Source organism: Amycolatopsis sp. NPDC048633, from assembly GCF_040650695.1.
In the GTDB taxonomy this organism is placed as follows: Bacteria; Actinomycetota; Actinomycetes; order Mycobacteriales; family Pseudonocardiaceae; genus Amycolatopsis.
In genome coordinates, this window is sequence record NZ_JBEZHS010000017.1 from 1 (window position 1) to 55,654 (window position 55,654).

At 71.9% G+C, this 55,654-nt stretch carries 55 protein-coding genes (1 of these 55 cut by a window edge); 17 read left to right on the plus strand and 38 right to left on the minus strand.

All coding sequences use genetic code 11. The features are described 5' to 3' along the window. Positions 1–144 precede the first annotated feature (144 nt). Positions 145–501, plus strand: coding sequence for a GNAT family N-acetyltransferase (locus AB0C38_RS27315; RefSeq protein WP_360678346.1), 357 nt, complete (start codon positions 145–147; stop codon positions 499–501). On the opposite strand, the gene AB0C38_RS27320 is transcribed toward AB0C38_RS27315, so the two are convergent. From AB0C38_RS27320 to cbiE, 6 genes are read right to left on the minus strand one after another with little or no spacing between them, the layout of a single operon-like run. After that, positions 498–3,590 (minus strand): arabinosyltransferase domain-containing protein, encoded by a 3,093-nt coding sequence (locus AB0C38_RS27320; RefSeq protein WP_360678348.1) that lies wholly within the window; start codon positions 3,588–3,590, stop codon positions 498–500. The two genes, AB0C38_RS27315 and AB0C38_RS27320, sit on opposite strands and share 4 nt — an antisense overlap. An 18-nt stretch (positions 3,591–3,608) precedes the next feature. Further along, complete coding sequence (gene bluB, locus AB0C38_RS27325; RefSeq protein WP_360678350.1) at positions 3,609–4,268, minus strand: 5,6-dimethylbenzimidazole synthase; 660 nt, start codon at positions 4,266–4,268, stop codon at positions 3,609–3,611. Then, the gene (locus tag AB0C38_RS27330; protein WP_360678352.1) at positions 4,265–4,993 is read right to left on the minus strand and encodes a cobalt-precorrin-6A reductase; all 729 of its coding nucleotides are present in this window, start codon (positions 4,991–4,993) and stop codon (positions 4,265–4,267) included. Before AB0C38_RS27330 ends, bluB begins: the two co-directional genes overlap by 4 nt. Further along, positions 4,990–6,006 carry a Gfo/Idh/MocA family oxidoreductase gene (locus AB0C38_RS27335; protein ID WP_360678354.1) on the minus strand — a complete coding sequence of 339 codons (1,017 nt, stop codon included), beginning with the start codon at positions 6,004–6,006 and terminating at the stop codon, positions 4,990–4,992. The genes AB0C38_RS27330 and AB0C38_RS27335 overlap by 4 nt, the downstream gene beginning before the upstream one ends. Further along, complete coding sequence (cobM, locus tag AB0C38_RS27340) at positions 6,003–6,764, minus strand: precorrin-4 C(11)-methyltransferase (RefSeq protein ID WP_360678356.1); 762 nt, start codon at positions 6,762–6,764, stop codon at positions 6,003–6,005. Before cobM ends, AB0C38_RS27335 begins: the two co-directional genes overlap by 4 nt. Beyond that, the gene (cbiE, locus tag AB0C38_RS27345) at positions 6,761–7,912 is read right to left on the minus strand and encodes a precorrin-6y C5,15-methyltransferase (decarboxylating) subunit CbiE (RefSeq protein ID WP_360678358.1); all 1,152 of its coding nucleotides are present in this window, start codon (positions 7,910–7,912) and stop codon (positions 6,761–6,763) included. The genes cobM and cbiE overlap by 4 nt, the downstream gene beginning before the upstream one ends. 69 nt (positions 7,913–7,981) lie before the next feature. Here cbiE and AB0C38_RS27350 point away from each other — a divergent pair, with 69 nt between their 5' ends. Genes AB0C38_RS27350 through cobC form a run of 4 tightly spaced genes read left to right on the plus strand, consistent with a single transcriptional unit; the run spans position 7,982 to position 12,882 of the window. Beyond that, positions 7,982–9,934, plus strand: coding sequence for a putative cobaltochelatase (locus tag AB0C38_RS27350; RefSeq protein WP_360678360.1), 1,953 nt, complete (start codon positions 7,982–7,984; stop codon positions 9,932–9,934). Then, on the plus strand, positions 9,934–10,548 hold the full coding sequence (gene cobO, locus AB0C38_RS27355; RefSeq protein WP_360678362.1) for a cob(I)yrinic acid a,c-diamide adenosyltransferase: 615 nt from the start codon (positions 9,934–9,936) through the stop codon (positions 10,546–10,548). The genes AB0C38_RS27350 and cobO overlap by 1 nt, the downstream gene beginning before the upstream one ends. After that, positions 10,542–11,873 (plus strand): cobyrinate a,c-diamide synthase, encoded by a 1,332-nt coding sequence (locus AB0C38_RS27360; RefSeq protein WP_360678364.1) that lies wholly within the window; start codon positions 10,542–10,544, stop codon positions 11,871–11,873. Before cobO ends, AB0C38_RS27360 begins: the two co-directional genes overlap by 7 nt. Next, positions 11,866–12,882 carry an Rv2231c family pyridoxal phosphate-dependent protein CobC gene (gene cobC, locus AB0C38_RS27365; RefSeq protein WP_360678366.1) on the plus strand — a complete coding sequence of 339 codons (1,017 nt, stop codon included), beginning with the start codon at positions 11,866–11,868 and terminating at the stop codon, positions 12,880–12,882. Before AB0C38_RS27360 ends, cobC begins: the two co-directional genes overlap by 8 nt. Here the strand turns inward: cobC and AB0C38_RS27370 are convergent. Together AB0C38_RS27370 and AB0C38_RS27375 are read right to left on the minus strand one after the other, a co-directional pair. Further along, positions 12,863–13,339 (minus strand): hypothetical protein, encoded by a 477-nt coding sequence (locus tag AB0C38_RS27370; RefSeq protein ID WP_360678368.1) that lies wholly within the window; start codon positions 13,337–13,339, stop codon positions 12,863–12,865. The genes cobC and AB0C38_RS27370 overlap by 20 nt on opposite strands. Beyond that, positions 13,336–13,821 carry a SigE family RNA polymerase sigma factor gene (locus AB0C38_RS27375; RefSeq protein ID WP_360678691.1) on the minus strand — a complete coding sequence of 162 codons (486 nt, stop codon included), beginning with the start codon at positions 13,819–13,821 and terminating at the stop codon, positions 13,336–13,338. Before AB0C38_RS27375 ends, AB0C38_RS27370 begins: the two co-directional genes overlap by 4 nt. Positions 13,822–13,974: 153 nt before the next feature. Between AB0C38_RS27375 and AB0C38_RS27380 the strand changes: the two genes are divergently transcribed. Beyond that, positions 13,975–14,340 carry a VOC family protein gene (locus tag AB0C38_RS27380; RefSeq protein ID WP_360678370.1) on the plus strand — a complete coding sequence of 122 codons (366 nt, stop codon included), beginning with the start codon at positions 13,975–13,977 and terminating at the stop codon, positions 14,338–14,340. Here the strand turns inward: AB0C38_RS27380 and AB0C38_RS27385 are convergent. The 4 genes from AB0C38_RS27385 to AB0C38_RS27400 all read right to left on the minus strand — a co-directional run bounded on the left by AB0C38_RS27385 (position 14,324) and on the right by AB0C38_RS27400 (position 17,692). Beyond that, positions 14,324–15,025 (minus strand): WYL domain-containing protein, encoded by a 702-nt coding sequence (locus tag AB0C38_RS27385; RefSeq protein WP_360678372.1) that lies wholly within the window; start codon positions 15,023–15,025, stop codon positions 14,324–14,326. The two genes, AB0C38_RS27380 and AB0C38_RS27385, sit on opposite strands and share 17 nt — an antisense overlap. A 31-nt stretch (positions 15,026–15,056) precedes the next feature. Next, complete coding sequence (locus AB0C38_RS27390) at positions 15,057–15,776, minus strand: adenosylcobinamide-GDP ribazoletransferase (RefSeq protein WP_360678693.1); 720 nt, start codon at positions 15,774–15,776, stop codon at positions 15,057–15,059. Positions 15,777–16,023: 247 nt separating this feature from the next. Beyond that, on the minus strand, positions 16,024–17,037 hold the full coding sequence (cobT, locus tag AB0C38_RS27395) for a nicotinate-nucleotide--dimethylbenzimidazole phosphoribosyltransferase (RefSeq protein WP_360678374.1): 1,014 nt from the start codon (positions 17,035–17,037) through the stop codon (positions 16,024–16,026). Positions 17,038–17,050: 13 nt separating this feature from the next. Further along, the gene (locus tag AB0C38_RS27400; protein ID WP_360678376.1) at positions 17,051–17,692 is read right to left on the minus strand and encodes a bifunctional adenosylcobinamide kinase/adenosylcobinamide-phosphate guanylyltransferase; all 642 of its coding nucleotides are present in this window, start codon (positions 17,690–17,692) and stop codon (positions 17,051–17,053) included. Between the two features lie 36 nt (positions 17,693–17,728). On the opposite strand from AB0C38_RS27400, the gene AB0C38_RS27405 reads away from it, so the two are divergent. Beyond that, positions 17,729–18,661 (plus strand): cobalamin biosynthesis protein, encoded by a 933-nt coding sequence (locus tag AB0C38_RS27405; RefSeq protein ID WP_360678378.1) that lies wholly within the window; start codon positions 17,729–17,731, stop codon positions 18,659–18,661. After that, positions 18,658–20,139 (plus strand): cobyric acid synthase, encoded by a 1,482-nt coding sequence (locus AB0C38_RS27410; RefSeq protein ID WP_360678380.1) that lies wholly within the window; start codon positions 18,658–18,660, stop codon positions 20,137–20,139. The genes AB0C38_RS27405 and AB0C38_RS27410 overlap by 4 nt, the downstream gene beginning before the upstream one ends. On the opposite strand, the gene AB0C38_RS27415 is transcribed toward AB0C38_RS27410, so the two are convergent. The 4 genes from AB0C38_RS27415 to AB0C38_RS27430 form a co-directional block, all read right to left on the minus strand. Beyond that, positions 20,136–20,363: a hypothetical protein gene (locus AB0C38_RS27415; protein WP_360678382.1), complete on the minus strand. Its 228-nt coding sequence runs from the start codon at positions 20,361–20,363 to the stop codon at positions 20,136–20,138. The genes AB0C38_RS27410 and AB0C38_RS27415 overlap by 4 nt on opposite strands. 8 nt (positions 20,364–20,371) lie before the next feature. Then, entirely contained in the window at positions 20,372–21,031 is a 660-nt protein-coding gene (locus AB0C38_RS27420) for a septum formation family protein (protein ID WP_360678384.1), read from the minus strand. Positions 21,032–21,095: 64 nt separating this feature from the next. Further along, positions 21,096–21,851, minus strand: a complete 756-nt coding sequence (locus AB0C38_RS27425) for a CbtA family protein (RefSeq protein WP_360678386.1) — start codon at positions 21,849–21,851, stop codon at positions 21,096–21,098. Between the two features lie 18 nt (positions 21,852–21,869). After that, positions 21,870–22,079 (minus strand): CbtB-domain containing protein, encoded by a 210-nt coding sequence (locus tag AB0C38_RS27430; RefSeq protein ID WP_360678388.1) that lies wholly within the window; start codon positions 22,077–22,079, stop codon positions 21,870–21,872. 193 nt (positions 22,080–22,272) lie between these two features. On the opposite strand from AB0C38_RS27430, the gene AB0C38_RS27435 reads away from it, so the two are divergent. Beyond that, complete coding sequence (locus AB0C38_RS27435) at positions 22,273–23,172, plus strand: ROK family protein (RefSeq protein ID WP_360678695.1); 900 nt, start codon at positions 22,273–22,275, stop codon at positions 23,170–23,172. 197 nt (positions 23,173–23,369) lie between these two features. On the opposite strand, the gene AB0C38_RS27440 is transcribed toward AB0C38_RS27435, so the two are convergent. Then, positions 23,370–24,767, minus strand: a complete 1,398-nt coding sequence (locus tag AB0C38_RS27440; RefSeq protein ID WP_360678390.1) for a Dyp-type peroxidase — start codon at positions 24,765–24,767, stop codon at positions 23,370–23,372. Between the two features lie 169 nt (positions 24,768–24,936). Continuing rightward, complete coding sequence (locus tag AB0C38_RS27445; RefSeq protein ID WP_360678392.1) at positions 24,937–25,509, minus strand: helix-turn-helix domain-containing protein; 573 nt, start codon at positions 25,507–25,509, stop codon at positions 24,937–24,939. 81 nt (positions 25,510–25,590) lie between these two features. On the opposite strand from AB0C38_RS27445, the gene AB0C38_RS27450 reads away from it, so the two are divergent. Then, complete coding sequence (locus AB0C38_RS27450) at positions 25,591–26,463, plus strand: SDR family oxidoreductase (protein ID WP_360678394.1); 873 nt, start codon at positions 25,591–25,593, stop codon at positions 26,461–26,463. Between the two features lie 57 nt (positions 26,464–26,520). Here AB0C38_RS27450 and AB0C38_RS27455 read toward each other — a convergent pair whose 3' ends face one another. The 3 genes from AB0C38_RS27455 to AB0C38_RS27465 are packed head-to-tail and all read right to left on the minus strand — an operon-like array spanning position 26,521 to position 32,741. Then, a complete protein-coding gene (locus AB0C38_RS27455; protein WP_360678396.1) occupies positions 26,521–27,972 on the minus strand; it encodes a glutamate synthase subunit beta in 1,452 nt (483 codons plus the stop codon). Then, positions 27,965–32,536, minus strand: a complete 4,572-nt coding sequence (gltB, locus tag AB0C38_RS27460) for a glutamate synthase large subunit (protein WP_360678398.1) — start codon at positions 32,534–32,536, stop codon at positions 27,965–27,967. Before gltB ends, AB0C38_RS27455 begins: the two co-directional genes overlap by 8 nt. Positions 32,537–32,573: 37 nt before the next feature. Then, positions 32,574–32,741: a hypothetical protein gene (locus tag AB0C38_RS27465; protein ID WP_360678400.1), complete on the minus strand. Its 168-nt coding sequence runs from the start codon at positions 32,739–32,741 to the stop codon at positions 32,574–32,576. A gap of 348 nt (positions 32,742–33,089) precedes the next feature. On the opposite strand from AB0C38_RS27465, the gene AB0C38_RS27470 reads away from it, so the two are divergent. Together AB0C38_RS27470 and AB0C38_RS27475 are read left to right on the plus strand one after the other, a co-directional pair. Then, positions 33,090–33,719: a YigZ family protein gene (locus AB0C38_RS27470; RefSeq protein ID WP_360678402.1), complete on the plus strand. Its 630-nt coding sequence runs from the start codon at positions 33,090–33,092 to the stop codon at positions 33,717–33,719. A gap of 385 nt (positions 33,720–34,104) precedes the next feature. Continuing rightward, positions 34,105–36,816 (plus strand): GH92 family glycosyl hydrolase, encoded by a 2,712-nt coding sequence (locus AB0C38_RS27475; protein WP_360678404.1) that lies wholly within the window; start codon positions 34,105–34,107, stop codon positions 36,814–36,816. Between the two features lie 28 nt (positions 36,817–36,844). On the opposite strand, the gene AB0C38_RS27480 is transcribed toward AB0C38_RS27475, so the two are convergent. From AB0C38_RS27480 to AB0C38_RS27490, 3 genes are all read right to left on the minus strand, one after another. Then, entirely contained in the window at positions 36,845–37,411 is a 567-nt protein-coding gene (locus tag AB0C38_RS27480) for a GNAT family N-acetyltransferase (RefSeq protein WP_360678406.1), read from the minus strand. 40 nt (positions 37,412–37,451) lie between these two features. Further along, entirely contained in the window at positions 37,452–37,709 is a 258-nt protein-coding gene (locus AB0C38_RS27485) for a hypothetical protein (RefSeq protein WP_360678408.1), read from the minus strand. Positions 37,710–37,803: 94 nt separating this feature from the next. After that, a complete protein-coding gene (locus tag AB0C38_RS27490; protein ID WP_360678410.1) occupies positions 37,804–38,307 on the minus strand; it encodes an Lrp/AsnC family transcriptional regulator in 504 nt (167 codons plus the stop codon). 77 nt (positions 38,308–38,384) lie between these two features. On the opposite strand from AB0C38_RS27490, the gene AB0C38_RS27495 reads away from it, so the two are divergent. After that, positions 38,385–39,452 (plus strand): Glu/Leu/Phe/Val dehydrogenase dimerization domain-containing protein, encoded by a 1,068-nt coding sequence (locus AB0C38_RS27495; RefSeq protein WP_360678413.1) that lies wholly within the window; start codon positions 38,385–38,387, stop codon positions 39,450–39,452. Here AB0C38_RS27495 and AB0C38_RS27500 read toward each other — a convergent pair. The 8 genes from AB0C38_RS27500 to AB0C38_RS27535 all read right to left on the minus strand — a co-directional run bounded on the left by AB0C38_RS27500 (position 39,394) and on the right by AB0C38_RS27535 (position 47,012). Beyond that, a complete protein-coding gene (locus tag AB0C38_RS27500; protein ID WP_360678415.1) occupies positions 39,394–40,644 on the minus strand; it encodes an ABC transporter substrate-binding protein in 1,251 nt (416 codons plus the stop codon). The genes AB0C38_RS27495 and AB0C38_RS27500 overlap by 59 nt on opposite strands. Further along, positions 40,641–41,807, minus strand: a complete 1,167-nt coding sequence (locus AB0C38_RS27505; protein ID WP_360678417.1) for a branched-chain amino acid ABC transporter permease — start codon at positions 41,805–41,807, stop codon at positions 40,641–40,643. Before AB0C38_RS27505 ends, AB0C38_RS27500 begins: the two co-directional genes overlap by 4 nt. Next, positions 41,800–42,678: a branched-chain amino acid ABC transporter permease gene (locus tag AB0C38_RS27510; protein WP_360678419.1), complete on the minus strand. Its 879-nt coding sequence runs from the start codon at positions 42,676–42,678 to the stop codon at positions 41,800–41,802. Before AB0C38_RS27510 ends, AB0C38_RS27505 begins: the two co-directional genes overlap by 8 nt. Further along, positions 42,675–43,490, minus strand: coding sequence for an ABC transporter ATP-binding protein (locus AB0C38_RS27515; protein ID WP_360678421.1), 816 nt, complete (start codon positions 43,488–43,490; stop codon positions 42,675–42,677). The genes AB0C38_RS27510 and AB0C38_RS27515 overlap by 4 nt, the downstream gene beginning before the upstream one ends. Next, positions 43,487–44,296 carry an ABC transporter ATP-binding protein gene (locus AB0C38_RS27520; RefSeq protein ID WP_360678423.1) on the minus strand — a complete coding sequence of 270 codons (810 nt, stop codon included), beginning with the start codon at positions 44,294–44,296 and terminating at the stop codon, positions 43,487–43,489. Before AB0C38_RS27520 ends, AB0C38_RS27515 begins: the two co-directional genes overlap by 4 nt. 118 nt (positions 44,297–44,414) lie before the next feature. Then, complete coding sequence (locus AB0C38_RS27525) at positions 44,415–45,230, minus strand: PHP domain-containing protein (protein ID WP_360678425.1); 816 nt, start codon at positions 45,228–45,230, stop codon at positions 44,415–44,417. A 13-nt stretch (positions 45,231–45,243) separates the two neighbouring features. Then, positions 45,244–45,876: a response regulator transcription factor gene (locus AB0C38_RS27530; RefSeq protein ID WP_360678427.1), complete on the minus strand. Its 633-nt coding sequence runs from the start codon at positions 45,874–45,876 to the stop codon at positions 45,244–45,246. Beyond that, positions 45,873–47,012, minus strand: a complete 1,140-nt coding sequence (locus AB0C38_RS27535) for a GAF domain-containing protein (RefSeq protein WP_360678429.1) — start codon at positions 47,010–47,012, stop codon at positions 45,873–45,875. Before AB0C38_RS27535 ends, AB0C38_RS27530 begins: the two co-directional genes overlap by 4 nt. Before the next feature lie 84 nt (positions 47,013–47,096). Between AB0C38_RS27535 and AB0C38_RS27540 the strand changes: the two genes are divergently transcribed. Beyond that, positions 47,097–49,832, plus strand: a complete 2,736-nt coding sequence (locus AB0C38_RS27540; protein ID WP_360678431.1) for an FAD-binding and (Fe-S)-binding domain-containing protein — start codon at positions 47,097–47,099, stop codon at positions 49,830–49,832. Here the strand turns inward: AB0C38_RS27540 and AB0C38_RS27545 are convergent, their stop codons facing one another. The 4 genes from AB0C38_RS27545 to AB0C38_RS27560 are packed head-to-tail and all read right to left on the minus strand — an operon-like array spanning position 49,833 to position 52,372. Further along, entirely contained in the window at positions 49,833–50,405 is a 573-nt protein-coding gene (locus AB0C38_RS27545; RefSeq protein WP_360678433.1) for a TetR family transcriptional regulator, read from the minus strand. Positions 50,406–50,443: 38 nt separating this feature from the next. Continuing rightward, positions 50,444–50,641, minus strand: coding sequence for a ferredoxin (locus tag AB0C38_RS27550; RefSeq protein WP_360678435.1), 198 nt, complete (start codon positions 50,639–50,641; stop codon positions 50,444–50,446). A gap of 10 nt (positions 50,642–50,651) precedes the next feature. Then, on the minus strand, positions 50,652–51,866 hold the full coding sequence (locus AB0C38_RS27555) for a cytochrome P450 (RefSeq protein WP_360678437.1): 1,215 nt from the start codon (positions 51,864–51,866) through the stop codon (positions 50,652–50,654). Continuing rightward, the gene (locus AB0C38_RS27560) at positions 51,863–52,372 is read right to left on the minus strand and encodes a PadR family transcriptional regulator (RefSeq protein ID WP_360678440.1); all 510 of its coding nucleotides are present in this window, start codon (positions 52,370–52,372) and stop codon (positions 51,863–51,865) included. The genes AB0C38_RS27555 and AB0C38_RS27560 overlap by 4 nt, the downstream gene beginning before the upstream one ends. 115 nt (positions 52,373–52,487) lie before the next feature. On the opposite strand from AB0C38_RS27560, the gene AB0C38_RS27565 reads away from it, so the two are divergent. Then, on the plus strand, positions 52,488–53,678 hold the full coding sequence (locus tag AB0C38_RS27565; protein WP_360678441.1) for a cytochrome P450: 1,191 nt from the start codon (positions 52,488–52,490) through the stop codon (positions 53,676–53,678). 14 nt (positions 53,679–53,692) lie between these two features. Further along, entirely contained in the window at positions 53,693–53,908 is a 216-nt protein-coding gene (locus tag AB0C38_RS27570) for a ferredoxin (RefSeq protein WP_360678443.1), read from the plus strand. On the opposite strand, the gene mtnA is transcribed toward AB0C38_RS27570, so the two are convergent. Continuing rightward, positions 53,905–54,870 carry an S-methyl-5-thioribose-1-phosphate isomerase gene (gene mtnA, locus AB0C38_RS27575; protein ID WP_360678445.1) on the minus strand — a complete coding sequence of 322 codons (966 nt, stop codon included), beginning with the start codon at positions 54,868–54,870 and terminating at the stop codon, positions 53,905–53,907. The two genes, AB0C38_RS27570 and mtnA, sit on opposite strands and share 4 nt — an antisense overlap. Before the next feature lie 47 nt (positions 54,871–54,917). On the opposite strand from mtnA, the gene AB0C38_RS27580 reads away from it, so the two are divergent. Then, positions 54,918–55,313 (plus strand): Rid family hydrolase, encoded by a 396-nt coding sequence (locus AB0C38_RS27580; protein ID WP_360678447.1) that lies wholly within the window; start codon positions 54,918–54,920, stop codon positions 55,311–55,313. Positions 55,314–55,380: 67 nt separating this feature from the next. Here the strand turns inward: AB0C38_RS27580 and AB0C38_RS27585 are convergent, their stop codons facing one another. Beyond that, on the minus strand, positions 55,381–55,654 hold the final stretch of the coding sequence (locus tag AB0C38_RS27585; protein ID WP_360678449.1) for a PIG-L family deacetylase. Its footprint extends 521 nt past the window's final position; the window shows 274 of its 795 coding nt (coding positions 522–795); its start codon lies off the right edge, out of view; the stop codon is at positions 55,381–55,383.

The following is a 55,654-nucleotide window of genomic DNA, read 5'->3' on the forward strand; positions in this document are numbered from 1 at the left end:
GGGCCCGCGCCCCCCGGGGGGGCGGCCGCCGGGGGGGGGGGGGCGGGGGGGGGGGTGGCCGGGGGGGCGGGGGGTTCCCGGGCGGCCCGGGGGCCCGCCCCCGCGCCCGCGCCGCCTCCGGAGTCGGCCGACGCGGAGGTTTTCGTGCGCGTCCTGCTGGCCGGCTTCGAGGCGAGCGGGCCGGTGGCGGCGTACATGGCCGCGGAACACCGGCTCTCGATCATGCGGCGGTTCCTGGTGTGGGAAGGGGAGACGCCGATCGCGGCCGCGGGCATGACGATCGACGCGGGGGTCGCGATCCTCGGCGCGGCATCGACGCTGCCCGAGTACCGCGGCAGGGGCGCGCAGCCGACGCTGTTGCGACGCAGGCTGGAAGCGGCGGCGGCGGAGGGCTGCACCCTCGCGGTGGCGACGGCCCGCCCCGGCTCACCGAGTGTGGCGAACCTGGAGCGGGCCGGGTTTCAGCTGCACCGCCGTGCGGCGTGGACCTTGAGCGGTTAGCGCGTCGGGTCCTTGCCGTTGGGCTGGCTCGGCCCCGGTCCCGGGGACCACCACCCCGGCACGGTCTTCTCCCCGTGCACCACCGTCGGCGCGATGCCTTCGGTGAACGGCTCGATCTGCAGCAGCTGTCCCCACGACTGGCTCGGCTGCCCGATCAAGTAGCTCGGCACCTCGGGCTCCTCGGCCAGCTCCTCCAGCCACCCGATCGGCCCGCCGTTGGTCGACGACGCCCACTCCGCCTCGTCCGCCAGGCCGCCCGCCGTGATGCGGTACTCCGGGACCTGGGAAATCCCGTCGTGGGACGTCACCGGCTGGACGCACGGGTACACGAACGACGCCGGCCAGTCGACGTACACCGGCTTCGAGCCGATCTTGTCCGTCAGCGTCGTGAACGTCGGGACGCGCGGGGCCGACGCCGCGATCCAGCCGTCCTCCGTCAGGTCGTTGTCGACGATGTTGATGCGGACCGCGTTCGTCTCCGGGGGCAGGTCGCGCAGGTTGATGCGCGTGTCGTTCCAGCCGCCGGTGCCCGATCCCGGCGGGAGCATGAACTGGCTGCGCACCACCTTCACGCCCTCCGGGGTGTTGACGCCGTAGTCGAGGCTGACCGACGTCGGGCGGCGGGCCTCGCCGGCCGTCGCCACCACGATCTGGCCGTCCGCCGGCTTCTCCGTCAGCGCGTACCAGTCGCTGCGCAGGCGGCCCGCGCGCGTCTCCTGGTCGAGGTAGCTCGACCACATCGGCACGGTCTCCGGGGTGAACCCGTGCGGCGGCTCGGCCAGCGGATCCTTGTCGTCGACCGAGCGGGTGTGGAAGCCGGTCTGGACGCGGCCGTTGTCCTGGTCGGGGTTCGGCAGCGGGGAGTCCGGCTCCTTGGGCTTCTCCGCGACCGTCCGCTGCTCGGTCTGCGGGTGCAGGATGCTCGTCGCTGCGTCGCGCTCCACCATCACGTGGTCGGAGAGGTTGCAGCTCTTGCCGAACAGGTGCCCGACGTTCGCCGCACCGAGGCTGTAGCTGCCGGCCTGGTTGTGGATCGCCCACGCCATCGTGACGAACTCGCCGCCCGCCACCAGGCCGCAGACCACCACCAGCGACAGCGACCCGAGCCGCAGCGCGCGCAGCCGGCCTTCCTGCGGCTGGGCCGGCAGGCCTGGCCGGTGCGCGCGGACGTTCTCGACGAACGCGTAGATCCCGGCGACGGCCGCGGCCACCAGCAGGATCGTGGACAGGCCGATGCCGCCGATCGACGGCGCCACGTTCGTCCACTGGACGCCGAGGCGCGAGACGAACCAGTACGTGTTCGGCCCGGTCGCGGCCAGCGCGCCGACGACCAGCAGCCCGGCCAGGAACGCGGCGCGGTTGCGTTTGGACCGCAGCACGGTCGAACTCGTCGCGAGCGCTGTCAACGCCGCCATCGACGCCCCGACCGCCGCGAACGCGCCGAAGTGGTGTGTCCACTTCGTCGGCGTCAGGGCCAGGAGCAGGAAGAACAGCGCCGTCGTGCCGATCAGGCGGCGCGCGGGGCCGAGCGACGCGCCCTGGATGCGGCCGCGGCGCAGCAGCATCACCAGGCAGGTGGCCGTGCACAGCACGATCAGCAGCACCGGGAACCGGCGCGGCGCCGAGCCGTCCGGCAGGTCGGCGAACAACAGCTGGTAGCGCGCGAGCTCTTGGAACCACGACAGGTTCGGGCCGACCTGGGTGCGGATCCGGGTCGCCTCCTGGACCGTCGCGAACGTCTGGTCGGCGAACACCACGACGAGCACCAGCAGCCCCGCCGCCGCGACCGGCGCGAGCACCGGCAGCCAGCCGTTCTCGTTGGCGCGCTGGCGGATCAGCTTGAACAGCGGGCGCGCGGCGACCAGGTACGGCGCCACCGCGATCAGCCCGGTCGGCGTCGCGGCCAGGGTGAACCCGGCCGCGGTCAGGCCGAGGCAGAGCGGCAGCAGCCGCCGCGTCACCAGGGTGCGTTCGACGGCGCAGATCGCCAGCAGCGACCCGAGCGCGGCGACCGGTTCGGGCCGGACACCGTTGTTGTAGGGCATCCACCAGACCAGGAACACCGTCGCCGCGGCCCAGCTGGCCGGGCGGCTGGTGCGGACCTGGGCGCCGAGGCGCGGCATGACCTCGCGGCTGATCAGCAGCCAGCAGAGCACGCCGAGCAGGAACGACGGCAGCCGGATCCACGGCGGCACCACGCTGACGTGCGCCATCAGCTCGAACACATGGTAGAACCAGCCGAACGGCGCCTCGGCGACCCCGAACCAGCGGTGGTAGTTCGTGAGGAACCCGGTCTGCTCGGTGACCCGGGCCATCGTCAGGATGTAGCCGTCGTCCGAGGTCACCGGCCCGATGAAGACCCACGCGCCGAGCGCGGCGATCACCGTGGCGTCCCGCAGCGTCAGCCGCCACCAGCCGACCGGCGCCCAGCGCGGCGCGCGTCTCGCGGAGCCGGAGTCCCGGCGCCAGACCGCGATCATGCAGCCGATCAGCGACAGCACGGCGAGCACGCCGACGCCGATCTTCAGCGCGGTCGGCGACGTCTGGTAGCGCGTGTCCGGCACGACCGAGACGTGCAGGCCGGCGATCGGGTCCTTGCTCGAGTTGATCGAGGAGTAGATGCCGACCACGCGGGGCCGGACGTCGCCGCCGGCGTGGAAGATCGGCGTCCCGGCCACGGCGAGGGTCATCTGCGTCGCGTCGACGTCCAGCTCGACGTCGCACTTCTCGGCGGGCAGCGGCTGCTGCGCGATCTGCTGACCCTGGCTGGAGGCGAGCAGCACGCCGTTGTCGACGCGCAGCTGCAGGCCGACGCCCTTGCCGGACTTCGGGTCGGTGCGGCCGTCCGGCACGGTGGCGAAGAGCAGGCCCGGGCCGCCGGTGCGGGCGTCGACCGAGCGGATGGCCGCGCACGGCAGCTCGGCGCGCAGGTCCTGGGCCCAGTACCCGGTCAAGGGCGCGTTGACGGAGCGGGTGTCGCTGCCGGTCGGCCAGACGACCTCCGCCGTGTCCTGCACCACCGGCAGGAAGGGGAAAGCCAGCGCGCACAAGGCCGAGAGCAGCCCCAGCGCTACGGCAATCAGACGCATCGGCGCAACGCTAACGGGTCAGACGCCGGCGGCTGACGCAACCCCCGGATCACGTGGCGTGTAGCGCCCGTGGTGTAAAGCGGCGGTCAGAGGACGGCGGCTGCGCCACCCGTGGCGCTCCAGGTCGGGCACGGTTTCCAGCTTGCTCACCGGCCCGGCGCAGAGCCACGCGACCGGCCGGATGCCGTCCGGGATGCCGAGCAGCTCGCTCAGGAACGGCTCGCGGTAGAAGCTGACCCAGCCGACGCCGAGGCCTTCGGCGGTCGCGGCGAGCCAGAGGTTCTGGATCGCCAGGCACACCGAATAGAGGCCGGCGTCGGCGATGGCGTGCCGGCCGAGGACGCCGGGCGCGCCGCGGGCCGGGTCGTAGGTGACGACGATGCCGAGGCTCGCTTCGAGGATGCCCTCGATCTTGATGTTCGCGAAGGTGCTCGCCCGGTCTTCGGCGAGCTGTTCCGCGAAGACGTCTCGCTCCTCGCGGACGTGCTTCGCGAATGTCTCGCGCGTCGCGTGGTCGTCGACCAGCACGAAGTCCCAGGGCTGGGTGAGCCCGACGCTGGGGGCGGAGTGCGCGGCCTCGAGGATCCTCAGCAGGGTCGCTTCGGGGATCGGCTCGCCGGTGAACTCGCCGCGGACGTCCCGGCGTTTGCGCAGGACCTCGTAGAACTCTTCGATCATCGGTTCAGGACCCATTCGACGGCTTCGGTGACGGTTCCGGCGGTCTCCGTCTCCGGTCTCGGCGGCCGCCGGACCACGACGACGGGTTTGCCGAGTTCGCGCGCCGCGGTCAGCTTCGCGCCGGTCTGGGCGCCGCCGGAGTCCTTGGTGACCAGGACGTCGACCCGGGCGAGCAGCTCGCGCTCGGCGGCCACCTCGTACGGCCCGCGCGCGAGGATCAGCTCGTGGTGGCGGGGCAGCGGCGGTTCGGGCGGGTCGACGCAGCGGACCAGGAACCACAGGTCGTCGAGGTGCGCGAAGGCCGGCAGGCCCTGGCGGCCGCTGGTGAGGAAGACGCGCTTGCCCAGGTCCGGCAGCTGCCGGGCGGCGTCGGCGAGGTCTTCCGCCCAGTGCCAGACGTCTCCTGGGCTCGGTTGCCAGCCCGGTCTCGCGAGGCGGAGGAGAGGGATTCCGGTGAGTTCGGACGCTTTCGCCGCGTTCGCGCCGATGCGCTCGGCGAAGGGATGCGTCGCGTCCACGACGGCCTTCACGTCGTTCTCGCGCAGCCAGCCTGCGAGACCTTCCGGGCCGCCGAAGCCGCCTACGCGCACTTCGCCGACTGGAAGGCGTGGCCGCGCGACGCGTCCCGCCAGCGAAGAGACGACGCGGACTTCGCGCGCTACGAGGTCTTCGGCGAGTTTCCGTGCTTCGCCGGTCCCGCCGAGGATGAGGATCGGCGGAGTCACGAAGGACGTCCGTAGCCGACGGCCTCGCGCCACCGGTCCAGGGTGCGCAGGTTGGCGAGCGTCTCGGCCCAGGTCAGTTCGGGTGCCTGCCGGTCGCCGACGTGCGTGGCGACGTGGTCCGCTTCGCGCGCGAAGACGCCCTGCGTCGCTTCGACCTCGATGACCTCGGGTTCGCCGTCGGCCGGCGTCAGGATGATCTGGGAGGTGCCGGGCTTCCGCAGCGGGTGGATCCACGCGGGACGCGGGATGTGGAGCTGCCCGCTCGTGCCGAACACGCGGATGCCGTCCTCGCGGGTCAGCCGGATGCCGCAGGAGATCGTCGCGAGGATGTCGCCGGGCAGGCGCAGCAGGCCGGTCGCGTACTCGTCGACGCCTTGCGCGGAGAGGTGGGCCATCCCGCTGACCTCGGTCGGCTCCACGACGTCCTGTCCGGTCGCGGCCTGGGCGACCAGCCGGGCCAGCGAGGTGCAGTAGCAGCCGACGTCGAGGATCCCGCCGCCGCCGAGCGCCGGGTCACCGAGGCGGGCGGTCTCCTCCGGGTTGCTGTCGAAGGAGAACGTCGTGTCGACCGCGCGGACTTCGCCGATCGCGCCGCTCGCGATCAGCTCGACGAGCCGCCGCGTCTGCGGGTGCAGGCGGTACATGAATGCCTCCATGAGGAAGACGTCGTTCCGGCGAGCCGCCGCGATCACCTCTTCGGCGTCGGCGGCGGTGAGCGTCAGCGGCTTCTCGCAGAGGACGTGCTTGCCCGCTTCGGCCGCGGCGATGGCCCATTCCTTGTGCAGCGCGTGCGGCGTCGAGACGTACACGGCGTCGACGTCCGGGTCGGCGAGAAGGTCTTCGTAGCTGCCATAGGCCTTGGGGATCTCGAAGCGGGCGGCGAACTGCCGCGCCCGGTCGGCGTCCCGGGCCGCGACCGCGGTGAGTGTGCCGTGTTTGCTCTCGTCGACGCCCGCGGCGAAGTGGGCGGCGATGGTCCCGGCGGCCAGCAGGCCCCAGTTCAGGTGCGTCACAACGACTCCGGTTGGTTCGCCCGGTCGCGGGCACGGGAATAGAGGAAGCTGTCCGGGAAGCCCGCGGCGGCGAGCACCCGGCCGACGAAGATGGTGGCGGCCCGCGTCATCCCGGCGTCGCGGACGAGTTCCGGCAGCTCACCGAGCACGCCCCGCACGACGGTCTCGCCGGGCTGGGACGCGAGCGCGACGACGGCGACCGGGCAGTCGGCGCCGTAGTGCGGGGTCAGGTCCGCGGTCACGCGCTCGACGTGGTTGATCGCGAGGTGCACCGCGAGCGTCGCCTGGGTGGCGGCGAAGGCGGCGAGGGTTTCGGCGGGCGGCATCTTGGTGGATCGCGCCTGCACGCGCGTGATCACCAGGCTCTGGCCGACTTCGGGCACGGTGAGTTCGCGTTTCAGCACGGCGGCCGAAGCGGCGAAGGCGGGTACGCCGGGTACGACCTCGTACGGCACTTCGGCCGCGTCGAGACGTCGCATCTGTTCGGCGACGGCGCTGTAGAGCGACGGATCGCCGGAGCAGAGCCGGACGACATCGTGCCCGTTCTCGTGCGCCTCGACGAGCTTTCCGACGATCTCTTCGAGGCTGAGGTTCGCGGTGTCGACTAGCGTGGCTTCGGGCGGGCAGTACGCGAGGAGGTCGGACGGGGTCATGCTGCCGGGGTAGAGGCAGACGGCGCAGCGGGCGAGCAAGTCCCGGCCGCGCACGGTGATGAGGTCCGCGGCGCCAGGCCCGGCGCCGACGAAGTGCACGGTCATCGGCTGCTCCACTGCGTCACGGTCCGGGCGGGGGTCCACCCGGTGAACCCCCCGAGCGGCGCGGCGCGTTCGACCGCGATCCGCAGCAGCTCGCCACCCCGCTCGGCGTACAGGTCACCGAGGATCCGCTCGGCCTCCAGCGTGACGCCGTGCGCCACCAGCCGCGCGCCGGTGGCCAGGCACGCGTCCAGCAGGCCCGGTGCGGTCAGGCCGCCGCCGAGGAAGATCGCGTCCGGTGCCGGGAGCGCGCTCAACGACTCCGGGGCCGGGCCGGTCACCACCTGCAGCTCCGGAACGCCCAGGTCGAGCGCGTTCCGGCCGATCCGCTCGGCGCGGTCCGCGTCCCGCTCGATCGCGATGGCGCGGTTCAGCTCGTGCAGCCGCGACCACTCGATCCCGACGCTGCCGGCCCCCGCGCCGATGTCCCACAGCAGCTCACCGGGACTCGGCGCGAGCCGGGCCAGCGCCGAGACGCGCAGGTCGCGCTTGGTGAGCTGGCCGTCGTGGGAGTACACGTCGTCCGGGATGCCGATCAGGGGGAGTGCCGGGCCCTCGCACGTCAGCGCGAACACCGTCAGCGGACCGGGGTCGCCGGCCCAGCCGTCGGAGATGCGCTCGTCCGGCCCGCCCAGGTTCTCCAGCGCGAACAGCTCGGTCTCGCCATACCCGCGCACGGTCAGCAAGGAGCGCAACCCCGCGGCGTCGGCACCCAGGACGAGCACCCGCCGCCCCGGCGCCAGCACCCGGGCGACGCGGGCCGGCGACCGGCCGACGAGGGTCACCACCTCGGTCTCCTCGGCGGACCAGCCCAGCCGCGCCCGGGCGAGCGTCACCGACGAGACCGCGGGCAGCGCGTCGACCTCGTACCCGTGCGCCACCAGCGTGGTGCCGACCCCCGACAGGAACGGGTCTCCGCTGGCCAGGACGCAGATGCGCTGTCCTTCGTGCTCGGCGATGACCGCGTCGAGCCCCGGCAGCAACGGCGACGGCCACGGCTCGCTCGTGACCTCCGACGGCAGGTAGGCCAGCTGCCGCGGCGCGCCCAGCACGATGTCGGCGCCGAGCACCAGAGCTTGAGCCTGCTCCGACAAGCCGGACCAGCCGTCAGCCCCGATTCCCACCACCGTCAACCGTGATTTTTCGCGCACGATTTCCCACCCTAAGCGAGCCGGGCGCTGTGCGATGATCGGCCGGTCGCCGAGGCTGGAGGAGTGCTGTTGAAGCCCTACCCGTTCACCGCCGTAGTCGGGCTGCCGGACCTGCGCCTGGCGCTGGTCCTCTCCTCGATCTCCCCCGCGGTCGGCGGGGTGCTGGTGCGCGGTGAGAAGGGCACGGCGAAGTCGACCATGGTCCGCGCGCTCGCGGGCCTGCTGCCGGGCGTCGACGTCGTGGACGGCTGCCGGTTCTCCTGCGATCCCGCGGCTCCCGACCCGGTCTGCCCGGACGGACCGCACGCCGGGACGAAAAGCCACCGGCGCCCGGCGAAACTGGTCGAGCTGCCGGTCGGCGCAGCGGAGGACCGCGTCGTCGGCTCGCTGAACCTGGAACGCGCGCTGAGCGAAGGCGTCACGGACTACCAGCCGGGCCTCCTGGCCGCCGCGCACCGCGGGCTGCTCTACGTCGACGAGGTCAACCTGCTCCACGACCACCTCGTCGACACGCTGCTCGACGCCGCCGCGATGGGCCGCGCGACCGTGGAGCGCGAGGGCGTCTCGGTGTCGCACGCGGCCCGGTTCGTCCTGATCGGCACCATGAACCCCGAGGAAGGCGAGCTGCGGCCGCAGCTGCTCGACCGGTTCGGCCTGACCGTCGAAGTCGCTTCCAGCCGCGATCCCGAGCAGCGCGTCGAGGTCGTCCGGCGCCGCCTCGCCTACGAAGCGGACCCGGACAGCTTCGCGGCGTCGTACGCGGCCGAGGACGCCCAGCTGGCCACGGACATCGAAGCGGCGCAACAGCTTCTGCCCGCCGTCAAGCTGCCTGACGACGCGCTGCGCCAGATCGCCGAGATCTGCGCGTCCTTCGAGGTCGACGGCATGCGCGCGGACATCGTCACCGCGCGCACCGCCGTCGCGCACGCCGCCTGGGCCGGTCGCGACGAGGTGACCACCGACGACGTCCGCGTCGCTGCGCGGCTCGCGCTGCCGCACCGGCGCCGCCGGAACCCGTTCGACGCCCCGGGTATCTCGGAAGAGCAGTTGGAGCAGGCCCTTCAGGACGCCCAGCCCCCGGAGCCGGGCCCCGAAGACGACGGTCCCGGCTCGGGTTCGACGCCCGACGATGCGCCGCAAGAAGTCCCGCAGGGAGACGCGCCGCAGGGTCAGCCGCAGCAGAGCCAGAGCGGCGGGCATCAGAAGACCGTCGGCGCCGGCGAGACGTTCAAGGCACGCGTGTTCCGCGTCAAGGGCACGGGCGAAGGCGAGCGAGGACGCCGGTCCCGCGCGATCACCGACAGCGGCCGCACCATCGGCGTCCAGCCCCCGAGCGTCCGGGACGGCCGGGCGCACCTGGTCGCGACCGTGAAAGCCGCGGCACCGCACCAGAAGGCCCGCGGCCGCGACGGCGCCGGGCTGAAGCTGCGCCGGCAGGATCTTCGCTTCGCACTGCGCGAAGGCCGCGAAGGCAACCTAGTGCTGTTCTGCGTCGACGCGTCCGGCTCGATGGGCGCGAAGGCGCGGATGCGCGAGGTCAAGTCCGCGGTGCTTTCGCTGCTGCTCGACGCCTACCAGCGGCGCGACAAGGTCGGGCTCGTCACCTTCCGCGGCAACGCCGCCGAGCTGGCGCTGCCGCCGACGATCAGCGTCGACGCGGCCGCGTCCCGTCTCGAAGGCCTGCCGACCGGCGGCCGGACGCCCCTCGCGGAAGGCCTCCTGGAGGCCGCGCGGGTGCTGCGCGTCGAGGAGATCCGCGACCCGCGGCGCCGTCCGCTGCTGGTCGTCGTCACCGACGGCCGTGCCACCAGCGGCCCCGACGCCGTCGCGCGCGCCCAGGCCGCGGCGGGGCTGCTCTCCGGGGTCACCGCCATCGTCATGGACTGCGAAAGCGGCAAGATGCGCCTCGGCCTGGCCGCCGACCTCGCCGCCCACCTCGGCGCGGAGCACGTGCCCCTGGGCGAGGTCGCCGCCGAGTCCCTCACGAGCGCCGTCCGCGCCCGGACCGGGAAGGCCGCCTGATGCCGCAGGGGAAACCGGAAGTCGTCCCGAAGGACGGCCTGACCACACGCCAGCGCCGCAACCGGCCGCTGCTCGCCGTGCACACCGGCGAGATGAAGGGCAAGTCGACGGCCGCGTTCGGGATGGCGCTGCGTGCCTGGAACCAGGGCTGGTCGATCGGCGTGTTCCAGTTCGTCAAGTCGGCGAAGTGGCGCGTCGGCGAGGAAGCCGCGTTCCGCGCGCTGGGCAAGCTGCACGACGACACCGGCGAGGGCGGGCCGGTCGAGTGGCACAAGATGGGCGAGGGCTGGAGCTGGGCGCGCAAGTCCGGCACCGACGAGGACCACGCTGTCAACGCGCGTGAGGGCTGGGCGGAGATCAAGCGCCGGCTCGCCGCCGAGACGCACGACTTCTACGTCCTCGACGAGTTCTCCTACCTGCTCAAGTGGGGCTGGCTCGAGGTGGACGACGTGGTGTCCACTTTGGTCTCGCGACCCGGGCATCAGCACGTCGTCATCACCGGCCGGTACGCGCCGCCGGAGCTGGTCGACGCCGCCGATCTCGTCGCCGAGATGACCAAGGTCAAGCACCCGATGGACGCCGGCCAGAAGGGCCAGCGGGGGATCGAGTGGTAGCGCGCGTGGTCGTCGCCGCGCCCGGTTCCGGGCACGGCAAGACCACGATCGCCGCCGGGCTGATGGCGGCGCTGCGCGAGGCCGGGCACCGCGTCTCCGGGCACAAGGTCGGGCCCGACTTCATCGACCCGGGCTACCACGCCCTCGCGACCGGGCGCCCCGCGCGCAACCTGGACCCGTTCCTGCAGGGCGAGGACCAGCTGATTCCCTTGCTGCGACACGGTTCCGCCGGGGCCGACATCGCCGTCATCGAAGGCGTGATGGGCTTGTTCGACGGCGCGCTCGGCACCGAGGGCTACGCCTCGACCGCGCACGTGGCCCGGCTCCTGGACGCGCCGGTGGTGCTGGTGGTCGACGCGTCGGCGGCGTCGCGCAGTGTCGCGGCGACGGTGCTCGGGTTCGCTTCCTACGACACACGGGTGCGGCTGGCCGGGGTCATCCTCAACAAGCTGGGCTCGCAGCGGCACCTCGACGAGATCGCGTCCGCGCTGGAGGCCACCGGCGTCCCGCTGCTGGGAGCGTTGTACCGCAACGAAGAGATCCACGCGCCGAGCCGGCACCTCGGGCTGGTGCCGGCGGCGGAACGTTCCGCGGAAGCCGAGCGCGTACTGCCTTCGCTCGCGGCGTGGGTGCGCGACGGGGTCGACCTCGAAGCGATCGTCCGGATCGCTTCCGCCGCGCCTTCGCTTTCCGCGCCGCCGTGGGAACCGTCCGGTGTGGACGGTCCGCGCGTGACGGTCGCGGCCGCCGGCGGTCCCGCGTTCACCTTCCGCTACACCGAGAACATCGAGCTGCTCGCCGCCTGCGGAGTCGACGTGGTCGACATCGATCCGTTGCGGGACCAGGCCTTGCCCGACGGGTGCGCCGGGCTGTACTTCGGTGGCGGCTTCCCCGAGGTCCACGCGGCGGAGCTGTCGGCGAACACTCCGTTGCGTCGCGAAGTGGCCGCGGCCGTCCAGGACGGGATGCCGGTGAGCGCGGAATGTGCGGGCCTGCTGTACCTGTGCCAGTCGCTGGACGGCGTGCCGATGGTCGGCGCGCTGCCCGCGGACGCGAAGATGACGGCCCGCGGCAAGCTCGGCTACCGGCGCGCGGTCGCCGTCGAGGACAACGTGCTGGCCACGGCCGGACAGCGCGTCACCGGGCACGAGTTCCACCGGACCGAGGTCACGCCGCCGCACGGCGCTTCGGCGGCGTGGGGCTGGGACCGGCAGCTGGACGGCTTCGCGTCGCCGACGCTGCACGCGTCCTACCTGCACGTCCACTGGGCCGGGTATCCCGAGCTGGCCCAGCGGTTCGCGGCCCGGGTCCGGGCTTATGCGTGACTACGACCTGCACCACCACGGTGACCGCGAGGTCGGGCCGGGGCTGGTCGACCTCGCCGTGAACGTCCGGCTGCCGCGGCCGCCCGCGTGGCTTCGGCAGGAGCTGGCGTCCGCTTTGGACACTCTCGCCGCGTATCCGTCGCCGGTCGAGGCGACTTCCGCGGTGGCGGCGCGTCATGGCCGTCTTCCGGGAGAAGTCCTGGTCACCGCGGGTGCGGCGGAAGCGTTCACGCTGCTGGCTTCGGCGTTGCGGCCCCGGCACGCGGTGGTCGTGCACCCGCAGTTCACCGAGCCGGAGGCGGCACTCCGGGCGGCCGGCCACGTCGTCTCACGGGTGATCCTGTCCGAAGAGGACGGTTTCGTGCTGGACCCGGCGCTGGTCCCGGACGACGCCGACCTGGTGTTCGTCGGCAACCCGACGAACCCGACGTCGGTGCTGCACCCGGCGGCTTCGCTGCGTGCGCTGGCGCGGCCCGGACGATTGCTGGTCGTCGACGAAGCGTTCCTGGACGCTGTTCCCGGCGAGGCCGAGAGCCTGGCCCACGGCGTTCCCGGCGTCGTCGTGCTGCGCAGCCTGACGAAGACGTGGGGCCTGGCCGGGCTGCGGGCGGGGTACGTCCTCGCTGAGCCGGACGTCGTCGAGCGGCTGCGGGCGGTGCAGGTGCCGTGGTCGGTGTCCACTTTGGCCGGAGTGGCGACGGTGGCGTGCTGCCGTCCCGCGGCGGTGGAGGAGGCCGAAAAGCTTGCGGTGGCGGCGGAAGCGGACCGCGAGTACCTGGTGTCGGGCTTGGCCGCGGCGGGGGTTCGCGTCCTCGGCGAGCCGCGTGGCCCGTTCGTGCTGATCCGGGTTCCGCACGGCGCCGACGTCCGCCTGCGGCTGCGTGAAGCGGGTTACGCGGTTCGCCGCGGCGACACGTTCCCCGGGCTGGGGCCGGACCACCTGCGCCTGGCGGTGCGGGATCATGGCACGACGGACGCGTTCCTGGCCGCTATTTGCAGATGTGCTTGAACGCCGTCGCGCCGCGCCGGACCAGGAACCGCACCTCGTGGCCCTGGTCGTCGCGGAAGATCATGTCCCCGGAGTCGGTGAAGTACATCGTGCCTTCCTGGTAGGGGTTGTCCCAGCCCGCCGGCGCTCCGCCGTTGGGGCCGTACAGCGGCGTCTCCGCCTCGAAGTAGTTCAGGCCGCTTCGCGTCTCGGCGACGCCGCAGTGGGTGTACAGCGCGAAGTTCGGCAGGAAGCCGTGAGTCTGGCGTGGCAGCGGCACGGCAGGCACGAGCGTCGCGGTCCGCGGCTCGTCCCGGCTCGCGACGAAGATCGCGCCGGCCATGAGCACGACGGCGGCCGCCACCAGGGCCGGGACGAGCACCCGCCGCCGCGGCGTCGGGACGTCCGCGGGCTCGACGTCGACGGTGTCGGCGAGGGCTTCGAAGGCGTTGCGCAGCCGGGTTTCGACGTCGGTCATCGGAGCTGTCCTTCCAGTTTCGCGAGCGCGCGGGACGCGCAGGTCTTGACCGTGCCGCGGGAGACGCCGAGCGTGCCGGCGATTTCGGCTTCGGAGAGGCCGGACCAGTACCGCAGCACGAGCACCTCCCGTTGCCGCCGCGGCAGCCGCCGCACGGCCGCGAGCACTTCGCGGTGTTCCTCGCCGAGCAGGGCTTCGACATCGGCGGGCGGCCCGTCGTCCCGCTCGGCCTTGCGGTGCCGCAGCCGCACGGCCGCGCGGCGCTGGGCGGAGCGGGCGCCGTTGACGACGGAGACGCGCAGGTAGCCGCCCGCCGCGGCGGGGTCGTCGAGCGGCCGGCGCCGGACGAGCGCGACGAAGGCGTCCTGCACGACGTCCTCGGCGAGCGCGCGGTCGCCGAGCAGCAGCACGGCGAGCCGGACCAGGCCGGGGCGGTGGGCGCGGAAGAGTTCCGCCAGGTCGAAGGCGGTGTCAGCGCTCAGGGCGTCCTCCTCGGGGCTTTACCTCCTACACGCCGGGCCGATGGCCGAGGTTGACAAAGCCGCCGGGAAACACCGACAGGGGGCTGTCGCCGGCACCGCCGAAAGTGGGTGTCGCCGCCGGGAAACGCCCGGCGTGGCAGCGGAAGGAACGACATGCCCCGATTCAACGACGTCGCCTGGTTCGAGATCGGTGCCGCCGACCCGGCGGCCGCGGAACGGTTCTACGGCGACGTCTTCGGCTGGACCGTCGCGCAGGACGAGTCGGCCAGCACCGACACGGCCTACCGGGTCATCGAGACCGGCGGTTCGCGCGGCGGCCTCTTCTCGACCAAGGGCGAAATGCCCGATTACGCGGTGTTCACCGTACTCGTCGAGGACGTCGAAGCCGCGTGCCGCCGGGTCGAAGAGGCCGGGGGGAAGGTGCAGCGGCCGCCGGCCGTCAACCCGGTCGGCGTGACGTTCGCGCACGTGCTGGACCCGGCGGGCAACCACTTCTCGGTGTTCACTCCGCCAAAGTGAGCTGTTCGACGACGCCGTACGGGATGTCGAGGTCCTCGCGCCGCAGCGGGCGGGGCGGGGGCACCTCGGCGGTGACCGAGACCGAGGTGATCCGGTCGGTGCGGAAGGCGCGGATCTCTTCGCGCAGCCGGCACCAGGCGACGAGGTACCAGTGGTCGGGCTTGCCGACGTAGCCCAGCGGCTCGATCTCTCGCCGCGTCACGGCGCCTCCGCGGTCGCCGTAGCCGATGCGCAGGACGCGGCGGGTGACGAGCGCGTCGGCCAGCACGCGGGGGATCGTCGGGAGCTCGCCCGCGTCGTCGAGGAAGTGGACGCGGGTGGCCAGGTCTTCGGCCGCGGCGGCGTCGTCCCGCTGCATCGCGGCGACGAGCTTGCGCAGGGCCGAGCCCGCTTCGGTGCGGAACGGCGTGCCCTCCAGCCGGTTGAGCGCCAAGGCCATCGCGACGGCCTCGCCCGGGGTCAGGTTCACCGGTGGCAGGGTGCGCGCCTTGTCGAGGCAGTACCCGCCGGTGCGGCCGGGTTCGGCGTAGATCGGCGTGCCCGACTGCTGCAGCGCGCTGATGTCCCGTTCGACGGTGCGGGTGCTGACTTCGAACCGGTTCGCGAGCCAGCGCGCGCTGCGGGGCCGCGGCGCGACGGCGCGGAGTTCTTCGACGAGGGCGTAGAGACGGTCGGTCCGGTTCACGGCGTCGACCCTAGGCGGGGGGTACGACGTTTTACGCGAGTGCGAGCAGGGCGGCGGCGACGGCGACTTCGACACCGGCGCCGAGGACGTCGCCGGTGACGCCTCCGAGGCGTTGGGTGCACCTGAGGAGGAGGACCGCGGTCACGGCGTAGGCGACGGCCACGGCTAGCGGGCCCCGCCACCAGTCCATCCCGGGGATCAGGGTGCTCGCTAGGGCGGCGACCACGGCGATCGCGATCGCGACGGTTCTCGGGACCGAGCCGGCGACGGTGGCTCCCAGTCCCTCGGGTCGCGCGGACGGCACCCCGCGCGCGCAGGACATCGAGAGGGTGCACCGTCCGATGACCACGGCCGCGACGACGGTGGCGATCGGGAGCTCGGCTTGGCTGAGCGCGCCGACCTGGACGAGCAGGACGAAGACGAGCGTCGCGACCCCGGTGGGCCCGGAGTCCCCGCGGCGCATGACGTCGAGGGCCTTGGCGCGGTCGTAGGAGGCACCGAGGCCGTCGGCGGTGTCGGCGAGCCCGTCGAGGTGCAGTCCCCGGCTCCCGAGCGCGACGGCTCCCAGCGCGAGGGCCGCGGTGGCCAGTCTCGGCAGGCTGAGCGCTTCCCCGGCGGCGGCGATGAGCCCGGCTGCTGCGGCGAGCGGAAGGGCGGCGAGGGGCGCGAGCATCATGGCGCCCCCGGCGACACGACGGTCGATGACTCGGGGCGCCGGGACCGGGACGGTGGTGAGGGTCCCGACGGCCATCCGCACGGAGTCGGCCCAGCGGCTCACGAGCGCCCCAAGGCCACATTGGGTGCGTTGGACGCACCGAAGGCCACATTGGGTGCGCCCAACGCACCGAAGGCCACATTGGGTGCGTTGAGCGCAACGAAGGCCACATTGGGTGCGTTGGACGCACCGAAGGCCACTTTGGGTGCGCCCAACGCACCGAAGGCCACTTTGGGTGCGTTGGGCGCACCCAAGGCCACATTGGGGCGCTCGGGCCCAGCGCTCACGCGAGGTCCGCCAGCAGGCCCATCTCCGCGATGATCGCCCGCGCCGCCCGCACGGTCGGGACCGCCTGCACAGCCCCGCTTCCCTCACCCAGCCGCAGCCCGAAGTCCAAGATCGGCTCCAACCCCAGCGCCTTCAACGCGAACGCCTGCGAAGGCTCCGTGGACCGGTGCCCGGCCAGCCACCACTGCTCCGCCCCCGGCGCGATGTCCCGCGCGACCAGGGCCGCCGCGCCCGAGAACACCCCGTCCAGCAGCACCGGGATCCGCCGCAATGCCGCCTCGACCAAGAACCCCGCCGTCGCCGCCACGCACGCGCTGCCCAACGCCGTCAAGCGCGAGAACGGGTCCTCCACCCGCCCCGACGTCCGAGCCAAAGCCGCCGCGACCGCCGCTGTCTTGCGCTCCAGCCCGGAAGCGTCGACGCCCGTTCCCGTGCCGACCACCTCGGCCGCCGGCAGGCCCAGGGAGGCCGCCACCAGCGCCGCGCACATCGCCGTGTTGCCGATCCCCATGTCGCCCGGGATCAGCAGGTCAGCGTCGCCTTCCTCGCGGGCGATCGCCCGGCCCGCTTCGAACGCCGCCTCCGCCTCGCCCGGGGAAAGCGCGTCCTCGACGTCGATCGAGCCCGATCCGCGGCGGATCTTGTGCGCCGTCACCGATGCCGGCACGTCCGCGCCGTCCCAGTCCACGCCCAGGTCGGCCACCCGGACCCGCGCGCCGACCTGCGCCGCCAGGACGTTCACGCCGCTCTTGCCGGCCAGGAACACCCGCACCATCGCCGCGGTCACCTCGCGCGGGTACGCCGAAAGCGCCGACACGCCGTGGTCGCCCGCGAAGACGACCACCCGGACGTCGTCCAGCGGGCGCGGCGGCACGCTCCCGTGCGCCGCGGCCAGCCAGGCGGCGAGCTCCTCCAGCCTGCCGAGCGCGCCGAGCGGCTTGACCAGGCCGTCGAGCCGCTCGAGCGCGGCGGCGCGGGCGGCGGGGTCGGGCACGGGTACGTCGAACACGGGCGCCTCCTGGTTACAGGTCGAGCGCCCGGCCCGCGACGACCAGCACGACCCGGTCGGCGTCGGCGGACACCCGGTTGTTGAGTGCGCCCAGCACATCACGGAACAGCCGTCCGGACGACGTCGCGGGCACCACACCGCTGCCGACCTCGTTGCTGACCGCGACGACCGGCACGCGCGCCGCGGCCCACGCGGCCAGGAAGTCTTCGAGCCGGTCGTCCAGCCGGTGCTCCCAGCCGGGCTTCTCGCGCCACGCGCCGACGTCGTCCAGCACGCGGGACAGCCAGGTTCCGAGACAGTCGATCAGCAGCGGCTCGGTCGCCTTCCGGAGGGTGCCCGCCAGGTCCGTGGTCTCGACGGTCTTCCAGTGCGACGGCCGCCGCGCCTGGTGCGCGGCCACCCGCGCGGCCCATTCGGGGTCGTCGTCGCTCGCCGGGAGGCCGGGCGCGACGTAGACGAGGTGCGGGTGGCGGGCGGCGAGCCGCTCGGCGTGCCGCGACTTCCCCGAGCGGACACCACCGAGGACCAGCACCTTGCCTTCGTCGCGGCCGTACCGGCGAAGGGCGCGGGCCAGGCTCTCGAGATACCCGGCGAGCCGGCACGTCAGCCCCGCCGACGTCTTCTTCCCCGCGGAGGCGGCGTTGGGCACAGTCATACCCGGCATTGTGGTGCACGCGCTACCGTGCGCCACGTGCCACTCCGTCTAGGGACAACCGCTGCCGGACTCGTTACCGGATATGCCGCCGACACCCTGTTCGGCGACCCTCGACGGGGGCACCCGGTCGCGATCTTCGGTTCGGCGGCCGCACGCCTCGAACGCGCCCTGTGGGCGGACTCGAAGCCGCGCGGAGCCGCGTACGCGGGGTTGTGCGCCTTCAGTGCTGTCGGCCTCGGCGCTGCGCTTCAGACGGCGACGCGGCGACGTCCCTTCGCACGCTTCGCGGCGACGGCCGCCTGTACGTGGGTAGTGCTCGGCGGACGCGGCCTCGCGACCGAAGGCGCCGAAATGGCCCGCCTGCTCGAAGCGGGTGAAGTGCCTTCGGCGCGTCAGCGGCTGTCGCATCTCTGCGCGCGCGACGCGACAACGCTCGACTCCGCCGAGCTGACCCGCGCGGCGACCGAGTCGATCGCCGAGAACACCTCGGACGCCGTGGTCGCGCCGTTGTTCTGGGGCGCGGTCGCCGGGATGCCTGGCTTGCTCGGTTACCGGGCGCTCAACACGCTCGACGCGATGGTCGGATACCGGTCGCCGCGCTACCGCCGCTTCGGGTGGGCCGCCGCGCGGGCCGATGACGGGGCCAACCTGGTGCCGTCGCGGGTCGGCGCGGCCCTCACAGCAGTGTGCGCACCGCTGGCGGGAGGCCGCGCGCGGGATGCGTGGCGGGTCTGGCGCCGCGACGGCGGGCGGCACCCGAGCCCGAACGCGGGACAGGTCGAGGCGGCGTTCGCGGGGGCGCTGGACATCCGGCTCGGCGGGACGAACAGCTACGGCGGGGAAGTGGAGAGCCGGGCCAGGCTCGGTGAGGGCCGTGACCCGGAGCCGGTCGACCTGCGGCGAGCGGTGCGGCTGTCGCGCCTGGTCGGGCTCGCCGCGGTGGTGGTGGCGGCGGGAGCTGCCCGATGAGCGGCGTCCTGATCGCCGGCACGACCTCCGATGCTGGCAAGAGCCTCGTCACCGCCGGGATCTGCCGGTGGCTCGCGCGCAGCGGCGTCCGCGTCGCGCCGTTCAAAGCGCAGAACATGTCCAACAACTCCATGGTCTGCGCCGACGGGGCCGAGATCGGGCGCGCGCAGTGGCTGCAGGCGCGCGCGGCCCGGGTCGAGCCCGAGGCCGCCATGAACCCCGTCCTGCTCAAGCCCGGCAGTGACCGGCGCAGCCACGTCGTCGCGCTGGGGAAGCCGTTCGGCACCCTCGAAGCCGGGGAGTACGCCACCGGCCGCGCCGGGCTCGCCGAGATCGCCTTCGCGGCCTACGAAGACCTCAGCGCCCGCTACGACGTCGTCGTCTGCGAAGGCGCCGGCAGTCCCGCCGAGATCAACCTGCGTGGCGGCGACTACGTCAACATGGGCCTCGCGCGGCGGTTCGGGCTGCCCGTGCTCGTCGTCGGCGACATCGACCGCGGGGGCGTCCTGGCCGCCATGTTCGGCACCCTCGCCCTGCTCTCGGCCGAGGACCAGGCACTCGTCGCGGGCTGGGTGGTCAACAAGTTCCGCGGCGACGTCGGCCTGCTGAAGCCCGGCCTGGACAGCCTCGGGAAGGTGACCGGCCGGCCGGTGCTGGGCGTGCTCCCGTGGCTCGACCGCGTCTGGATCGACTCCGAGGACGCCCTCGCCGCCGCGGGCTGGCGCCGGGAGGCCCACGGCCGCGGGCTGCGGGTGGCCGTCGTGCGGTTCCCGCGCGCGTCCAACGCCACCGACGTCGACGCCCTCGCGGCCGAACCCGGCGTCACGGTGACGCTCACGGCCGACCCCGACACCGTCGCGGCGGCGGACGTGGTGGTGCTGCCCGGGTCGCGCGCCACCGTGGCCGACCTGGCCTGGCTGCGTGACCGCGGCCTCGACACGGCGGTGGCGGCCCGCGTCGCGGCCGGGCGGCCGGTGCTCGGCATCTGCGGCGGCTACCAGATGCTCGCCGAGTCCATTGTGGACGACGTCGAGTCCGGGGCCGGTGAGGTGCCGGGCCTCGGCCTGCTGCCGGCGCGGGTGACGTTCGCCGCGGAGAAGGTGCTGGCCCGGCCGTTCGGCGAATGGCGGGGAAACCCGGTGGCGGCCTACGAGATCCACCACGGTTCGGTGACGGCGGACACGCCGTTGGAGTCCTTTTTGGACGGTGTACGCCTGGGCGCGGTCTGGGGCACGATGTGGCACGGCGCGTTCGAGAACGACGCCTTCCGCCGCACGTGGCTCACCGAAGCGGCGGCCCAGGCCGGGGTCGCGTGGACCCCGGCCGCGGACGCTCCCGGCTTCGCGGACCTGCGCGAAGAGATGCTGGAGAAGCTGGCCGACGCGATCGGCGAGCACCTGGACACGGCGGTGCTGCGGACCCTGCTCGACTCGGGCGCGCCGAAAGACCTGCCGTTCGTCCCGCCCGGTGCGCCCTAGCGGAACAGGGGATCCGTGAGCTTGACGACGCGCGACTGGAGCCCGCACACGCCGATCCGGCTCCCGGCCGCCCAGGCCCCTTCGTCGGGGGCGTAGCCGACGACCACCAGGCTCGGCGGGACCTCGACGCCGAGCCCGCCGAACATGCCCGCCATCCGTTCCGCACAGCTTTGCTGTACCTCGGCCTGGGCTCCCGGGTCACCGGGATACACCGGCTCGGTCATGGTTCCCCTCAAGGTCGGATGAAGGCCGTGAGCTTCCCGCCCGGCCGCCCGAAGGTGCAGGCCGCCGTGCGGACCCCGCCGATCCACGATCCTTCGGTCGGGAGGTGCGCGAAGAACTCGAGCGCGGGGGGCGGGGTGCCCTCGGTGAAGTACGCCGCCGCCGCGATCCGGCACGTGACCAGCGCCGGCTCGCGAATCGCCGGGAGGCCCGGGTAGGTCTCGGAACCCGTGCCCACGTCGATGCGGGCGAAGATCTGCTCGTCGTGCGGCCGGTCGCACGGGGTCCGGGTGACGTGTTCGCCGTCGCCGCCCGAGTCGAAGCAGTCGCCGGCCGCCATCACGTGGATGTAGTCAGGGCCGCCGGAAGCGAGGACGTGAGCCGGGTGCGCGAGGACCTTCGGCCCGACCGTGGCCAGGCCGACGCCCAGCCAGAGCACGCTGAGGACCAGGCCCGTGATGGCCAGGCCGCGCCCGGACCGGCCACTGCCGCCGATCCGGGCGAGCGCGCGGATGCCGAACACCGCGCTGAACGGGACCAGTCCGAGCAGCCCGCAGAGCAGGGACGCGACCGCGAACCCGTCGGTCCCGTCAGTCCCGGCGGACTCGACGGGTCCGTGGACCGTCGTCTGGGCATGGCTGGACAGCGTCGAGCGCGTCTCGTCGAACACGGGTCCCCTCCGGAATCCCCCGACCCGGCGGGGAAATTCTAGGGGGACCGGTGCCGTCACGAAGTCACGATGCGGCGACGGCGGCCTTCTTGGTCAGCGTCTTCTCCGCGAAAGCGCCGAATGCCAGGCCCAGTGCCAGCCACAGCGTCACCTGGGTGCCGATCGACGCCGTCCGGAACTGCCAGAGCGTCGACGCCGGGAACGCCGCCGGGACCTCGTCGACCACCGGCATCAGCCAGGCCACCACGCCGACCACGACGAGGTAGCCCGCCGCGGCCAGGAGGAAGCCGTTCCACGCGCCGAGGCGGTCCGCGAGCTTGCGGCCGAACACCGTCGCCAGGATGCCCGCGAGCAACGACACCGCGACGAACCCGAAGTACAGCTCGGTACGCGAGCCGATCGTGCCCGGCTGGCCCACCGCGGGCGGGTTGGCCGGGTACTTCAGGAACGGGATCAGGAACACGACGGTGAACGCGCCGCCGGTGAGCAGCAACGCCGTCACCCGTGGCCGCAGGCTGCCGAGGCGGCCCTGGGCGAACGCGAAGGCGAGCGAGAGCAGGCCACCGATCGCGACGGCGTAGACCAGCACGCCGGCCAGCAGCCCGACGGTGCTCTGGATGTCCCGCGGGACGAGCTCCTCTTCGGGCTCTTCGGCGGCTTGCCCGGAGTCGGCCGCGTGGGAATGGTCGTGCGAGAGGGTCTCTTCGAGACCGATGGAGGTGTCGACCGGCGGCTCACCGAAGGCGTAGGCGAACCCGAACGCGAGCACACCGGCGATCAGGCCCGCGAGCATGCCGCGGACCAGCAGGGTCTTCATCATGGGAGTACGTGCCGCCGATCAGTGGCAGGGGAAGGCCAGCAGGTGCCGGCCGTCGTGCACGAACTCGTGGACGTACATGTTCGCGAAGATCGAGGTGGCGCCCTGTTCGGCGCTGACGAAGTACACCGCGATCAAGGCGAGGAGCACCACGAACACCGCCCACGGCACGATCTCACGGATCGGGATGCGGATCGGGAGCGGAACGGCGGGGGCTGCCGCTTGCGACATGGTGGGGGCCTCCTCGGGCTTTCGCGGCCTCATCGGGGTTCATACGACGGTCCGGGTCTGGCTTCCCCCTGGTGGGGGTCACAGTGGCGCGACCGCGCGGACTTGCACCGCGTTCCGGAATTCGTCGTCTTGCCGGTTGAGCGTAGGTCCGCCGTTCCGCGCGCGTCAATGTGACAATGCCGCGGTGACTCGAATGGTGGCGGCCCTCGATGTGGGCGGGACGACGATCAAGGCGGCACTGCTGGACGAGCAGCTCCGGCCCCAGGCGACGCTGCGCGCGGAGACGGCGCGCAGCGCGGACGGCACGGCGCTGGCCGCGCAGGTCGCGGACATCGTGGCCGCGTTGTCTTCGCAGGCCGGCACGGACCTGCCGGCCGCGGTCGGCGTGGTCGTGCCCGGGATCGTGGACGAGGAGACCCGCGTCTGCCACTTCTCGGCGAACCTCGACTGGCGCGAGGTCCCCTTCGGCGAGCTGCTGGAGGGACGGCTCGGGCTGCCGGTGGCGTTCGGGCACGACGTCACCGCGGGCGGCATCGCCGAGTTCCGGGTGGGCGCGGGGCAGGGCGCGACGAACGCGGCGTTCATCCCGGTCGGCACCGGGATCGCGGCCGCGCTCCTGCTCGACGGCCGGATCCACCGCGCGCACGGGCAGGCGGGCGAGGTCGGGCACATCGACGTCGGCCACCCGGGCAAGTGCGGCTGCGGCGCGATCGGCTGCCTGGAGGCGATCTCCTCGGCGGCGGCGATCGCCCGCCGCTACACCGAGCGCACGGGCCGCGCGGCCGACGGCGCGCGTGAGGTGGTCGAGTTGGCCCGCCACGGAGACGAGGTGGCGGTGGCGGTGGTCCAGGACGCGCTCGACGGCCTGGGGCACGGGATCCGGACGTTGCTGACCCTGCTGGGCCCGGAGGTGATCATCCTGGGCGGCGGCCTGTTCACGGCGGCGGACTACGTGCTGGAGCCGGTCCGGGAGTGGCTGGCTTCGCACCTGACGTTCCAGCGGATGCCGGAGCTGCGGATCGCGAAGCTCGGCGACGAAGCCGGACGGCTGGGGGCGGGGTTGCTGGCCTTGGACCGGCTGGCGGAGCTTTGAGCCACGGGCGGGTGGCGCCGGTAGTCCGGACGTCATGAAAGACCCTTTCACCGCGTCGGACGAGGTGAAAGGGTCTTTCATGACGTCTCAGCCGCGCATCCACGCCCCTTGAACCGAACCCCCGAGCACCGCCAGACCTCGAGGCCGCCCCGACTCTGTCAAGCCCCCTTCGCCGCCTTCCCGGCCGTCAACGGCAGTCAGAGCGTCCGCAGGAAAGCCAGTGACGGCATGAAGAAGTACTCACCGCCCCGCAAGGTCACCGACTGCGGCACCGGGTCGGCCGTGCGCTGCGCCGACCCGCCCCACTCGACGGTGTAGTCCGACGTCCCGCGGTCGCCCTGTCCGATCACCGGGTCCAGGCCCGGCGTGACGCCGTCCACGATCGGGAAGCCCGGGTTGTCCGCCCAGATCGCCTGCGTGAACTCGAACTGGTTGCCCAGCACCGAGTTGAACGCCATGAACAGCAGCCCGACCCCGCCGCTCGGCCGCGCCGCGGGCGGTACGTCGGCGTTCGGCTCGTCCGGCCGTTCGCCGTAGGTGACACCGCGGCGCGCCATCAGGTGCAGGCGCTCGCCGGGCGGCTCCTCGGCGCCGCCGGACCCGCGCGGGTTCGTCTTGCGGATGTGCGCCTGGAACGGGCACTTCAGCGCCGCGCGGTCGCTGTCGTAGGTGAAGTTGTTCGAGACCGGGCTTTCCGCGCCGTCTTCGCGCTGGGTGGTCAGCGGCGTGCCGTCCTCGAACCGGCCGATGATCATCGCGCCCGCGCGCTCCCGGTCGTCGCCGGTCAGGCCGAGCGTATCGGCCAGGTCGGCTTCGGCCTGCTTGAACCGCCGCACGTTCTGTTCCAGCTTGCGGAAGACGAAGTAACTGCCGAAGTGCACGGCCGGATCCGGAGCCGCGGTGTCCGGCACCAGCACCTGGGACAGCGGCGCCGCCGGGTTCCACACGTTGATGCCGTCGGTGTTGTTCTTCTCCGCGTCGACGTCCTCGGTGAGGAACAGCGGCTGGCTCCGGCCGTCGACGTACCCGAAGTGCTCGATGCCCTCGCCGCGCGCGTTTACGCGGCCGAGGCCGGTCTCCTCCGCGAGAACGGTGACGGAGTCCGGCAGCAGGTCGAGGATTTCGTTGCGCCGCGCGGTCATCGCCTTGTCCGTGGCATCGCCGACGAGCACGACGGCGTGGATTTCCCCGTGGTAGCCCGGATCGAACGTCGAGCGCGGCGGGTCGTTCAGTTTCCGCCGCGTCGCCGGCGTCGCCATCCCGCGCAGGAATGCTTCGTCCTGCGGGAAGTTCTCGACCCCGAGGGCGCGGTAGCCGGCGGCGGTGAGCCCGGCGCCGACGTACGGGGTGCCCGCGCCGCCGCCGTCCTTGAACGCGCCGACCTCGTCGAGGTGGGCCTTGGCGGACTTCATCTTCCCGGTGAGCGAGACCAGGAACGTCCGCGCCTCCGCGGCGTCGCCGAACCCCAGGAACAGTGCGGAAAGATGGTCGCGGACGTGGGCCTTGAGGATGTTCGGCTGCAGTTCGCCGAGCATCGCCGCGGCGTCCCCGCTCGCCGTGGTCCAGGACAATGTGGTGGACAGATCGACACTCATTTTCGGGCTCCCCTCCCGTAAGGGGACAACCGCCGGACGGCGGTGCACGGCCGGCCGAAGTTCCCCCCTCGCCGGCCGTGCCCCCTGAACCCAGATTGCCGGGAGCGGGCCGCGCGTGCCATCGATTCTTGCGATTCACACGAAAGATTAAGTTGAGCGCCGAATTTCCTCAGCCGAGCTTGGCCGTCGCTTCGACGAGTTCGGACAGGGCTTCGCGGGCCACTTCGCCGAAGCTTCGTTCGTTCGCCGGATCCACCCAGCGCGCGAAGCCCGTCGTGAACGCCAGGCCGCCGATCTCGGCGGCCAGGCTCGCCGCCGGGTCCGGGATTCCGCGTTCGCGCAACGTTTCGGCCATCGCGGCCGTGAGCTTCGCGTGCTTGAGCAGCGACCGCTCTCGCAGGTCGCTGTGGTCCGCGACCACCTGCCGGATCGTCCGCGCCTGCTCACGGCGGTCCGGGCCGAAGGCCGGTTCGGTGGCCGTCAGCGCGGCCGCGACCGCTTCGATCGGCGTCGCCCCGGCGGGGGCGGCCGCGATCCCTTCGGCGAACAGGCGGCTCAGGATGTCCTGGCCCGCGAAGAGCACTTCGCGCTTGTCGGCGAAGTGCCGGAAGAACGTCCGCTTCGTCAGCCCGGCCCGTTCGGTGATCTCCGCGACCGTGACGTCGTCGTACCCCCGCTCGGCGAACGACTCCACCGCGGCGCGCACCAGCCGCTCGCGTGCGTTCGGTTCCCAACGGCTCATGGGCCCAGCTTAAGCGATGACACCCGGTGCCGTCACACGTGCTACAGTGATGGCACCAGGTGTCATCACAGGGAGGTTCTCATGCGTGTCTTCGTCACCGGGGCGAACGGCTGGATCGGCTCGGCCCTCGTGCCCGAGCTGCTCGAGGCCGGCCACCAGGTCATCGGGCTCGCCCGGTCGGACGCCTCCGCGGCGACCGTCGAAAAGCTGGGCGCGGAGGTGCTCCGCGGCGACCTGGACGACCTCGAAACGCTCGCGAAAGGCGCCACGAACGCCGACGGCGTCGTCCACCTCGCCTTCGGGCACGACTTCGACCGGATGGACGCCGCGATCCGGACCGACGCGGCCGCCGTCGACGCCATGACGGCCGTGCTCGAGGGCAAGCCGTTCATCGCCGCTTCGGGGACGCCGTTCATAGCCGGGCGGGCGGCGACGGAGCAGGACGAAGCCGTCTTCGGGGGCCCGGTGGCCGGCCGGGCGGACATCGCCCGCGCCGTCCTGAAGAGCACGGAACGCGGCGTTCACGCGTCCCTCGTGCGGCTACCGCGGTCGGTGCACGGCGAAGGCGACGCCCACGGGCTCATCACGCGCCTCATAGACGCGGGACGGCAGAAGGGCATCGCGGCCTACGTCGGCGACGGAACAGCGCGCTGGCCGGCGGTGCACGTCCTCGACGCGGCGCACCTGTTCCGCCTGGCACTGGAGCACGCTCCCGCGGGCTCGGTGCTGCACGCGGTCGGCGACGAGGGAGTGGCCATCAAGGACGTCGCGGAGGTGGCCGGCCGCCGGCTCGGTCTCCCGGTCACGTCGGTGGAGGCCGACGAGCTCGGCTTCCTCGGCGCGCTCCTGGCGATCGACCAACCGGCGTCCAGCACGGAGACCCAGGAGCTGCTCGGCTGGCAGCCGAAGCACCCAGGTCTGCTGGACGACCTCGAAAAGGGTTACTACGGCTGAAAGTGGGACAGCGGCGGCGGAGGTGGCGACAGTGACACCTCCGCCGGCGCCGGGCTCTTACGCGATCGGCCGGTCCGTCGGCGCGATCGGCCGGGGCAGGACCGCACGCCCGGTCAGGTAGGCGTCCACGCCCGCCGCGGCGCTGCGGCCCTCCGCGATCGCCCAGACGATCAAGGACTGGCCGCGGCCCATGTCACCGGCGACGAACACGTTGTCGAGGCTCGTCTTGAACGCCTTGTCGCGTGCCACGTTGCCGCGCGGGTCAAGCTCGACGCCGAGGTCTTCGAGCAGGCCCTGCTTCTGCGGCCCGAGGAAACCCATCGCCAGCAGGACGAGCTGCGCCGGCAGCTCCGTTTCGGACCCGGGAACGGGGACGAACTTGCCGCCCTCGTTGCGCACCTCGACCAGCTTCAGCGCCCGCACGCGCCCGTCGGCGTCGCCGGCGAACTCCTGCGTGTTCACCGCGTACAGCCGCTCGCCGCCCTCTTCGTGCGCCGAGGACACCCGGTAGATCATCGGGTACGTCGGCCACGGGTGGGCGTCCGAACGGGCCTCCGGCGGCTTGGGCATGATCTCCAGCTGCGTCACCGAGCGCGCGCCCTGGCGGTGCGACGTCCCGACGCAGTCCGCGCCCGTGTCGCCGCCGCCGATCACGACGACGTCCAAGCCCTCGGCCGAATACGGCGAGGAAGGAAGGTCACCGGAAGCGACCCGGTTGGCCGGCGGCAGGAACTCCATCGCCTGGTGGATGCCGGCCAGCTCCCGGCCGGGGATCGGCAGGTCGCGCCAGTCGGTCGCGCCACCGGCCAACACCACGGCGTCATAGGACGACTGCAGCTCGGCGGCGGTGACGTCGACGCCGACGTTCACCGAGGTGCGGAACTCCGTGCCCTCGGCCTCCATCTGCGCCAGGCGCCGGTCGAGCCGGTGCTTCTCCATCTTGAACTCGGGGATGCCGTAGCGCAGCAGCCCGCCGATCTTGTCGGCCCGCTCGAGGACCACGACGCTGTGGCCCGCGCGCGTGAGCTGTTGCGCCGCGGCGAGTCCCGACGGGCCGGACCCGACGACCGCGACCTTCTTGCCGGTCTTCGCGGTGGGCGGCTGCGGCGTCACCCAGCCCTCTTCGAAGGCGCGGTCGACGATGGAGATCTCGACGCGCTTGATCGTCACCGGGTCGTCGTTGATCCCGAGCACGCACGCGGTTTCGCACGGCGCCGGGCACAGGGTGCCGGTGAACTCCGGGAAGTTGTTGGTCGCGTGCAGCCGTTCGATGGCTTGCTGCCAGTCTTCCCGCCACACCAGGGTGTTCCACTCCGGGATGAGGTTCCCGAGCGGGCAGCCCTGGTGGCAGAACGGGATGCCGCAGTCCATGCAGCGCCCGGCCTGCTTTTCCAGCTTCGTCGACGCGAAGTCCTCGTAGACCTCTCGCCAGTCCATCAGCCGCAGGTCGACCGGGCGGCGCTTCGGCTCTTCGCGGGTGGTGGTCAGAAAGCCCTTGGGGTCAGCCATGTGCGGCCTCCATGATTGCCTCGTTCACGTCACGCCCGTCCCGCTCCGCCTGCACCTGGGCGGCGAGCACGCGCTTGTAGTCCTTCGGCATGACCTTCCCGAAGCGGTCGACACCCGCGTCCCAGTCGGCCAGCAGCTCCCGCGCGACGGCGGATTCAGTCTCGTCGTAGTGCTTTTCCAGCGTCTCGCGCAGGAAGTCCGCGTCCTCGGAGTCGAGCGGGTCGAGGTCGACCATCTCCGGGTTGACACGGTGCGCGGGCAGGTCCAGCACGTAGGCGATGCCGCCGGACATGCCGGCCGCGAAGTTGCGCCCGATCGGGCCGAGCACGACCATCCGGCCGCCGGTCATGTACTCGCCGCCGTGGTCGCCGACGCCTTCGACGACGGCCAGCGCGCCCGAGTTGCGCACGCAGAACCGCTCGCCGACCTTGCCGCGGATGAAGATCTCGCCGCTGGTGGCACCGTAGGCGATCACGTTGCCGGCGATGATGTGGTCCTCGGCGGCGATCCGCGCCTCCTTCGGCGGGCGCACGATCAGCCGGCCGCCGGAGAGGCCCTTGCCGACGTAGTCGTTGCCGTCGCCGTAGAGCCGCAGCGTGATGCCCTTCGGCAGGAACGCGCCGAACGACTGGCCCGCGGTCCCGGTGAAGGTGACGTCGATGGTGTCGTCGGGCAGGCCTTCGCCGCCCCACCGCCGGGTCAGCTCCGAGCCGAGCATGGTGCCGACGGTCCGGTTCACGTTGCGGACGGGGAGCTCCAGCCGCACCTTGTCGCCCGAGTTGAGGGCGCCTTCGGCGAGCTGGATCAGTGTGTTGTCGAGCGCCTTTTCGAGCCCGTGGTCCTGCAGCGTCTGCTGCAGGCGCAGCCCGGCCGGGGCCAGCTCGGGCACGTGGAAGATCGGCGACAGGTCCAGCCCGGCCGCCTTCCAGTGCTCGACGGCCTTGCGCTTGTCGAGGAACTCGGCGTGCCCGACGGCCTCGGCGATCGACCGGAAGCCCAGCTCCGCCAGGTACTCGCGCACTTCCTGGGCGATGAACTCGAAGAAGTTGACGACGTACTCGGCCTTGCCGCTGAACTTCTCGCGCAGCTTCGGGTTCTGCGTCGCGACGCCCACCGGGCACGTGTCGAGGTGGCAGACGCGCATCATGATGCAGCCGGACACCACCAGCGGCGCGGTCGCGAAACCGAACTCCTCGGCGCCGAGCAGCGCCGCGACGATGACGTCCCGGCCGGTCTTGAGCTGGCCGTCGGTCTGCACCACGATCCGGTCGCGCAGCCGGTTGGCCAGCAGCGTCTGCTGCGTCTCGGCCAGGCCGAGCTCCCACGGGCCGCCGGCGTGCTTGATGGACGACAGCGGCGACGCGCCCGTGCCGCCGTCGTGGCCCGAGATGAGCACGACGTCGGCGTGCGCCTTGGAGACGCCCGCCGCGACCGTGCCGACGCCGACCTCGGACACCAGCTTCACGTGGATGCGGGCCTTCGGGTTGGCGTTCTTCAGGTCGTGGATCAGCTGGGCGAGGTCCTCGATCGAGTAGATGTCGTGGTGCGGCGGCGGCGAGATGAGGCCGACGCCCGGCGTCGAGAACCGCGTCTTCGCGATCCACGGGTACACCTTCGCGCCGGGCAGCTGGCCGCCTTCGCCGGGCTTCGCGCCCTGCGCCATCTTGATCTGGATGTCGTCGGCGTTGACGAGGTACTCGCTCGTGACGCCGAACCGGCCGGACGCGACCTGCTTCACGGCGCTTCGCCGCTCCGGGTCGTACAGGCGCTCCGCGTCTTCGCCGCCCTCGCCGGTGTTCGACTTCCCGCCGAGGCGGTTCATCGCGATGGCCAGGGTCTGGTGCATCTCCATCGAGATCGAGCCGTAGGAGATTGCGCCGGTGGCGAACCGCTTGACGATCTCCGAGACCGGCTCGACCTCCTCGATCGGCACCGGCGCGCGCTTGCCGTACTTGAAGTCGAACAGCCCGCGCAGCGTCAGCAGCTTCTCGGCCTGGTCGTCGACGGACTTCGTGTACTCCTTGAAGACCTCGTACTTCCCGGACCGCGTGGAGTGCTGCAGCTTGAACACCGTCTGCGGGTTGAACAGGTGCGGCTCGCCCTCGCGACGCCACTGGTAGTCCGCGCCCGTCTCCAGCTCGCGGTGGGTGGCGCGGACGCCGTCGGCCGGGAACGCGTACTCGTGCCGCTTCGCGACCTCGTCGGCGAGCGTCTCGAAGCCGACCCCGCCGAGCCGGGACGTCGTGCCGGTGAAGCAGTTGTCGATGACCTCGTCGCCGAGCCCGATCGCCTCGAAGATCTGCGCGCCGGTGTAGGACGCGACGGTCGAGACGCCCATCTTGGACATCGTCTTGCGGACGCCCTTGCCCAGCGCCTTGATGAGGTTGTACGTCGCCTGTTTCGGTGTCACGCCCGGGATCAGGCCCTGGTGGGCCATCTCCTCGACGGTCGCCATCGCCAGGTACGGGTTCACGGCGGCGACGCCGTAGCCGATGAGCAGGGCGATGTGGTGCACCTCGCGCGCGTCGCCGGCCTCGACGATGAGGCCGACCTGCGTGCGCGTCTTCTCGCGGACGAGGTGGTGGTGCACCGCGCCGGTGAGCAGCAGCGAGGGGATCGGCGCGTGGTGTTCGTCGACGCCGCGGTCGGACAGCACGATCAGCCGTGCGCCGTCCTCGATCGCCTCCGACACCTCGGCGCGGATCTCGTCGAGGCGCTGGACCAGCGCTTCGCCGCCGCCGTGGACGTTGTAGCGGCCGAGCACGGTGACGGCCTGGAACTCCGGCAGGTCGCCGTCGTCGTTGACGTGCACCAGCTTGGCGAGCTGGTCGTTGTCGAGCACCGGGAACGGCAGCGCGATCCGGCGGCAGGACGCGGCGTTGCCCACGAGCAGGTTCGGCTCGGCGCCGATCTGGGTGCCGAGCGCGGTCACCAGCTCCTCGCGGATGGCGTCCAGCGGCGGGTTCGTCACCTGGGCGAACAGCTGGATGAAGTAGTCGAAGATCAGCCGTGGCCGGCTGGACAGCGTCGCGATGGGCGAGTCGTTGCCCATCGAGCCGATGGGCTCCGCGCCGGTGCGGGCCATCGGCTCGAGGATGGCTTCGAGCTCTTCCTCGGTGTAGCCGAACGCCTGCTGGCGGCGGACGAGCGCGGCGTGCAGCGGCACCTCGCGGTCGCGCTCGGGCAGGTCTTCGAGGTTGAGCAGGCCGGCCTCGACCCACTCGTCGTACGGGTGCGCGGTGGCCAGCCCGGTCTTGACCTCGTCGTCCTCGACGATCCGGCCCTCGGCGGTGTCCACGAGGAACATCCGGCCGGGCTCGAGACGTCCCTTGCGGACGATCGTCGCCGGGTCGATGTCGAGCACGCCGACCTCGGAGGCGAGCACGACGAGGCCGTCGTCGGTCACCCAGTAGCGGCCGGGGCGCAGGCCGTTGCGGTCGAGCACCGCGCCGATCTGGCTGCCGTCGGTGAAGGCGACGAGCGCCGGGCCGTCCCACGGCTCCATCAGCGTCGAGTGGAACTCGTAGAAGGCGCGTCGCGCCGGGTCCATTTCCTGGTGATTCTCCCAGGCTTCCGGGATCATCATGAGAACCGCGTGCGGCAGCGATCGGCCGCTCAGGTGGAGCAGCTCCAGGACTTCGTCGAACGACGCCGAGTCGCTGGCGCCGCGGGTGATCACCGGGTAGATCCGCTTGAGGTCGCCCGGGACCAGGTCGGTTTCGAGGAGGGCTTCGCGGGCGTCCATCCAGTTGCGGTTGCCGCGCAAGGTGTTGATCTCGCCGTTGTGCGCGACGTACCGGTACGGGTGCGCGAGCGGCCACGACGGGAAGGTGTTGGTGGAGAACCGGGAGTGCACGAGCCCGATGGCGCTGGTGACGCGCTCGTCGGTCAGGTCGTCGAAGAACCGCTCGACCTGGGGCTCGGTGAGCATTCCTTTGTAGACGATCGTGCGCGAGGAGAGGCTCGGGAAGTAGACGTCGTCTTCGACGAGCTCGTGCTCCGCGCGCTTGCGGACGCAGAACGCGCTGCGTTCGATCGAAAGGGGGTCCGAGTGCTCCGGCTTCGGGCGGCGCGCGGCGAGGAACAGCTGCGTGAAGTGCGGCATGGTCTCGGCGGCGGTCGGCCCGCAGTGCTCGGTGTGCACGGGCAGCTCGCGCCAGCCGAGGACGCGCATGTCCTCTTCGGCCGCGATGCGCTCGATGGTCGTCATCGCCCGGCCCCGGCGCTTTTCGTCCTGGGGCAGGAAAGCGGTGCCGACGGCGTAGGTGCCCGGCTCGGGGAGCGCGAAGTCCACGACCTCGCGGTAGAACTCGTCCGGGATCTGGATCAGCAGCCCGGCGCCGTCGCCGGTGTCCGGTTCGGCGCCCCGCGCCCCGCGATGTTCCAGGTTGCGCAACGCGACCAGGGCCTTCGCGACGATCGAATGATCTCGGCGGCCGGTCAGGTCGGCGACGAAGGCGACACCGCAGGCGTCGTGTTCGTAGTCGCTCCGGTAGAGGCCCTCGGCCTCGGCGTTGCTGAGCTGCTGCCCCGCGGGGGGCAGGGAACGGGCACGGTGGGTCACGGCTGGCCGCCTCCCAAGGCGTTGGCGCGACCGGTACTCACTCCATCGTGTGGTTCGAGCTGAACCGGTTAACGAAGTGGTCCGGTACCGCGATGGTCAGTCGAGAACAGTTGCTGTTGTCGGCGTGGGTGTCGTCGGCGTTGAAGTGCAAGATGCCGCGAAGCGTCGGCCGGGCGTCGATGCTCGGGAACCGGACGCGGGTCATCTGGGAGGCCGCACAACGCTGGGCAGCCGAACATGTCGGTCCTGCTTGCGCGCACAGGCAGACCACTGTGGTGGGGGTCGGCTCGAGCGCGCGGTGTTACTCCCGGGTTCGCCGGGTCTTATGACGATAGTGTGAATTCGCTGTTATCGACATACGTCGTTGTCCCCGGGTGGGAAATGCCACGCATACGTTGACGGCTCCCAGGGTAGTCCCATATGCCGGGCTGGAGCTCCCGAAGAGCGGTCTATGGTCGCTCTGACCAGGGGAAATGTCTGTCCCAAGTGGTCTGGGGCACGTGCCGCGGCGCCGTGGCGGGGTGGGATGCTGAGTGCATGGCGGACTCGTCCGATGACTGATCGTTATCTCTCCGTGGCTCGTGCGGGGGTCCACGAGATCGAGATCAAGCGGTCCCGGTTCCTTTGTGCGCTCGCTCCGGTGACGTCGGAAGAGGCCGCGCGCGAGTTCATCGCGGCCCGCAAGCGCGCCGATCCGGGGGCGCGGCACCACTGCCACGCGTTCGTTTTGGGCCCTGATGGGCGGACCCGGCGGTCCAGTGACGACGGTGAGCCGGCCGGCACCGCGGGCACGCCGATGCTGGAGGTGCTCCGCCGTCGCGAGCTGACCGACACGGTCGCGGTGGTGACGCGCTACTTCGGGGGAGTGCTCCTCGGGGCGGGCGGACTGATCCGCGCGTACGGTCAGTCCGTTTCGGACACGCTGGAAGTGGTTGGTGTACTAGAACACCGGCGTCTCAGGCTCGTGGAGGTGGCGGTGAGTTACGACCGCGCGGGCCGGCTGGAGAACGACCTGCGCGCGTCGCCGTACTTGGTACACGCGACCCGCTTCGACGAGTCGGCCCGCTTCGAGATCGGCTTGGCGCCGGAGGAGGGTCCGGAGTTCGAAGGTTGGCTGGCGAACCTGACGAACGGCGAAGCGGCGACGACCGAACTCGGCGACCACTGGGTCACGGCCCCGTGATCCGGACCGGAACTCGCGTGACCGAACCCGTGACTCGCGTGATCGGGGCCGGAACTCGCGAGTTCCGGCCTCAATCACGCGAGATCCGGCTCTGCTCACGCGAGTCACGTGCCCAGGCACGGGTGGTCCACCGGGGCTGAGTGGTCCGGTCGCGGAATCGCTTGGCGCACAACGGACTTTTGGTGCTATCGCAACCACGTCCTTCCGTGGCACCATGTCCTGCCACCGGGTTCCGGTGCCCCTTCGATCCCCGCGACGTCGTCAGTGCGGTCCGCACCAAGCTGACAACGTTGTCACCATTTGCTGTGCCTGCCTCACTTCACCACCCGTATCGCCCGACAACGTTGTCGCCCGGCGGAAGCGTGCGACAAGGAGGGAAGGTTTCATGTCCGGACCACTGAAAAGACGGCTACGCGGGGCAGTGCTCGCCGCGGTTCTCGTGGGGGCGGGCCTCGCCGCGCTGCCCGCTTCACCCGCCGGCGCCGCGACGTTAGCCCTTACGCAGTACGTGAATCCCTTCATCGGCACGGACAACAGCAACTCCCCGAACCCGGTGCCCGGCGGCGCCGGCGGCAGCACGTACCCCGGTGCGGCCGTGCCGTTCGGGATGACGCAGTTCAGCCCGGACACCCCGACCGGGTCGCCGTCCGGCTACCGCTACAGCGACACCAGCATCGAAGAGTTCAGCCTCACGCACTTCAACGGCGCGGGCTGCCCCAACAACGAGGACCTCGGCCTGCTGCCGATCACCGGCGCCATCGGCACGTCGCCCGGCACCGGCTGGACCGGGTACGCGGGCCGCTACACCAAGGCGAACGAGTCGGCCGCTCCCGGCTACTACAAGAACAAGCTCGACAACTACAACACGACCGTCGAGCTGTCGGCCACGAAGCGGTCCGGCTTCATGAAGCTGACCTACCCGAACACGACGACCGCGCGCCTGCTGGTCAACCCCAGCCGCAGCGCGACCGGCACCCGCAACGGCACGTTCGCCGTCAGCGGCAGCCAGATCACCGGCACGGCGACCGGCGGTGGCTTCTGCGGTTCGTCGAAGACCTACCAGATCTTCTACGTGATCCAGTTCGACCGTGCGCCCAGCGGGTCCGGCACCTGGCTCGGCGGCACGGTGAGCGCCGGCTCGGCGAGCACCAGCGGCACGAACTCCGGCGGCTACGTCACCTTCGACACCTCGAGCAACACGACGGTGCAGGCGAAGGTCGGCATCTCGTTCGTCAGCCAGGCCAACGCCCAGGCGAACCTCGCCGCCGAGACCTCCGGTTTCGACTTCGCCGGGATCCGCGCCGCGGCCGACACGAGCTGGAACACCATCCTCAACCGCGTCCAGGTGACCGGGGGCGCCGCCGCGGACCTGCAGAAGTTCTACACGGCGCTGTACCACGTGTTCCAGAACCCGAACATCGCCAGCGACACGAACGGCCAGTACCGCGGGTTCGACCAGGCGATCCACACCGCGACGCACACGGTGTACCAGAACTACTCCGGCTGGGACATCTACCGGTCCTGGGCCGCGCTGATCGGGCTGGTCGCACCGACGGAAGCGAGCGACATCGCGAAGTCGATGGTGCTGGACGGCCAGCAGGGCGGGCTGCTGCCCAAGTGGTCGCACAACAACAACGAGCACTTCGTGATGACCGGTGACCCCGGGCCGATCGTCGTCGGCAGCATGTACGCCTTCGGTGTCCGCGGCTTCGACACCGCGGCCGCGCTGACGCTGATGGACAAGAGCTCCAACGGCGGCACCGCGCAGGGCGGGTCGATCCGCGGGCGCCAGTCCGGGTACGTCAGCCGGCACTACGTCACCGAGGATCCGTCGGACTCGCTCGAGTACTCGGCGTCGGACTTCGCGGTGGCGCAGTTCGCGAAGGCCGTCGGTGACACCACGAAGTACAACACCTACATGCAGCGTGCCCAGTGGTGGCAGAACGTGTACGGCCCCGACTCCGGCTACATCCAGCCACGGGGCAGCACCGGCACATGGGCCTGGCCGGTCGTGCCGTCGAGCAACAGCGGCTACACCGAGGGCAACCCGTCGCAGTACACGTGGATGGTGCCCTACAACTACCAGGGCCTGATCAACCTGATGGGGGGCAACAAGACCGCCGTCCAGCGGCTGGACCACCACTTCACCCAGCTCAACGGCGGCCTGACCCAGCCGTACTTCTACATCGGCAACGAGCCCGAGCACGGCGTGCCGTGGGCGTACAACTACGCCGCCCACCCGCAGGGCACCAGCTCGGCGGTGCGGCGCGTGATGAACGAGTCGTTCACCACCGGCGCGGGCGGCGAGCCCGGCAACGACGACCTCGGCGCGACGTCGGCGTGGTACGTCTTCGCCGCGCTGGGGATGTACCCGGCGACGCCGGGCGCGGACGTCCTCGCCCTGCACGGCCCGCTGTTCCCGTCGGTCTCGATCATCCGCCCGAGCGGCACGATCCAGATCACCGGCTCCGGGGCGGGCCAGGGTGCGCAGTACGTGCAGAACCTCAGCGTCAACGGGACTTCGACGACCAAGTCGTGGATCCGCTACGGCGACATCGCGGGCGCGTCGACGCTGAACTACACGATGGGCTCGTCGCCGAGCGCGTGGGGCACGAACGCGGCGGACGTCCCGCCGTCGTACAACGACGGGTTCACCCCGCCGGCCACCGCGCCGGACCTCGGCACGAACCTGGCGCAGGGCAAAGCGGCGACGGGCTCGGCGGCGTGCGCCTCGTCCGAGGGCGCGGCGAACGCGGTCGACGGCAGCCTGATGAACAACAGCAAGTTCTGCAGCACCGCCGCCACGAAGTTCCTCCAGGTGGACCTCGGGTCGGCGCAGAACGTGTCCTCGTTCGTCGTCAAGCACGCCGGCCTCGGCGGTGAGACCACGGGCTGGAACACCGGCGCGTTCACGATCCAGACGTCGACCGACGGCTCGACGTGGACGACGGTCGCTTCCGTGACCGGTTCCCGGGCCAGCCGCACGTATCACCCGATCACCACCCGGTCGGCCCGGTACGTGAAGCTGAACCTCACCACCCCGGCCAACGACGGCAACGGCGCGGCGCGGATCTACGAGTTCGAGGTCTACCGCTGAGCGGAGGGGCTCGTGAGCGCCGTGGCGTTCACGAGCCCCTGGCCGCCAGCCATTCCTCGCGCGTGATGGCGTACTCGACCTCGCCGTGTTCGGAGCCCGGAGCGGGGTCGTGGAAGTCTTCGAAGAACGTGCGGACGAGCGTCATCCCCAGTTTTTCCAGCACGCGGCGCGAGCGCAGGTTCACCGCCATGGTGCCCGCCGTCACGCGCCGGGCCCCCAGCTCGGTGAAGCCCTTCGCGAGCAGTGCCGCGGACCCCTCGGTGCCGTAGCCCTTGCCCCAGGCCCGCTGGTGCAGCCGGTACCCCAGTTCCGGCTCGTCCGGCGGGTCTTCCGGCTTCGGCCGGAAATGGAACCAGCCCAGGAAATCGCCGGTGCTCTTCTCGATCGCCGCCCAGAACCCGTAACCGGGGAAACGCTCGTAGTAACCGAGGAACGCGGGGAGATCGAGCGTGACGATCTCGGTGCGGTCCGCCGGCCGGCCCCCATTGAGGTACTTCATCACGGCCGGGTCGTCGTAGAGCTCGAAGAGCGAGTCGGCGTCGTTCTCGGTGAACCGGCGGAAGATCAGCCGCTCGGTTTCGAGGAATACCTGCATCAGGTAATGCTGTCAGTGACCCCAGTGTGTGGCAATGCGATTACGCGGCGACGGCGAAGACCTCGCCCAGCGCCAGTGAGCCGGCCTCGGTCAGCACGGCGGGCACGCGCGTGCCGCACTTGCCGGGGAGGGCGGGTGCGATCAGGCCGAGCCGCGCGAGCCGGTGCACGGTGGACTGGTCGCAGCAGCTCAGGCCGTCGATGAACAGGTCGGGCTCGCAGCTGCAGCTGATCTCGGCGTGGCCCCCGGCCACGGCTCTCAATGTGGCCCGCTCACGGTGGTTCAGTTCCGTTGTCATGGCGGTGCCTCCTTCCCTTCGGGACTCATTAGACCGCCCATCACCGACATTTTCCGCCTTTGAGCGTGCGAACCGGGGGATTGAGGGGAAACACTTAGGGGTGGCGTGTCGTGTCCGGTCGGGTGATACCCGGATACCCTCCGCCGAGTGGCTCAATCGTGGTCTTGCGCAGGTGCCGGAAAACGATCGACGTGCGGAAGCCGACGATCTCCCGCCGCAACGCGAGCCGGTCGGCCAGGAACGCGTGCAGCGCGTCGATGTCGGGTGTGGTCACTTCGATCAGAAAATCGTCACTCCCCGCGGTCACGTACACCGAAAGCACTTCCGGCAGCTCCGCGATGGACCGCTGGAACTCGTCGATGACCGCCCGGCTCAGCGGCCGCACCTGCGCCGCGACCAGGGCCCGGACGCCGCGGTTGAGGCTCGCCAGGTCGATGTCGGCGTGGTAGCCGCGGATGACGCCCCGCTCCCGCAGCAACCGGATGCGTTCGAGGCAGGTCGAGGGCGCGATGCCGACCTTCCGGGCGATCTCCCGGTTGGTCTGCCGGGCGTCTTCCTGCAAATGCCGGACGATCGCCGAATCAAGTTCGTCGAGCACCGCGACCTCCCGGTCATTACCGAATTTCGTTCGGCGACATGTCGACACCGCCGACGATCACTCTAACTTCCTTTTTCATGACCGCACATGAGCACCTCGTCGCCCGCCGTGGCCGTCGTTCCGGCGTCACCACGATGGTCGCGATCCATTCGACCGCCCTCGGCCCGGCTGTCGGCGGCTGCCGCCTGAAGTCCTACGCCGGCCTCACCCAGGCCGTCGACGACGTCCTGCGCCTGTCGGCCGCGATGACGGCGAAGTGCGCCGTCGCGGGGCTCGCGTTCGGCGGCGGCAAGAGCGTCATCGCGCTGGAGCCCGGCCGCGTCCTCTCGCCGGGAGAGCGCCGGGATGTCCTCCTCGACCACGCCGACCTGGTCGCCGAGTTCGGCGGCGGCTACCTGGCCGGCCCGGACGTCGGCACCGGCCCGGCCGACATGCTGGTGCTGCGCGAGGTCTCGGCGTTCGCGTTCTGCACGCCCGAGGCCGCGGGCGGCACCGGCTCCTCCAGCGGCCCGACGGCCGTCGGCGTGCTGGCCGCGCTGCGGGCCGCCGCCACCGCCGTGTTCGGCAGCGCGGACCTGGCCGGCCGGCGAGTGGTCGTCAGCGGCTACGGCTCGGTCGGCGCCCACCTGGCCGCGAGCCTCCGGCAGGCCGGTGCCGACGTCGTCGTCTCCGACATCGACCCGGCGAAGCGCGCCGAAGCCGAGCGGCTCGGGCTGAGCTGGGCCGAGCCGGAGAAGGCGCTCACCCTCACCGCCGACGTCGTCATCCCGGCCGCGGTCGGCGGGGTCCTGAGCCCGGAGACGCCGCTGGACACCCCGCTGGTCGTCGGCCCGGCCAACAACCAGCTCACCGAGGACGCCGTCGCCGACGACCTCGCCGCCCGCGGCGTCCTGTGGGTCCCGGACTACGTCGCGAGCGCGGGCGGGATCCTCTACACGCTCTCGCGTGAAGCGGAGGGCCTGGACCACGACGCCGCGCTCGCCCGGGTCGAGACGATCGGACGGACCGTCGAGGACCTCCTGAAGGCCGCGAAGGCCAACGCGACCACCCCGCTCGCGGAGGCGGCCGCGCTGGCCGAGCGCCGGCTCACTTCTGGTGCGGTGCCACGTACTCCTTGGCCTCGGGTGCCTCGAACAGCGGCTTGACGTACCGGACGCCGCCCTCGGCGGAGGCGTCCGGGGTCGCCGCGTACACCTGGCGCGTCGCCGGCGTCCCCGGCTTTGAGAAGTCGAGCGCCGCGACCAGGTCTTCGGTGCTCGCCGACGTCGTCTGCTTCAGCGCCGCGGCGATGCCGTCGCGGGTGAGGTCCTTGTTGTCGCACGCCTTCTTCAGCACCGCGCCCCACACCTCGCCGACCGCGTAGCCGTAGGGGACCCCGCCGTTCGGTGTCTCCTTGTAGGCGGCCTTGTACTTCTTCGCGACGTCCTTGGCCTTCGGCAGGTCGGCCGAGAACGGCACGCTGCTGGCCACGATCGTGAGCTTGTCCAGCGCGTTCGCCGCCGGGCTCTTCAGCAGCACCGGGTCGAACGTCGGGTTGTTGCCCAGCACCGGCACGTTCAGCCCGAGCGCTTTGTTCGCCGCGAGCGCGGACCCGGTCTGGGCGGGCGTGGTGGTCAGCGCGATCAGCTTCACCCCGGCGCCCTTGAGGCCGGTGACGACGTTGGTGAGGTCGCTGTCGGTCGAGGTGATCTTCACTTCCTTGACCGTCAGGTTGTGCTTCTTCGCGTAGAACTGCGAGCCGCGCAGGCCGTTCTTGCCGTACTCGCCGTCGATGTAGACGTGCCCGATCGTGTCGCCGTCCTTGAGCTGCCCCTGCTCCTGCAGGTACGCCAGGCCGTCGATGATCTCCACGTCGTAGGTGGTGCCGACGATCATCACGTACGGGTTGTCCAGCAGCTCGGACGACCACGACGCGGGCGCGGCGACGGCCTTGTCGGTCGCCAGGTTCTGCTTCAGCGCGGCCACCACCGGCGAGCCGAGCAGCTGCACGAAGCCGAGCACCTTCGGCTCGATCTGGGGGTACAGCGTCTTCGCGGTGTCGGCCTTGTAGCCGTGGTCGACCTGCTCGAGCTTCACCTGGCGGCCGCAGACACCGCCGGCGGCGTTGAGGTCCTTGGCCCACAGCTCGTTGCCCTGCGTGACACCGAGGCCGAGGTTCTTGAACACCCCGGACTTGTCGGTCATCACCCCGAGCGTCACCTCGGTGGCGGTCACCCCCTTGCCGGTCTTGACGCCCGAGCTGTCCGGGCCCGACGAGCCCGCGTCGCCCGCTTTCGTGCTGCACGCGGAGAGGACGAGGACGGCCGCCAGCGCCGCCGCCAGGTGTGGTCGTTTCATTTTTCCTCCGGGGTTGGACGGCGGATGCGTTTCCGGGTGAGCCGGCGGCCGATCGCGGCGAGCCCGCCGGGCTCGAACAGCACGACGAGGATGATCGCGGCGCCGTAGACGAACGAGCTGACCAGGATCGGGGTCAGCGCGCCGTCCCCGGTGCCGGAGAACCAGCCCAGGTCGGCGGAGTACAACGCGAGCACCTGCGGCAGGCCGTTGACGATCAGCGCGCCGACCAGCGCGCCGGGGACCGAGCCGAGCCCGCCGATGATGACCATCGCGAGGTAGGCGATGGACACGTTGATGCCGTAGGTGCCGAACTCGCTCTCGTCCGGCTTGAGGATGTCGAACCACAGCACGGTCATCGCGCCGGCGAGACCGCCGTAGGCCGACGAGACGGCGAACGCGCCCGCCTTGGCGCGCAGCACGCTGACGCCCAGCACCGCGGCCGCGGCTTCGTTGTCGCGGACCGCGCGCCACGACCGGCCGACCCGGCTGTGGACGGCGCCGCGCGCGATCACGAACGCCAGCACGGTGAGCAGCAGGAACAGGTACCACGTGCGCTCGGCCTGCCGGATCGGGACGCCGAGCAGGGCGATCTCGGGGCCGTCGTTGGTGAAGGGGAAGCCGAACAGCGAGAACGGCGCCGGCGCGCGTCCGGTGGACGTCCCGCCGGTGAGCTCCTCGGCCGACTGTCCGAAGTAGAGGCCGAGGAACACCAATGCCAGCGAGGCGACGCCGAGGTAGATCCCGCGCAGCCGCCCGGCCACCGGGGCGAAGGCCAGGCCCAGCAGCGCCGAGACGGCCACCGCGCCGAGCAGCGACAGGCCGGGGTCCAGGCCGAAGCCGATGACGCGGTCGTCGCCGGCGGGCCCGGAGAGCACGGTGTACGCCGTGGCGCCGGCGAGCAGGAAGAACGCGTGCGCCAGGGAAAGCTGCCCGGCCTGCCCGACCACCAGCGTCAGTCCGATCGCGCCGACCCCGCCGATCATCATGTACTGCCCGGCCTTCAGCCAGGCGGCGTCGAGGTAGAGGGGCAGGGCGAGCAGGACGACCAGCAGCGCGAGCCACGCGACCGTGCGCACCAGCTTCGCCACGTCGCGCCGCGGCTTCACCGGCGGCTCGCCGGTCGCGGGCGGGCTGTCCACTTCGGACACGGCACTGTCAGACACGTGTGCGCTCCCTCGTGCCGAACAGCCCCGAGGGCCGCACCACCAGGACCACCAGCATCACGAGGAACACCGCGCTCTTCGAGAAGTCGAACGAGACGTACTGCGCGGAGAGCGCTTCCACGAGCCCGACGACGAGGCCGCCGACCACCGCGCCCGCCGTCGAGTCGAGGCCGCCGAGGATCGCCGCGGGGAACGCGGCCAGCGCGATCGAGTGCGTCCCGCGGGAAAGCCCGGCGCCGGAGAAGTCCTGCGTCGCGATGAACAGCACCGCCACCCCGGCCAGCAGCCCGGCGACCAGCCACGCGGTCGCGGTGACCCGTGAGCTCCGGATGCCCATCAGCGCGGCGGCTTCGCGGTTCTCCGCCTGCGCCCGCATCGCGACACCCCAGTTCGAGTACTTGAAGGCCAGCCAGAACGCCGTGATCAGGATCGCGGCGACGACGAGGGCGACCAGGTGCGTGCGGAACAGCGTGATCCCGCCGACCTGGAACGGCTGCGCGTCCCAGGCCCCGCCGAGGAAGGGCAGCGTGACCCCGAGGCGGCGGACGATCTCCTCGGTGACGATCACGTCGACGCCGATGGTGAGCAGGGCCAGGCTGTTCGCGTCGGCGTGCCGGGAGCGCGACAGCAGCAGCCGCTCCACGAGCAGGCCGAGCAGCCCGGCGGAGACGATGCCGACCAGCGACGCGCCGACCCAGCCGAGCGCGTCCCGCGTCACCACGACGAGGTAGCCGCCGAAGAGCACGAGCGAGCCGTGCGCGAAGTTGACCACCTCGGTGGCCTTGAAGATGATCACGAACCCCAGCGCGAGCAGCGCGAACACCGCGCCCTTGCCGAGGCCGTTCACCGTGAGCTGCAGGAATGTGTTCACGCCGCCTCCGTGCCCAGGTAGGCCTTGATGACGTCCGGGTCGGCCTGAACCTGCGCCGGGGTGCCGTCGGCGATGCGGCGGCCGAAGTCGAGCACGGTGACCCGGTCGGCGATGCCCATCACCAGGCCCATGTCGTGCTCGACGAGCAGGATCGAGATGCCCAGCTCGGCGCGGATCCCGCTGATCGTGCCGGCCAGCTCCGCGGTCTCCGCCGCGTTCATCCCGGCCGCGGGCTCGTCGAGCAGGAGCAGCACCGGCTCGACGGCGAGCGCGCGGGCGAGGTCGACGCGCTTGACGACGCCGTAGGGCAGCGCGCCGACCGGGGCGTCGACGACCGCCCCGAGGCCGAGGAACGCGCAGATCTCCCGGGCCCGGGCGGCGTGCCGGCGTTCGGCGCGGACCGTCCACGGCAGCCGCAGCCCGGTTTCGAGGAACCCGCCGCGGGTCAGCGCGTGCCGGCCGAGCATGACGTTGTCGAGCACGGTCGAGCCGGGGGACAGCGCGGCGTTCTGGAACGACCGGCCGACGCCGAGCCCGGCGAGCTTGTGCGGCGCGAGCCCGGTGAGGTCGGTTTCGCCCAGCCACACCTGGCCGTCGTCGGCCCGGTACAGGCCGCTGATCACGTTGAAGCAGCTGGACTTCCCGGCGCCGTTCGGCCCGATCAGCGCGTGCAGCGAACCGGGGGCGACGGTGAACGAGACGCAGTCCAGCGCGCGGATCCCGCCGAACCGCAGGGAAACGCCCTCGACGCGCAGCTCTTCGGGGGCCCGAGGCGAAGCCTCGGTTGTCACAGGCAGCTCCGGTGGCGTCATCCGGCCCACCTCGACAGCGTCCGGCCGGCCAGGCGCTCGCGCGCGGTCTCCGCCTCGGCGTCGGCGGTCTCCTGCGACTCGGCGTGCCCGCCGAGGTAGAGCCGCTGGACGTCCTGGCTGGCGGCGAGCTCGGCCGCCGTCCCGGCGAGGGCGACCCGGCCCACCTCCAGCACGACGGCGTGCTCGGCGACGCCGAGCGCCATCACAGCGTTCTGCTCGACCAGCACCACGGCGGTGCCCTGCTCGTGGATCTCGCGGATGGTCCGGGCGATCTGCTCGACGATCTTCGGCGCCAGCCCCAGCGACGGCTCGTCGAGCAGCAGCAGCCGCGGCGCGGACATCAGCGCCCGGCCGATGGCCAGCATCTGCTGCTCACCGCCGGACAGCAGGCCGGCGCGCTGCTTGGCGCGTTCGCCGAGGACGGGGAAGAGCTCGTCGACCCGCTTGCGGGCGGCGGTGCGGTCGCCCGCGGTGCGCGCCCCGATGCCGCCGGCCCGCAGGTTCTCCTCGACGGTCATCCGCGCGAAGATCTGCCGCCCTTCCGGCACGCCGACGACACCGAGACCGACGATCCGCGCGGGGTCGAGCTTGCCGAGCGCGTGGCCGTCGTAGCGGATCTCGCCGTCTTCGATCGAGCCCCGGTGCATGCGCAGGGTGCCGGAGACCGCTCTGAGCAGGGTGGACTTCCCGGCGCCGTTGCTGCCGAGCACGGCGAGGACGCCGTCGGCGGAGACGTCGAGGTCGACACCGTGCAGAGCGGCCGTCGACCGGCCGTACCGCACCCTCAGACCACGCACGGTCAACACGGACTCACTCCAGGGCGCAAGAGGTCTCCTCCACTCGTGTGACGTGAGTCACCGTCGGTGGCGGTCATCCTGGAGTCGGCGGAGGTGAACCGATACCCCCACGTGGAGAGGTAAGCGGCTACGAAACGGACACGGCGGCCTCGCGCAGCGCCGCGAACACCTCGGGGGACGTCGTGAACTCGCCGAGGCGGACCGGCTTGCGGTCGCCGTGGAAGTCGCTGGACCCCGTCGCGAGCAACCCCAGGCCCGCGGCCACCTGACGCAGCCGCGCCCGGACTTCCGGTGGCTGCTCCGGGTGATCGGCCTCGACCCCCGCGAGACCGGCCGAAGCGAGCCCGGCCAGCTGCGCGTCCGACACCTCCGCGCGGCGCTTGACCGACCGCGGGTGGGCCAGCACCGCGACCCCGCCGGCCGCGCGGACCAGCCCGATCGCGTCCACAGTGGACAAGACGTGCTTGGGCACGTCCGCCCGGCCGCCGTCGGCGATCCAGTCGGACGTGAAGGCGTCGGTGACGCCCACCGCGGCCAGCGCCGCGGCGATGTGCGGACGGCCGAGCGGCGCACCCGCGGCGATCGTCTCGACCTGCTCCAGGGTGATCGGCGCGCCCAGCTCCCGGCAGCGCTCGACCATCCGCGCCGCACGACCGAAACGGTCGGTGCGGATCAGCTCCAGCTCGGCGGCCAGCGGCGCGTGCCCGGGATCGACGAAGTAGCCGAGCAGGTGCACCTCCGCGTCGTCGAGCCGGCACGAGATCTCGACGCCGGGGACGATCTCGATGTCGGCGGCCGCGGTCGCCGCCGCCAGGCCCGCGAAGGTGTCGTGGTCGGTGAGGGCGAGCACCGTCAGCCCGGCCTCGGCGGCCAGCCGTGGCAGCGCGGCGGGCGGCGTCGTCCCGTCGGAGGCCGTGCTGTGCGTGTGCAGGTCGATCGTCACTCGAGGGACCATCTCACAACAGGCCGGCCTCGCTGGCCTTGCCGATCGCCTCGACGCGGTTGCGTGCCCCCAGCTTGTGCAGCGCCGACTGCAGGTACGTCTTCACCGTGTTGCGCGCGAGCCCCGTCGACTCGGCGATCTCCGGGTTCGTCTGCCCCTGCGCGGCCAGCCGCAGCACCTCGTACTCCCGGCGGGTCAGGCCGCTGCGGGCCAGCGCGTCCGACCGCCGCCCGGCGTCGGGCAGGATCCGCGGGTCGACGACGCGCTCGCCGCGCAGCACCCGCCGCAGCTCGGTCACCAGCTGCGCGCCGGCGGCGTCCTTGAGCAGGCAGCCGTGCGCCCCCGACTCCAGCGCGGCCAGCACGCCCTGGTGGTCGCCGTGCGCGGTGAACACGACGATCTTCCCGTCCGGGTGCACCCGCCGCAGCTCGGTGACGACCTCCGGCGCGAGCATGTCCGGCAGGCGCAGGTCGAGCAGGATCAGGTCCGGGGCCAGTGCCGCGACCCGCTCGATCGCCAGCCGCCCGGACTCCGCGGACCCGACCACGCTCAGGCAGGGGTCCGAGCGCAGCAGTAGCGTCACGCCGTCGCGGACCACCGGGTGGTCGTCGACGACGAACACGGTCGCGGATGTCGTGGGGGTCACGGCCGCACCAGCGGCACCCAGGCGCGCAGGGTGCAGCCGTCGTCGTCGTCGCGGACCAGGCTGACCCGGCCGCCGAGCCGGGCGGCGCGCCCGGACAGCGTGCGCAGGCCCATGCCCGTGCCGGGGACGACCCCGGCGCCGGTGCCGTCGTCCGCGACGACCACCTGGACCCCGTCGTCGCTGGGCAGCAGACTGACGATCACCGACGACGCCCGCGCGTGCTTCTCGACGTTGAGCAGCCCTTCGCGGACCGCGGCCACCAGCAGCGCGGTCCGTTCGGCGTCCAGCGGCGGCACCGCCGCGAGCTGCACGAACCGGGCCGGGACGCCGCAGCGCGCCTGGAACGAGCGGCAGTGCTCGGCCAGCTCGACCGGCAGCGCCCGCTCCGGGCTGGACTCCGACAGCGCCAGCAGCGACTCCCGCAAGGCGCCGGCCGCCGCCGAGACGTCTCCCTCCAGCCGGCGCAGCCGCGCCGCCAGGCCGGGGTTTCCGTGGACGTCCTCGTGCAGGTCGCGCACCTGGACGCCGATGGAGAACAGCAGCGCGCCGACGGAGTCGTGCAGCGCGCTCTGCATCCGCAGGCGTTCGCCCGCCACCGCGGCCGTGCGGTCGGTCTCGGCGACCTTCGCCAGCTGCAGCGCCGTCCCGGCCTGGCAGGCGACCTCTTCCATCCGCCGGACGGCGTCGTCGCCGAAGTCGGCGGGCTCGCGCATGGCCGCGTACGCGACGGCGACGGTCTCGCCGCGCGCGACGATCGGGACGGCGAGCATCGCGGCCAGGCCCTCCCCGCGCACCTGGGCGTCGAACTGGTGGGTGATCGTGGGCGAGCTGACGTAGTCGGCGACCCGCACCGGACGGCCCAGCGCCAGCACCCGCCCGCCGATGCCCTGGCCGACGGGCACTTCGAGGTCCTGCAGCGAGTCCGTCCGGGTGCCGGACATCCAGCGGATCACGGCGAGCCCCGGCTGGTCGAGCTCCGCGACGAAGCCGGCCTTCGCCCCGACCGTCTCCCGGACCAGGCGCGCGGTCCCGTGCAGCGCGGCGACGCGGTCGAGCGTGCCGAGCAGCTTTTCGCGCTCGCGCAGCAGCTCGCCCAGCACCGCGCTGTACTCGGCGACGTGCTCCTTTGCCGTCACGCGATCACGATGGCACACGGAGTGTGGTTTCGGACATACCCGGCTGGAGAGGTACGGCGGCCCTCCGTCGACTTGAATGGGGGAGTGGAGATCCTCACCGACGCCGCCACGCTCGCGCTGTACACGACCGACGCCTCCAACTACCGCCACGTGCCGCGAGGCGTGGTGCTGCCGGAGTCCGTCGACGACATCGTCGCCGCGGTCGCCGAGGCGCGCGCCCGCGACCTGCCGGTGATCGCGCGCGGCGGCGGCACGAGCGTCGCCGGGAACGCGTGCGGGCCGGGCCTGGTCATCGACACCTCGCGCCACGTCGGCGGGGTGCTCTCGCTGGACCCGGAGACCCGGCTCGCGCGGGTGCTGCCCGGGACCGTCCTCGACGACCTGCAGGCGGTCGCCGCGCCGCACGGGCTGCGGTTCGGCCCGGACCCGTCCACGCACAGCCGCTGCACGCTCGGCGGGATGATCGGCAACAACGCGTGCGGCTCGCACTCGGTGGCGTGGGGGCGCACGGTCGACGTCGTCCGCTCCCTGGACGTGCTGCTCTACGACGGCACGCGGTTGCGGGTGGGCCGCGACGAGCCCACCGAGGGCCGGATCTTCGACGAGCTGCGCGCGCTGGTGCGGGACAACCTGGCGTTGCTGCGCAAGGAACTTTCGACGTGGCCGCGGCGCGTGTCCGGCTACGGGCTCGAACACCTGTTGCCGGAGAACGGGTTCGACGTCGCCAGGGCGCTCGTCGGCTCGGAGGGCACCTGCGTCACGATCCTCGAAGCCACGGTCGAGCTGGCCAAGCTGCCTGCTCGTCGCGTGCTGGCGGTGCTCGGCTTCCCGTCCGACATCGCCGCGGCCGACGCCGTGCCGGCGATCCTGCCGTGGTCGCCGCTGACCGTCGAAGGCGTCGACGCCGAGCTCGTCGCGATGCTGCCGGGCCGCGCGAGTGACCTGCCGCCGGGCGGGGCCTGGCTGTTCGTCGAGCTCGCGGGCGACGACCCGGCCGAGCGGGCCCGCGCGCTCGCGGCGTCGCTCGACCTCACCGGGTTCGCGATCGTGGACGACCCGGCCGCGCAACGCGGGCTGTGGCGCATCCGCGAGGAGGGCGCGGGGCTCGCGACCCGGCTCGCGGACGGCTCGGAGGCCTGGCCGGGCTGGGAGGACGCGGCCGTCCCGCCCGAGCGGCTCGGCGCGTACCTGCGGGAGTTCAAGGAGCTGATGCGCTCGCACGGGCGTCGCAGCGTGGTCTACGGCCACTACGGCGAAGGCTGCCTGCACCTGCGGCTGGACTTCGACCTGCTTTCGACGTCGGGCGTCGCGGACTTCCGGCGGTTCCTGGAGGAGGCGGCGGACCTCGTCGCGGCGCACGGCGGTTCGCTGTCCGGCGAACACGGCGACGGTCAGGCGCGCTCCGAGCTGCTGTCCCGGATGTACAGCCCGGAGATGATGGACCTCTTCGGCCGGTTCAAGGCGATCTTCGACCCGGCCGGGCGGATGAACCCCGGCATCCTGGTGGCGCCGCGGCCGGTCGACGCCGATCTGCGGGTACGGGCCACGTCTGCGTCCTTTGAGGACAGTGTCTTCCTCGGTTACCCCGAGGATCGCGGGAGCTTCGGCCAGGCGATGCGGCGCTGCGTCGGCGTGGGCAAGTGCCGCAACACCAGCGGCGGCGGCGTGATGTGCCCGAGCTACCGGGCGACCCGCGAGGAGCAGCACTCGACGCGCGGGCGGGCGCACCTGCTGGCCGAAATGATCAACGGCGAGGTCATCAAGGACGGCTGGCGTTCGTCCGAAGTGCACGACGCCCTGGACTTGTGCCTGTCTTGCAAGGGATGCCTCTCGGACTGCCCGGTGGACGTCGACATGGCGACGTACAAGGCGGAGTTCCTGCACCAGCACTACCGGCGGCGGCTGCGCCCGGCGTCGCACTACTCGATGGGCTGGCTGCCGCTGTGGCTGCGGCTCAGTGCCCGCGCGCCGCGGCTCGCGAACGCCGTCGGACGCTCTCGGTTGGCGGGCTTGGTGAAACGGCTCGGCGGGATCGCGGCGGAACGCTCGCTGCCCACGTTCGCTCCATCGCCTTTCACGTCGTCGCGGGCGGATCTGCGGCGCCGGGCTTCGGGGGAGCGCCGCGTGGTGCTGTGGCCGGACTCGTTCAACAACTACCTGACGCCGTCCGTTTTGGACGCCGCCCACGAAGTACTGACCGCGGCGGGCTACGACGTCGTGCTGCCGGACCGCGGAGTCTGTTGTGGACTGACGTGGGTGTCGACGGGGCAGCTCGGTGTCGCGCGCCGCGTCTTGACGCGTACGTTGGACGTGCTCGCGCCGTACCTCGAAGAGGGCTACGAGGTGGCGGGGCTGGAACCGAGCTGCACGGCCCTGTTCCGCGGCGACCTGCCGGCGCTGCTGCCGGACGACGCGCGTGCCTCGTTGCTGGCTTCCCGGACGTTCACGTTCGCGGAACTGCTGGAGCGGGCCCCGATCCCGTTCGCGGCCCTGGACGTCGACGCGATCACGCAGGTGCACTGCCACCAGCACGCGGTGCTGGGGTTCGGCGCCGACGAGTCGGCGATGGCGGCGGCGGGGGTCCGCAACACGACGCTCGACTCGGGGTGCTGCGGCCTGGCGGGCAACTTCGGCTTCGAGCGCGGCCACTACGAGGTGTCGAAGGCGGTGGCAGAGGACCGGATGCTCCCGGCGATCCGCGAGGCTTCGCCGGAGACGGTGGTGGTGTCGGACGGCTTCAGCTGCCGGACGCAGATCGCCCAGGAGTCGGGCCGCACGGCGGTGCATCTCGCGGAGCTACTCCGGCGCGCGTTGCCCTGACTACTTGCTGCGCTCCAGCAGCGTCTTGGTCGCGGTGAGGACGAGCCGGCAGACGTCGTCGGGGTCGGCGCTGGCCAGTGGTTCCTTGCCGGCGACCTCGCGGACCAGCGCGATGCCCATGAGCCAGGCGAGGGCGAGATCGGCGCGCAGCCCGGCGTCCGGCGCGTCGGTCAGCGTGGCCAGCACCCGCGCGTACTCCTCGCCGATCTCCTGCCGGATCGCGGCCGCGGCGCCGTCGCTGCCCGAGGAGCGCAGGTAGGTTTCCAGCGTCCGGTTCCGCGGGCCCTCCGGCGCCAGCATGCTGCGCAGAGAAGCGCTGAAGAGCCGTTCGGGCGGCGTGGTGGCCAACTGCTCACGGCCGTTGCGGGCCACCACCGCCTCGAAGAGCGCTTCCTTGCTGCCGAAGTAGCGGAACAGCAGCGCTTGGTTGACTCCGGCCTCGCCCGCGATCTCGCGCACGGTCGTCCGGTCGAAGCCGCGCTCGGCGAACAGCTTCGCGGCGGCGTCCAGCAACGCCCGCTGCGACGCGGCCGCGTCCCGCCGCCGGCCGGCCTGTTCCGGCTGTGTACCCATCGGTGCAGGCTAACCCGGCAAACGGGACGCGGGCGCGCCTAGGCGCCGGAAAGGCGGATCGCGGCGGCCGGGCAGGTCAGCTCCGACTGCCGGACCGCCTCCTCCTCGCCGGCCGCCGGCTCCTCGGAGAGGAGGACGACGGTGCCGGTGTCTTCGTCCTGGTCGAACGTGCCCGGCGCGAGCAGCACGCACTGTCCGGACGCGACACAGCCGTCGGTGTCGGTGGTGATCTTCATCGGCCCCTCTTTACCAGGTCACGGGAACGGCGTCGACCCCGCCGGCGACACGGTTGACGCGCACCGGGATCTCGTCGATCCCGGTCGTCAGCCGCAGGCCGGGGAAGCGGCCGAACAGCTTGGGGAACACCGTCCGCAGCTCGGTGCGGGCGAGGTTGGCGCCGATGCAGACGTGCGCGCCGGTGCCGAAGGCGAGGTGGACGTTCGGTGTGCGGGCGGGGTCGAACTCGTCCGGGTCGGTGAACACCGTCGCGTCGCGGTTGGCCGCGTCGCTGGAGATCAGCACGGCGTCGCCGCGCAGGATCCGCGTCCCGGCGACCTCGACGTCCTCGTGGGCGTAGCGCAGCAGGCCGGTGCCGCTGGTCGCCGTCAGCCGCAGGATCTCCTCGACCGTCTGGTTCACCTCGCCCTCGGGGTCGGCTGCGAAGCGGTCGCGGCGGCTCGTGTCGCCGAGCAGGAACAGCGTGCCCATCGCGATCCGGGTGGACGTCGTCTCGTGGCCGGCGAACAGCAGGCCGGCGCCCATTCGGGCGAGGTCGTCGTCGGTGAACGTCGGGTCGTCGGCCTGGACCGCGACCATGTCGGAGATGACGTCCTCCTGCGGGTCCGCGCGCTTTTCGTCGGCCAGCTTCGTCATGTAGGCCTTGAACTCGGTCATCGCCGCTTGCGCGTCTTCGCCGCCGTTCATCATCGCGATCCGCTCGGACAGGCCGCGGAACTTCTCGCGGTCGGCGTACGGCACGCCGAGCAGCTCGCAGATCACCAGCACCGGCAAGGGGAACGCGAGGAAGTCGGTCAGGTCGACCGGTTCCCCGGGGTGGGCGTCGTGCGCGGCCTGCAGGTCGTCGAGGCAGCGGTCGGTCAGCTCGGCGATCCGGTCGCCGAGGGCGCGCATGCGGGGCGCGGAGAACGCGGGCGCGAGCATCCGGCGCATCCGCTTGTGCTCGGCTTCTTCGGTCTCGAAGTCGCCGCTCGGGCCGTCCTGGATCGCGGCGCCGGAGATCCGCGAAGCCTGCTCGGGCGCGGGGTGCGAACGGCCGAAGCGCTTGTCGCGGAAGATCTCCTTGGCCTCTTCGTACGACGTCACCAGCCACGCCGGGTCGCCGGCCGGGGTGAGCACCCGGCTGATCGGCGCCTGCCGGCGGAGCGCTTCGTAGTCCGGCGCGATCGCGAGCGCGTTCGCCCGGGCGAAGGGGAGGCGAGGCGTCTCTTCGGTGGTGGTCATGCGTCTCTCCTCAGTTCGGTTTCGAGGTCGGCGAGCCAGCGGAGCTCGGCGTCGAACTTCCCGAGCACGTGCTGCAGCGCCGCGCGGCCCCACGGGTCGGCCTGCCCGGCGGCGAGCCCGGCGACCCGGGCCTGTTCGGCGAGCAGCGCCTGCTTGCGGACGTCGAGCACGCGGGCGCGTTCGTCCCGGCTCAGCCGGGCGAAGTTCCCGACCCTGGCCAGGAACTCCGATTCGTTCAGCGCCAGCTCGCCGGGGAAGTCCGCGAGCATGTCGCGCAGCAGCTCCCGCCCGACATCGGTGATCGTGTAGACGTGCCGCGGCGGTTTGGCCTCCTGCTCCTCCGCGCTGCGGCTCACCGCGCCCGCGTCGACGAAGCGCCGCAGCGTCGGGTACAGCGAGTTGTTCGACAAGGTGTGGCCCGTCGAGGCCTCCACGGCCTTGCGCAGTTCGTAGCCGTGCATCGGTTCGCGGGCCAGCTTCGACAGCAAGAGGATCTCGATCCACACCTAGGTCACCGTAACCTAGTGGTCCGTGACTAAGCAATGGCGGACCGTGACAGGTGGTGAGAAACTGTGTAGCGTTGTAAGCAGCTGCTTACAACCGGAGTGAGGGGTTTCCCGCATGACAGTCGTCCACACCGAGCCGCTCTCGTACCCCTTCAACGAGGAGGCGGGGCTCGACCTCAACGAGGCCTACGCGGCCGCCCGCGAAGCCGAGGGCATGGTCCGGGTCAAGATGACCTACGGGGAGCCGGCGTGGCTGGCCACCCGCTACGCCGACGCCCGGCTGGTGCTCGGCGACCGCCGGTTCTCGCGGGCGATGGAGAAGGAGAAGGACGCGCCGCGCCGCTCGCCGATGCAGCGTGACGGCGGCATCCTGCAGATGGACCCGCCGGACCACACGCGGCTGCGGACGCTGGTGGCGAAGGCGTTCACGATGCGGCGCGTCGAGCTGCTGCGCCCGCGCGTCGCGTCGCTGGCGGCGGGGCTGATCGCGGACATGAAGGCCGCCGGCCCGCCCGCCGACCTCGTCGACCTCTACGCCCTGCCGATCCCGGTCGCGGTCATCTGCGAGCTGCTCGGCGTCCCGGTCGCCGACCGGCCGAAGTTCCGCGTCTGGAGCGACGCCGCGCTCTCCACCAGCGGCCTGACGCCCGAGGAGTTCGAGCGCAACCGCGAAGAGCTGCGCGACTACATGCGCGGGCTGATCGCGGAGCACCGCTCGCGGCCCCAGGACGACCTGATGACGGCGCTGATCGAGGCCCGCGACACCCGCGACCGGCTGACCGAGCTGGAGCTGGTCGACCTGTGCGTCGGCATCCTCGTCGCCGGGCACGAGACCACCGCGAGCCAGATCCCCAACTTCGTCTACGCGCTGCTCGACCAGCGTGGGCAGTGGGAGCGGCTGTGCGCCGACCCGGACCTGATCCCGGCCGCCGTCGAGGAGCTGCTGCGGTTCGTGCCGCTGGGCGCCGGCGCCGGGTTCGCGCGCTACGCCACCGAAGATGTCGAGGTCGGCGGCGTGCTCGTGCGGGCGGGGGAGCCGGTGCTGGTCGCGGTCGGCGCGGCCAACCGCGACCGGCTGCAGTTCGACGACGCGGAAGGCCTGCGGTTCGACCGCGACGACAACCACCACCTCGGCTTCGGGCACGGCGTCCACCACTGCCTGGGCGCGCCGCTGGCCCGGCTCGAGTTGCAGGAGGCGCTGCGCGCGTTGGTCACCGAGCTGCCGGGGCTGCACCTGGCCGGCGATATCGTGTGGAAGACGCAGATGCTCGTCCGCGGACCGCGGTCGATGCCGATCGGATGGTGACTCGGAAGGTGGCCATGAGCTGGCACGTGGAAGTCGACGAACACACCTGCATCGGTTCGGGGATGTGCGCCGCGCTGATGCCCGAGGTGTTCGTGCTGGACGGCGCGGTCGCGCACACGGTCACGTCGGACGTGGACGGTGACGAGACGGTGCTGGACGCGGCCGACTCCTGCCCGGCGATGGCGATCACGGTGACCGACGGCGGTCGCGAGATCGGCCCGCGTCCCTAGGGCTCGAAGCGGCCGTGCTCGGTGACCACGGCCGTGATGAGCTCGTGCGGGGTCACGTCGAACGCGGGGTTGAAGACCTGCGCGTCCGGTGGGGTGATCGGCACCCCGGCGTATTCGGTGAGCTCGCGGGCGTCGCGTTCCTCGATGGCGATGCCCGCGCCGTCCGCGAGCTTCCTGTCCACTGTGGACGACGGCGCGACCACGACGAACGGCACGCCGTGGTGCTTCGCGGCGATGGCCAGGCCGTAGGTGCCGATCTTGTTGGCGACGTCGCCGTTCGCGGCGATCCGGTCGGCGCCGACGAGCACGCAGTCGACCATCCCGCGCGCCATCGCCGCGGCCGCGGCGCCATCGGGCTGGACGCGGTAGGGGACGTTTTCCTGGGCCAGCTCCCACGCCGTCAGCCGGGCGCCCTGGAGGAGCGGGCGCGTCTCGTCGACGAGGACTTCTTCGACGAGCCCGCGTTCGTGCAGGTGCCAGACGACCCCGAGGGCGCTGCCCCAGCCGACGGTCGCGAGGCGCCCGGCGTTGCAGTGGCTCAGCAGCCGCAGCGGCCGGCGCGGGCATTCGGCGAGCACGATCCCGGCGGCGTGCTTCGAGGCGGCCTTGTTGAGTTCTTCGTCTTCGGTGAGGAGGCCCAGGGCTTCGTCGAGGACGGCTTCCGAGCCTTCGTGGAGCTTCTTCATCGCGCGCTCGACGCCCCAGGCGAGGTTCACGGCGGTGGGGCGGGCGTTGGCGATGAGCTCGGCGTCGACTTCGACGTTCTCGCTGGTCCGGGCGGCGAGGGCGACGCCGAGGGCCCCGGCGGCCCCGAGGGCGGGGGCTCCGCGGACGGCGAGGCGCTTGATGGCGTCGACGAGCTCACCGACGGTCCGCAGGTGCAGCAGCCGGTATTCGGCGGGCAGCGCGGTCTGGTCGATGATGACGATGGCGTCGTCGGCCCAGTCGATGGTCCTGCGCACGTGCCCTCCCTGGGATTTTCGCTTGCGTGCCCGGTGATGATGCGGTGGTGACGATCGAACGGAAGAACCCGCCCGGGCTGCACACACCACCGGGGTACCACCACGTGACAGTGGCAGATTCGAGCCGGACTGTGTACCTGGCCGGCCAGTGCCCGTTGACGGCGGACGGCTCGGTGGTCGAGGGGCTGCTTCCCCAGGTCGACCAGGTGGTGGCCAACACGGCGGCGGCGCTGGCTTTCGCGGGCGCTTCGCCGGCCGAGGTGGTGCGGACGGTGATCTACGTGGTGACGGAGGACCGTTCGGAGCTGTCGGCGGTGTGGGACCGGTTGGCGGGATCGGAGATCGGGGAGGCGTTCAGCTCGGCGAGCACGCTGCTGGGGGTGGCTCAGCTGGGGTTCCCGGGCCAGCTGGTGGAGCTGGACGTGACGGCCGCGCTGGACTGACGACGCCCCGCGCGAGAGGTCGGCCTGCCGGGCAAGGACGCTCGGCAGGCCATCAGCCACGTCGGCCCTACAGCCCGTCCATCAGGTCCGTCTCCGTGATCCCCGGCCCCTGCCCGACCCGGATGAACCACTCCGTCCCGAACGCGAAAGCGAACGCGTCGTCCGGCATGGCCAGCATGAACGTGTCCTCGCTGATCTGGCTCGGGTGGGCGCGCATCGCCGCGCGTTTCACCCCCACGTACTTCGACACGTCGACCGCCGCCGTGATCTCGGCCTCCGGTTTGCCGAACTCGACGTTCTCCGGTGGCTTCGGGGCCGCCTCCGGGGGCATCAGGCCCTGC

Bases quoted from the DNA above. Each gene is read 5' to 3' on its own strand.
- AB0C38_RS27570 (WP_360678443.1), top strand. From the start codon at position 53,693: ATGAGCTGGCACGTGGAAGTCGACGAACACACCTGCATCGGTTCGGGG.
- AB0C38_RS27415 (WP_360678382.1), bottom strand. From the start codon at position 20,363: ATGACCGAGCCGGTGTATCCCGGTGACCCGGGAGCCCAGGCCGAGGTA.
- AB0C38_RS27545 (WP_360678433.1), bottom strand. From the start codon at position 50,405: ATGGGTACACAGCCGGAACAGGCCGGCCGGCGGCGGGACGCGGCCGCG.
- AB0C38_RS27320 (WP_360678348.1), bottom strand. From the start codon at position 3,590: ATGCGTCTGATTGCCGTAGCGCTGGGGCTGCTCTCGGCCTTGTGCGCG.
- AB0C38_RS27390 (WP_360678693.1), bottom strand. From the start codon at position 15,776: ATGGCCGTCGGGACCCTCACCACCGTCCCGGTCCCGGCGCCCCGAGTC.
- AB0C38_RS27465 (WP_360678400.1), bottom strand. From the start codon at position 32,741: ATGACCCGCGTCCGGTTCCCGAGCATCGACGCCCGGCCGACGCTTCGC.
- AB0C38_RS27555 (WP_360678437.1), bottom strand. From the start codon at position 51,866: ATGACCACCACCGAAGAGACGCCTCGCCTCCCCTTCGCCCGGGCGAAC.
- AB0C38_RS27455 (WP_360678396.1), bottom strand. From the start codon at position 27,972: ATGGCTGACCCCAAGGGCTTTCTGACCACCACCCGCGAAGAGCCGAAG.
- AB0C38_RS27400 (WP_360678376.1), bottom strand. From the start codon at position 17,692: ATGACTGTGCCCAACGCCGCCTCCGCGGGGAAGAAGACGTCGGCGGGG.
- AB0C38_RS27550 (WP_360678435.1), bottom strand. From the start codon at position 50,641: ATGAAGATCACCACCGACACCGACGGCTGTGTCGCGTCCGGACAGTGC.
- cobC (WP_360678366.1), top strand. From the start codon at position 11,866: ATGCGTGACTACGACCTGCACCACCACGGTGACCGCGAGGTCGGGCCG.
- cobM (WP_360678356.1), bottom strand. From the start codon at position 6,764: ATGACCGTGCACTTCGTCGGCGCCGGGCCTGGCGCCGCGGACCTCATC.
- AB0C38_RS27475 (WP_360678404.1), top strand. From the start codon at position 34,105: ATGTCCGGACCACTGAAAAGACGGCTACGCGGGGCAGTGCTCGCCGCG.
- AB0C38_RS27450 (WP_360678394.1), top strand. From the start codon at position 25,591: ATGCGTGTCTTCGTCACCGGGGCGAACGGCTGGATCGGCTCGGCCCTC.
- AB0C38_RS27370 (WP_360678368.1), bottom strand. From the start codon at position 13,339: ATGACCGACGTCGAAACCCGGCTGCGCAACGCCTTCGAAGCCCTCGCC.
- AB0C38_RS27440 (WP_360678390.1), bottom strand. From the start codon at position 24,767: ATGAGTGTCGATCTGTCCACCACATTGTCCTGGACCACGGCGAGCGGG.
- AB0C38_RS27435 (WP_360678695.1), top strand. From the start codon at position 22,273: ATGGTGGCGGCCCTCGATGTGGGCGGGACGACGATCAAGGCGGCACTG.
- AB0C38_RS27485 (WP_360678408.1), bottom strand. From the start codon at position 37,709: ATGACAACGGAACTGAACCACCGTGAGCGGGCCACATTGAGAGCCGTG.
- AB0C38_RS27430 (WP_360678388.1), bottom strand. From the start codon at position 22,079: ATGTCGCAAGCGGCAGCCCCCGCCGTTCCGCTCCCGATCCGCATCCCG.
- AB0C38_RS27480 (WP_360678406.1), bottom strand. From the start codon at position 37,411: ATGCAGGTATTCCTCGAAACCGAGCGGCTGATCTTCCGCCGGTTCACC.
- AB0C38_RS27565 (WP_360678441.1), top strand. From the start codon at position 52,488: ATGACAGTCGTCCACACCGAGCCGCTCTCGTACCCCTTCAACGAGGAG.
- AB0C38_RS27495 (WP_360678413.1), top strand. From the start codon at position 38,385: ATGACCGCACATGAGCACCTCGTCGCCCGCCGTGGCCGTCGTTCCGGC.
- AB0C38_RS27470 (WP_360678402.1), top strand. From the start codon at position 33,090: ATGACTGATCGTTATCTCTCCGTGGCTCGTGCGGGGGTCCACGAGATC.
- AB0C38_RS27445 (WP_360678392.1), bottom strand. From the start codon at position 25,509: ATGAGCCGTTGGGAACCGAACGCACGCGAGCGGCTGGTGCGCGCCGCG.
- cobO (WP_360678362.1), top strand. From the start codon at position 9,934: ATGCCGCAGGGGAAACCGGAAGTCGTCCCGAAGGACGGCCTGACCACA.
- AB0C38_RS27410 (WP_360678380.1), top strand. From the start codon at position 18,658: ATGAGCGGCGTCCTGATCGCCGGCACGACCTCCGATGCTGGCAAGAGC.
- AB0C38_RS27515 (WP_360678421.1), bottom strand. From the start codon at position 43,490: ATGACGCCACCGGAGCTGCCTGTGACAACCGAGGCTTCGCCTCGGGCC.
- AB0C38_RS27380 (WP_360678370.1), top strand. From the start codon at position 13,975: ATGCCCCGATTCAACGACGTCGCCTGGTTCGAGATCGGTGCCGCCGAC.
- AB0C38_RS27425 (WP_360678386.1), bottom strand. From the start codon at position 21,851: ATGATGAAGACCCTGCTGGTCCGCGGCATGCTCGCGGGCCTGATCGCC.
- AB0C38_RS27500 (WP_360678415.1), bottom strand. From the start codon at position 40,644: ATGAAACGACCACACCTGGCGGCGGCGCTGGCGGCCGTCCTCGTCCTC.
- bluB (WP_360678350.1), bottom strand. From the start codon at position 4,268: ATGATCGAAGAGTTCTACGAGGTCCTGCGCAAACGCCGGGACGTCCGC.